This is a genomic window from Acinetobacter sp. YH12134 (genome assembly GCF_013418555.1).
GTDB lineage: Bacteria > Pseudomonadota > Gammaproteobacteria > Pseudomonadales > Moraxellaceae > Acinetobacter > Acinetobacter indicus.
Genome location: NZ_VPBT01000004.1, coordinates 57,672 through 115,180, shown reverse-complemented (window position 1 = coordinate 115,180; position 57,509 = coordinate 57,672). Strand labels below are relative to the sequence as shown.

General features: G+C 47.6%; 56 protein-coding genes and 1 riboswitch (2 of these 57 cut by a window edge). Of the genes, 36 read left to right on the top strand and 20 right to left on the bottom strand.

The window, feature by feature from the left end; genetic code table 11:
• Positions 1–630, top strand: the 3' end of a protein-coding gene (gene gshA, locus FTU69_RS04670) for a glutamate--cysteine ligase (protein ID WP_180103554.1). Its footprint begins 948 nt before the window's first position; the window shows 630 of its 1,578 coding nt (coding positions 949–1,578); its start codon lies beyond the left edge, outside the window; its stop codon occupies positions 628–630.
• 20 nt (positions 631–650) lie between these two features.
• Positions 651–1,181 carry a disulfide bond formation protein B gene (locus FTU69_RS04665; protein ID WP_016658712.1) on the top strand — a complete coding sequence of 177 codons (531 nt, stop codon included), beginning with the start codon at positions 651–653 and terminating at the stop codon, positions 1,179–1,181.
• Positions 1,182–1,250: 69 nt separating this feature from the next.
• Here FTU69_RS04665 and FTU69_RS04660 read toward each other — a convergent pair whose 3' ends face one another.
• Positions 1,251–2,582: a hypothetical protein gene (locus tag FTU69_RS04660; protein ID WP_075168204.1), complete on the bottom strand. Its 1,332-nt coding sequence runs from the start codon at positions 2,580–2,582 to the stop codon at positions 1,251–1,253.
• A gap of 244 nt (positions 2,583–2,826) precedes the next feature.
• Here FTU69_RS04660 and FTU69_RS04655 point away from each other — a divergent pair, with 244 nt between their 5' ends.
• From FTU69_RS04655 to urtE, 7 genes are all read left to right on the top strand, one after another.
• A complete protein-coding gene (locus tag FTU69_RS04655) occupies positions 2,827–3,411 on the top strand; it encodes a YqiA/YcfP family alpha/beta fold hydrolase (RefSeq protein WP_180103553.1) in 585 nt (194 codons plus the stop codon).
• Positions 3,412–3,425: 14 nt separating this feature from the next.
• The gene (parE, locus tag FTU69_RS04650; RefSeq protein ID WP_005180875.1) at positions 3,426–5,306 is read left to right on the top strand and encodes a DNA topoisomerase IV subunit B; all 1,881 of its coding nucleotides are present in this window, start codon (positions 3,426–3,428) and stop codon (positions 5,304–5,306) included.
• Between the two features lie 389 nt (positions 5,307–5,695).
• Complete coding sequence (gene urtA, locus FTU69_RS04645; protein ID WP_180103552.1) at positions 5,696–6,979, top strand: urea ABC transporter substrate-binding protein; 1,284 nt, start codon at positions 5,696–5,698, stop codon at positions 6,977–6,979.
• A 93-nt stretch (positions 6,980–7,072) separates the two neighbouring features.
• Complete coding sequence (urtB, locus tag FTU69_RS04640) at positions 7,073–8,707, top strand: urea ABC transporter permease subunit UrtB (RefSeq protein WP_163140835.1); 1,635 nt, start codon at positions 7,073–7,075, stop codon at positions 8,705–8,707.
• Between the two features lie 4 nt (positions 8,708–8,711).
• On the top strand, positions 8,712–9,785 hold the full coding sequence (urtC, locus tag FTU69_RS04635) for an urea ABC transporter permease subunit UrtC (protein WP_160242698.1): 1,074 nt from the start codon (positions 8,712–8,714) through the stop codon (positions 9,783–9,785).
• Positions 9,782–10,600 (top strand): urea ABC transporter ATP-binding protein UrtD, encoded by an 819-nt coding sequence (urtD, locus tag FTU69_RS04630; protein WP_104488240.1) that lies wholly within the window; start codon positions 9,782–9,784, stop codon positions 10,598–10,600. The genes urtC and urtD overlap by 4 nt, the downstream gene beginning before the upstream one ends.
• 10 nt (positions 10,601–10,610) lie before the next feature.
• On the top strand, positions 10,611–11,309 hold the full coding sequence (gene urtE / locus FTU69_RS04625; RefSeq protein WP_180103551.1) for an urea ABC transporter ATP-binding subunit UrtE: 699 nt from the start codon (positions 10,611–10,613) through the stop codon (positions 11,307–11,309).
• Positions 11,310–11,460: 151 nt separating this feature from the next.
• On the opposite strand, the gene FTU69_RS04620 is transcribed toward urtE, so the two are convergent.
• The 5 genes from FTU69_RS04620 to alc form a co-directional block, all read right to left on the bottom strand.
• Entirely contained in the window at positions 11,461–12,168 is a 708-nt protein-coding gene (locus FTU69_RS04620) for a phospholipase D family protein (protein WP_180087996.1), read from the bottom strand.
• Between the two features lie 114 nt (positions 12,169–12,282).
• The gene (locus tag FTU69_RS04615; RefSeq protein ID WP_180103550.1) at positions 12,283–13,698 is read right to left on the bottom strand and encodes a DASS family sodium-coupled anion symporter; all 1,416 of its coding nucleotides are present in this window, start codon (positions 13,696–13,698) and stop codon (positions 12,283–12,285) included.
• 109 nt (positions 13,699–13,807) lie between these two features.
• Positions 13,808–14,593, bottom strand: a complete 786-nt coding sequence (locus tag FTU69_RS04610) for a sulfite exporter TauE/SafE family protein (protein ID WP_016658721.1) — start codon at positions 14,591–14,593, stop codon at positions 13,808–13,810.
• 95 nt (positions 14,594–14,688) lie between these two features.
• The gene (locus FTU69_RS04605; protein WP_104500929.1) at positions 14,689–15,198 is read right to left on the bottom strand and encodes an ureidoglycolate lyase; all 510 of its coding nucleotides are present in this window, start codon (positions 15,196–15,198) and stop codon (positions 14,689–14,691) included.
• 104 nt (positions 15,199–15,302) lie between these two features.
• Positions 15,303–16,310: an allantoicase gene (gene alc, locus FTU69_RS04600; RefSeq protein ID WP_180103549.1), complete on the bottom strand. Its 1,008-nt coding sequence runs from the start codon at positions 16,308–16,310 to the stop codon at positions 15,303–15,305.
• Positions 16,311–16,530: 220 nt separating this feature from the next.
• Here alc and hpxO point away from each other — a divergent pair, with 220 nt between their 5' ends.
• The gene (gene hpxO, locus FTU69_RS04595; RefSeq protein ID WP_127801087.1) at positions 16,531–17,688 is read left to right on the top strand and encodes an FAD-dependent urate hydroxylase HpxO; all 1,158 of its coding nucleotides are present in this window, start codon (positions 16,531–16,533) and stop codon (positions 17,686–17,688) included.
• Between the two features lie 34 nt (positions 17,689–17,722).
• Here hpxO and FTU69_RS04590 read toward each other — a convergent pair whose 3' ends face one another.
• From FTU69_RS04590 to puuE, 5 genes are all read right to left on the bottom strand, one after another.
• Positions 17,723–18,262, bottom strand: a complete 540-nt coding sequence (locus FTU69_RS04590) for a GNAT family N-acetyltransferase (protein ID WP_127801086.1) — start codon at positions 18,260–18,262, stop codon at positions 17,723–17,725.
• A 98-nt stretch (positions 18,263–18,360) separates the two neighbouring features.
• The gene (locus FTU69_RS04585; RefSeq protein ID WP_127801085.1) at positions 18,361–19,095 is read right to left on the bottom strand and encodes an outer membrane protein OmpK; all 735 of its coding nucleotides are present in this window, start codon (positions 19,093–19,095) and stop codon (positions 18,361–18,363) included.
• Positions 19,096–19,196: 101 nt separating this feature from the next.
• Positions 19,197–19,523: a hydroxyisourate hydrolase gene (gene uraH, locus FTU69_RS04580; protein ID WP_163140857.1), complete on the bottom strand. Its 327-nt coding sequence runs from the start codon at positions 19,521–19,523 to the stop codon at positions 19,197–19,199.
• The gene (gene uraD, locus FTU69_RS04575) at positions 19,520–20,023 is read right to left on the bottom strand and encodes a 2-oxo-4-hydroxy-4-carboxy-5-ureidoimidazoline decarboxylase (protein ID WP_180087993.1); all 504 of its coding nucleotides are present in this window, start codon (positions 20,021–20,023) and stop codon (positions 19,520–19,522) included. Before uraD ends, uraH begins: the two co-directional genes overlap by 4 nt.
• 123 nt (positions 20,024–20,146) lie before the next feature.
• The gene (puuE, locus tag FTU69_RS04570; protein ID WP_168383847.1) at positions 20,147–21,121 is read right to left on the bottom strand and encodes an allantoinase PuuE; all 975 of its coding nucleotides are present in this window, start codon (positions 21,119–21,121) and stop codon (positions 20,147–20,149) included.
• A gap of 247 nt (positions 21,122–21,368) precedes the next feature.
• Between puuE and FTU69_RS04565 the strand changes: the two genes are divergently transcribed.
• From FTU69_RS04565 to FTU69_RS04550, 4 genes are all read left to right on the top strand, one after another.
• Positions 21,369–21,731, top strand: coding sequence for an HPF/RaiA family ribosome-associated protein (locus FTU69_RS04565; protein ID WP_005180845.1), 363 nt, complete (start codon positions 21,369–21,371; stop codon positions 21,729–21,731).
• Positions 21,732–21,880: 149 nt separating this feature from the next.
• Complete coding sequence (locus FTU69_RS04560) at positions 21,881–22,423, top strand: hypothetical protein (protein WP_045796529.1); 543 nt, start codon at positions 21,881–21,883, stop codon at positions 22,421–22,423.
• Positions 22,424–22,439: 16 nt separating this feature from the next.
• Complete coding sequence (locus FTU69_RS04555; protein ID WP_168381603.1) at positions 22,440–23,210, top strand: transporter; 771 nt, start codon at positions 22,440–22,442, stop codon at positions 23,208–23,210.
• Positions 23,211–23,541: 331 nt separating this feature from the next.
• Complete coding sequence (locus FTU69_RS04550; RefSeq protein WP_168381602.1) at positions 23,542–24,228, top strand: glutathione S-transferase family protein; 687 nt, start codon at positions 23,542–23,544, stop codon at positions 24,226–24,228.
• A gap of 27 nt (positions 24,229–24,255) precedes the next feature.
• Here the strand turns inward: FTU69_RS04550 and FTU69_RS14775 are convergent, their stop codons facing one another.
• Positions 24,256–24,834, bottom strand: coding sequence for a GGDEF domain-containing protein (locus FTU69_RS14775; RefSeq protein WP_257223595.1), 579 nt, complete (start codon positions 24,832–24,834; stop codon positions 24,256–24,258).
• Positions 24,835–24,914: 80 nt separating this feature from the next.
• A complete protein-coding gene (locus FTU69_RS14770; RefSeq protein WP_257223593.1) occupies positions 24,915–25,421 on the bottom strand; it encodes a hypothetical protein in 507 nt (168 codons plus the stop codon).
• 234 nt (positions 25,422–25,655) lie between these two features.
• On the opposite strand from FTU69_RS14770, the gene FTU69_RS04540 reads away from it, so the two are divergent.
• Positions 25,656–26,219 carry an FMN-dependent NADH-azoreductase gene (locus FTU69_RS04540; RefSeq protein ID WP_127801079.1) on the top strand — a complete coding sequence of 188 codons (564 nt, stop codon included), beginning with the start codon at positions 25,656–25,658 and terminating at the stop codon, positions 26,217–26,219.
• A 62-nt stretch (positions 26,220–26,281) separates the two neighbouring features.
• On the opposite strand, the gene FTU69_RS04535 is transcribed toward FTU69_RS04540, so the two are convergent.
• Positions 26,282–27,193 (bottom strand): alpha/beta hydrolase, encoded by a 912-nt coding sequence (locus FTU69_RS04535; protein WP_180087991.1) that lies wholly within the window; start codon positions 27,191–27,193, stop codon positions 26,282–26,284.
• A 155-nt stretch (positions 27,194–27,348) separates the two neighbouring features.
• Here FTU69_RS04535 and FTU69_RS04530 point away from each other — a divergent pair, with 155 nt between their 5' ends.
• Complete coding sequence (locus tag FTU69_RS04530; RefSeq protein WP_104471932.1) at positions 27,349–27,786, top strand: DUF2147 domain-containing protein; 438 nt, start codon at positions 27,349–27,351, stop codon at positions 27,784–27,786.
• Between the two features lie 95 nt (positions 27,787–27,881).
• Here the strand turns inward: FTU69_RS04530 and FTU69_RS04525 are convergent, their stop codons facing one another.
• Both FTU69_RS04525 and FTU69_RS04520 read right to left on the bottom strand, forming a co-directional pair.
• Positions 27,882–28,229: a Spx/MgsR family RNA polymerase-binding regulatory protein gene (locus FTU69_RS04525; RefSeq protein ID WP_168381601.1), complete on the bottom strand. Its 348-nt coding sequence runs from the start codon at positions 28,227–28,229 to the stop codon at positions 27,882–27,884.
• Positions 28,230–28,721: 492 nt separating this feature from the next.
• Positions 28,722–29,543 carry an exodeoxyribonuclease III gene (locus tag FTU69_RS04520; RefSeq protein WP_180087990.1) on the bottom strand — a complete coding sequence of 274 codons (822 nt, stop codon included), beginning with the start codon at positions 29,541–29,543 and terminating at the stop codon, positions 28,722–28,724.
• A gap of 40 nt (positions 29,544–29,583) precedes the next feature.
• Between FTU69_RS04520 and pyrE the strand changes: the two genes are divergently transcribed.
• Positions 29,584–30,234 (top strand): orotate phosphoribosyltransferase, encoded by a 651-nt coding sequence (pyrE, locus tag FTU69_RS04515; protein ID WP_075175540.1) that lies wholly within the window; start codon positions 29,584–29,586, stop codon positions 30,232–30,234.
• Positions 30,235–30,617: 383 nt separating this feature from the next.
• Here the strand turns inward: pyrE and FTU69_RS04510 are convergent, their stop codons facing one another.
• Positions 30,618–30,815 carry a DUF3565 domain-containing protein gene (locus FTU69_RS04510; RefSeq protein WP_168383844.1) on the bottom strand — a complete coding sequence of 66 codons (198 nt, stop codon included), beginning with the start codon at positions 30,813–30,815 and terminating at the stop codon, positions 30,618–30,620.
• A 117-nt stretch (positions 30,816–30,932) separates the two neighbouring features.
• On the opposite strand from FTU69_RS04510, the gene gshB reads away from it, so the two are divergent.
• The 8 genes from gshB (at position 30,933) to lpxC (ending at position 40,300) form a co-directional block, all read left to right on the top strand.
• The gene (gene gshB / locus FTU69_RS04505) at positions 30,933–31,871 is read left to right on the top strand and encodes a glutathione synthase (RefSeq protein WP_104513186.1); all 939 of its coding nucleotides are present in this window, start codon (positions 30,933–30,935) and stop codon (positions 31,869–31,871) included.
• 323 nt (positions 31,872–32,194) lie between these two features.
• On the top strand, positions 32,195–33,292 hold the full coding sequence (gene murG, locus FTU69_RS04500) for an undecaprenyldiphospho-muramoylpentapeptide beta-N-acetylglucosaminyltransferase (protein ID WP_104490354.1): 1,098 nt from the start codon (positions 32,195–32,197) through the stop codon (positions 33,290–33,292).
• A 12-nt stretch (positions 33,293–33,304) separates the two neighbouring features.
• Complete coding sequence (murC, locus tag FTU69_RS04495) at positions 33,305–34,753, top strand: UDP-N-acetylmuramate--L-alanine ligase (RefSeq protein ID WP_016658738.1); 1,449 nt, start codon at positions 33,305–33,307, stop codon at positions 34,751–34,753.
• A 56-nt stretch (positions 34,754–34,809) separates the two neighbouring features.
• Complete coding sequence (locus tag FTU69_RS04490) at positions 34,810–35,739, top strand: D-alanine--D-alanine ligase (protein WP_016658739.1); 930 nt, start codon at positions 34,810–34,812, stop codon at positions 35,737–35,739.
• A gap of 3 nt (positions 35,740–35,742) precedes the next feature.
• Positions 35,743–36,597 (top strand): cell division protein FtsQ/DivIB, encoded by an 855-nt coding sequence (locus FTU69_RS04485; RefSeq protein WP_005180814.1) that lies wholly within the window; start codon positions 35,743–35,745, stop codon positions 36,595–36,597.
• 65 nt (positions 36,598–36,662) lie between these two features.
• Positions 36,663–37,925: a cell division protein FtsA gene (ftsA, locus tag FTU69_RS04480; protein ID WP_005180811.1), complete on the top strand. Its 1,263-nt coding sequence runs from the start codon at positions 36,663–36,665 to the stop codon at positions 37,923–37,925.
• 160 nt (positions 37,926–38,085) lie between these two features.
• Positions 38,086–39,273, top strand: a complete 1,188-nt coding sequence (ftsZ, locus tag FTU69_RS04475; protein WP_005180810.1) for a cell division protein FtsZ — start codon at positions 38,086–38,088, stop codon at positions 39,271–39,273.
• 124 nt (positions 39,274–39,397) lie between these two features.
• Positions 39,398–40,300, top strand: coding sequence for a UDP-3-O-acyl-N-acetylglucosamine deacetylase (lpxC, locus tag FTU69_RS04470; RefSeq protein ID WP_168381593.1), 903 nt, complete (start codon positions 39,398–39,400; stop codon positions 40,298–40,300).
• A 97-nt stretch (positions 40,301–40,397) separates the two neighbouring features.
• Here the strand turns inward: lpxC and FTU69_RS04465 are convergent, their stop codons facing one another.
• Positions 40,398–40,838, bottom strand: a complete 441-nt coding sequence (locus FTU69_RS04465) for a hypothetical protein (RefSeq protein WP_016658741.1) — start codon at positions 40,836–40,838, stop codon at positions 40,398–40,400.
• A 108-nt stretch (positions 40,839–40,946) separates the two neighbouring features.
• Here FTU69_RS04465 and FTU69_RS04460 point away from each other — a divergent pair, with 108 nt between their 5' ends.
• The 10 genes from FTU69_RS04460 (at position 40,947) to recJ (ending at position 54,461) form a co-directional block, all read left to right on the top strand.
• Positions 40,947–41,630: a M23 family metallopeptidase gene (locus FTU69_RS04460; protein WP_005180807.1), complete on the top strand. Its 684-nt coding sequence runs from the start codon at positions 40,947–40,949 to the stop codon at positions 41,628–41,630.
• A gap of 268 nt (positions 41,631–41,898) precedes the next feature.
• Positions 41,899–44,601: a pyruvate dehydrogenase (acetyl-transferring), homodimeric type gene (aceE, locus tag FTU69_RS04455; RefSeq protein WP_127800553.1), complete on the top strand. Its 2,703-nt coding sequence runs from the start codon at positions 41,899–41,901 to the stop codon at positions 44,599–44,601.
• A gap of 2 nt (positions 44,602–44,603) precedes the next feature.
• Positions 44,604–46,628 (top strand): 2-oxo acid dehydrogenase subunit E2, encoded by a 2,025-nt coding sequence (locus FTU69_RS04450; RefSeq protein WP_180087989.1) that lies wholly within the window; start codon positions 44,604–44,606, stop codon positions 46,626–46,628.
• Between the two features lie 110 nt (positions 46,629–46,738).
• Positions 46,739–46,879, top strand: a riboswitch (yybP-ykoY riboswitch).
• 71 nt (positions 46,880–46,950) lie between these two features.
• Positions 46,951–47,526: a TMEM165/GDT1 family protein gene (locus tag FTU69_RS04445; RefSeq protein WP_180087988.1), complete on the top strand. Its 576-nt coding sequence runs from the start codon at positions 46,951–46,953 to the stop codon at positions 47,524–47,526.
• 182 nt (positions 47,527–47,708) lie between these two features.
• The gene (locus tag FTU69_RS04440; protein WP_163145390.1) at positions 47,709–48,506 is read left to right on the top strand and encodes an MBL fold metallo-hydrolase; all 798 of its coding nucleotides are present in this window, start codon (positions 47,709–47,711) and stop codon (positions 48,504–48,506) included.
• A gap of 107 nt (positions 48,507–48,613) precedes the next feature.
• On the top strand, positions 48,614–48,979 hold the full coding sequence (locus FTU69_RS04435; protein ID WP_075167288.1) for a YkgJ family cysteine cluster protein: 366 nt from the start codon (positions 48,614–48,616) through the stop codon (positions 48,977–48,979).
• 179 nt (positions 48,980–49,158) lie between these two features.
• Entirely contained in the window at positions 49,159–50,625 is a 1,467-nt protein-coding gene (gene guaB, locus FTU69_RS04430; RefSeq protein ID WP_005180795.1) for an IMP dehydrogenase, read from the top strand.
• 126 nt (positions 50,626–50,751) lie between these two features.
• Positions 50,752–52,089: a phosphoglucosamine mutase gene (gene glmM / locus FTU69_RS04425; protein WP_005180793.1), complete on the top strand. Its 1,338-nt coding sequence runs from the start codon at positions 50,752–50,754 to the stop codon at positions 52,087–52,089.
• An 11-nt stretch (positions 52,090–52,100) separates the two neighbouring features.
• On the top strand, positions 52,101–52,757 hold the full coding sequence (gene pdxH / locus FTU69_RS04420) for a pyridoxamine 5'-phosphate oxidase (RefSeq protein ID WP_104490358.1): 657 nt from the start codon (positions 52,101–52,103) through the stop codon (positions 52,755–52,757).
• Entirely contained in the window at positions 52,758–54,461 is a 1,704-nt protein-coding gene (gene recJ, locus FTU69_RS04415) for a single-stranded-DNA-specific exonuclease RecJ (RefSeq protein WP_180087987.1), read from the top strand.
• Between the two features lie 43 nt (positions 54,462–54,504).
• Here the strand turns inward: recJ and FTU69_RS04410 are convergent, their stop codons facing one another.
• Positions 54,505–55,338: a putative porin gene (locus tag FTU69_RS04410; protein WP_104494973.1), complete on the bottom strand. Its 834-nt coding sequence runs from the start codon at positions 55,336–55,338 to the stop codon at positions 54,505–54,507.
• Positions 55,339–55,509: 171 nt separating this feature from the next.
• Positions 55,510–56,286, bottom strand: coding sequence for a putative porin (locus tag FTU69_RS04405; RefSeq protein ID WP_005180785.1), 777 nt, complete (start codon positions 56,284–56,286; stop codon positions 55,510–55,512).
• 514 nt (positions 56,287–56,800) lie between these two features.
• Here FTU69_RS04405 and prfB point away from each other — a divergent pair.
• A protein-coding gene (gene prfB, locus FTU69_RS04400; protein ID WP_180103548.1) for a peptide chain release factor 2 occupies positions 56,801–57,509 on the top strand; the annotation gives its coding sequence in 2 pieces (ribosomal slippage) (positions 56,801–56,872 and positions 56,874–57,509; 1,095 coding nt in all) (it continues 387 nt past the right edge of the window).

The following is a 57,509-nucleotide window of genomic DNA, read 5'->3' as shown; positions in this document are numbered from 1 at the left end:
CCGCAGGCGGGTGAAACGCCATCGCAGGCGCTGGCCAATCGGGGTGTTGGCTATGTCGAATTACGCGCGGTCGATGTCAATCCGTATAGCCCGATCGGGATTGATGAACACACCGCCGGCTTCCTGGAAGTGCTGGCACTGTACTGTCTGCTGAAAGACAGTCCGGCGTTATTGGATGATGAACAGGACATTATTGAGCGCAATCAGGCCGAAGTCGTGAATCGTGGCCGTGCGCCAAATGCCACCATTTTGGCAGATGGCCAGTCCTATCTGATTGAAGACTGGAGCCGTAGTCATGTTCAGGCCATGCAGCCTTTGGCTGAACTGCTGGATCAGGCCTATACCACCACGCTATATAGTCAGGGTCTGGCGACCATGCTCGGCCGGATTGATGAAGTCGATGCGACTCTATCGGCGCAGGTGATTGAGGATACCTTACATCAGGGCGGCACCTGGAACTTTGGCAGCCATATGGCGCAGCAACATGCTGACGTCTATCAGGCGCATGTATTAAGCCCGGAAACGCTGGCCTATTTTGAAGAAATGGCCCAGCAATCATTGCAACAACAACAGCAACTTGAGCAGGAACAGACCTTGAGTTTTGAGCAGTTCCTGACTCAGTACCGATAAAAATAGAAAGAGGATTGACCATGCAATGGAGTTATCGCTTCGTGAGTGGTGTTTTGTTTTGTGCCAGTGTGGTGGGGATGGCCTTCGCCCTGTATCTTGAGCATGTGCAAGGTCTGGCGCCGTGTCCATTATGTGTTTTCCAGCGTGTCGGCCTGATTGGCCTGGGAATCATTTCCCTGATCGCGCTGCTCCATAACCCGCTTTCAGGGGCGTTTAAACGGCTGTATGCCTTTTTGGGCAGCTTAAGCATTTTATGGTCGGCCGGTGTTGCCGCGCGGCATGTCTGGCTGCAAAACCTGCCGCCAGATCAGGTACCAAGCTGTGGTCCGGGACTGGATTATCTGGTCGATGCCTTGCCAATGAAAGCGGTGCTGCAACAGGTGTTGTCTGGGTCTGGCGAATGTGCAGTGATTGACTGGACTTTTCTGGGTCAATCCTTGCCGGTCTGGTCTTTAGTGTTCTTTATTGTGCTAACGATTATTAGTATCTGGCAGTTAATCCGTACCTATCCCTATACTGCGGCCAAAACCAAGCCGGTAAAAAAGAAATAATATTGTCTCCAGATCAATAACAAACAGGAGGGCGATGACCCTCCTGTTTTAATTGTAGCGCATCAATTTTTAAGTCAGGGCAATGCCTTCAATACTTTCTAAATTGACAATATATTCACGTACCTGTTCATTGACCCGGTCATCATTTTCAGGATAAAACCATTTCACAATCTGCTCGGCGACGCTGGAATGGTACTGAATTTCCATATGATTCAGACCATAAAATACCGCCTTATGCGATTCCGGCAGTTTGAGCTGAAAACGCGGGTTCGGATGTTCACCCAGCGCACTTTTGACACTGACCAGATAATCGCCAATTACTTTGCGGGTGCGGTTGCGCTTGTTTTCATATTCAATGGTGCCGGCCACCAGAAAGGCATTGATATGGGACGGGAAGGGCGCCGGTTTACGGTTATCATCAATTTCACCAATTCGCGCTTCATTGTGTTCCCAGTCATCATCCCGCACGCTGCCATAGCGTAAATCCAGAATACCGTTACTGCGGATATTCACCACATGCCCGACAATTTTCATAAACGGGAAACGCCCCAGTTTATCCTGCAAGTGAAAGCCGAAACGCTCCAGCGCTGCACCATGGTGTGGCGAACCCAGACAGACCAGGTTATCGACCATATGAATCCACTCATGCAAATCCTGTTTGCCATAAAACAGGGCACTGCGCGACACCAGTCCGCCCATGCTATGTCCAATCAGGCTGATGCTGGTGATATTCGGATTGCGCTGAATCAGATCTTCCAGGGTATTGGCCAGACTGTGACCATTGGCGGAAATACGCCGTCCGGTATTGTAATTTAAATACAGCATGGTGTTGCGCTGGCGCTGTGCCAGCAGTTTTTCGCCAATACCGCCATATTGCTGATGTGACCAGTCCAGATGATTCATACACAGGCCATGCACAAACAGAATCACCTGTCCGGTCAGCTCGCCTTTTTGCACACTGCCGTAGTGGTCATAAATGGTCATTGGCAGTGCCAGCGGATTTTGCTGATTCAGCAAATAATCACCCAGCACCCCATTTAAAATACCGACCAGCACATGCATATACGGTGTCAGCGGCTTGTCATGTAAACGTGGAAAACGGTCAATCACCTGACGCAGACTGGGCGCCAGCAGGTAGTTGCTATAGTTTTGCAGCGTATCAAAGGACAGGCTGTACAGCTTGCGAATGGGCGACATATTCTGGAATTTTCGGGAGTGCTGTTCACTCATGCCAAACAGGCTCAGCAAGACCTCACGCTGAATGGTCTGCACCAGCTCTTTGACCACCTGATGCACCGGCATACTTAACAGCTGCGCCAGACCTTCCAGTAAATCGGCCTGGCTGGGCGGTGTGGTGTCCCATTTACAATAAGTTTCATGCAATGGCGTTAAACTTGGCATGTGCTACTGCCCCCTAACAATAGTGTCGCGGCTACTTTCTTTTTCGTTGGCTTCACGGTATAAATTTCTAAGCTTAATTTTATATCATTCATCCCGAACAACTTTTACAATAGCGAGGATGACGCCCCAGTTTTAATTTTTTTGTCTAACAATTATTTGTGACATACAAATTAAAACATGAATGTGATCAAAGTCTCAAAAAAGTAAATACAACAATGAACATGGATAACATCCGATTAGCACAATGAATTTAATTTATTTGCATGGTTTCAGGAGCAATCCCTTTTCTGCCAAAGGCCAGCTGTTGCGGCAAGCGCTGGCACAGCGGAGTGACATTCAGGTGCATCTGCCCAATCTGAATGCGCCGCCACACGAGGTGATGCAGCACTTATCTGCACTGATTGAGCAGCTGGATCAGGTGGCGCTGGTCGGCAGCAGTCTGGGTGGCTTCTATGCGACACAACTGGTCGCACGCTATGCGGTTCCGGCTGTGCTGATTAATCCGGCTATGCGACCATGGCAGTTGTTTCAGGAACTGTTCGGCGATGCACAGATTCCGCTAAAAGTGCATGAACACTGGACGCTGGAGCGGCTACATTTACAGCAACTGGAACAGATGGCAGTGCCTTTTGTTGAAAAGGCAGACAAAATTTTAGTGTTATTGCAGCAAGGCGATGAAGTTTTGGATTATCGTGACGCACAGCGTTATTATAGCCAGGCCCAGCATAGCTCTCTGATCATGACCGAAACCCGCGGCAATCATGGGATGGACAACTTTGCGCTAAAAATACCTATGCTGCTGCAGTTTTTATCGGATTCCCTAAAATAAGGAAACAGTACAACGTGTCTCAATATACGGCTCAATCTCTTGAAGTTTTATCTGGTCTCGATCCGGTCCGTCGCCGTCCGGGTATGTATACCGACACCTCGCGTCCGAACCATTTGGCGCAGGAAGTGATTGATAATGCTGTCGATGAGGCACTGGCCGGACATGCCACCAAAGTTAGCGTGACCGTGTATAAAGATGGCTCGCTGGCAGTAGAAGACAATGGCCGTGGGATGCCGGTGGATATTCACCCGGAATATGGCCAGAGCGGAATTGAAATTATTTTGACCAAGCTGCATGCCGGCGGCAAGTTCAGTACCGATAACTACCAGTTTTCTGGTGGTTTGCACGGGGTCGGGATTTCTGTGGTGAATGCCTTGTCGACCCGGGTAGAAGTGGATGTACAGCGTCAGGGCAATCTCTACAAAATGGCTTTTGAGCAGGGCGAAGCCACTGGACCACTAGAAGTGCTGGAAGGCAAAGCACCAAAACGTGCGTCAGGCACGCTGGTGCGTTTCTGGCCGGAAGCCAAATATTTCGATTCGCCAAAATTTGCCTTAAAAGCCTTAAAACATAATTTAAAAGCCAAAGCGGTTTTGGCGGCTGGCCTGCAAATCAATTATATCGACCAGATTAATGATGAAAAAATCACCTGGCAGTTTGAAAATGGCCTGGTCGATTATTTAATGGATGAACTGGAAGACCGCGAGATTATTCCGGCGCCGGCCTTTGTCTCTTCAGGCAATGCAGAACGCGCCAGCGCAGAGTTTGCGATTTGCTGGAATGTTGAAGGCGGTGAAAGCATTCAGGAATCTTACGTCAACCTGATTCCGACCGCGCAGGGCGGTACCCATGTCAATGGTTTGCGTTCTGGTATCACCGATGCCATGCGCGAGTTCTGTGAGCTGCGTAACCTGTTGCCGCGTAACTTGAAACTCTCGGCCGAAGATGTCTGGGATGGAGTGAACTATATCCTGTCGCTAAAATTCCAGGAGCCACAATTCTCCGGTCAGACCAAAGAGCGTCTGTCGAGCCGTGAAGCGTCCGGAATTGTGCAGAATATTGCCAAAGATGCCTTTGCCTTATGGCTGCATCAGAATTCAGATATAGCGCTGCAACTGGCAGAAATGGCCATCTCCAAGGCCGGTCGCCGTTTAAAAGCAGCCAAAAAAGTCGAGCGTAAAAAGATTGTGTCGGGTCCGGCTCTGCCAGGCAAGCTGGCCGACTGTGTCGGTCTGACCCGTGAAGAATCGGAACTGTTTATTGTCGAAGGGGATTCTGCGGGCGGTTCGGCCAAGCAGGCACGTGACAAGAATTTCCAGGCCATCATGCCGATTCGCGGTAAAATTTTAAATACCTGGGAAGTGTCTTCTGATGAGGTGCTGGGCTCTCAGGAAGTGCATGATATTGCCATTGCGATTGGGGTTGATCCGGGTTCAGATGACTTGTCTGAACTGCGTTATGGCAAAATCTGTATTCTGGCCGATGCCGACTCCGATGGTCTGCATATTGCCACCTTGCTCTGTGCGCTTTTTGTCAAACATTTCCCGGCTTTGGTAGAAGAAGGGCATTTATTTGTGGCCATGCCGCCATTATTCCGGATTGATGACAATAAAGATGTACATTACGCACTGGATGAAGATGAGCTCAACGGCATTTTAAATAAATGCAAAAGCAAAAATCCGCAAATCACCCGCTTTAAAGGCTTGGGTGAAATGAACGCCAGCCAGCTGCGTGAAACCACCATGGACCCGGATACACGCCGTCTGGTGCAACTGGATCTGGATGATATTCATGTCACTGCCGGTTTGCTGGATAAACTGCTGGCCAAAAAACGCTCCGCAGACCGGAAGCAGTGGCTAGAGCAAAAAGGCAATCTGGCTGATCTGGTGGTTTAAAACCCTAAAATTTCATCATTTTAGAAAACCTGCCCGTCTTGGTGCAGGTTTTTTTATATCGCTGATTTTTTCTCCAAAATGAGGCAATCCGGCTGGATAGGGTTGCACTTTTTTTGTTCACTTTTGCGCCTCCTTAGCCTTCAATATCTCTAAAAACTCTAGAGCGCACTCTGCTTGGGTGTATGTGGTGCTGATCAGTGCAGCGTAGCTGAAGGGCTATGCTTCATTTTTCATATTAATATAAGTAACTAATTTTTATGATTTAAATCTTACTTGTCCCGTCTAGATCTGCCTGTCATTTTTGCGTTTGGCATAGAAATTGAATTATCCGCTGCAGTCATAGAACAACAGGCACCGTGTTCAGGTGCTGCATAAGTGTGGAGAAATTCATGAAGTTCCAGCGCAATCTGTTTTCAAAAAGTATGTTAGTGGCCAGCATGGCCGGGGTTGTGGTGCTCAGCGGCTGCTCAAAATCGACCGAAAGTAGCGACAGTGCCAGCACAGCCCAGCCAGCGGCCAGCACCGGTGAAACCATTAAAGTCGGCATCCTGCATTCCTTGTCCGGCACCATGGCCATTTCAGAAACCTCGCTGAAAGATACCGCGCTAATGGCAATCAATGAAATTAATGCCAATGGCGGGGTGCTGGGCAAAAAGCTGGAGCCGGTGGTGGTCGATCCTGCCTCTGACTGGCCACTGTTTGCTGAACAGGCGCGCCAGCTGATTACTCAGGATAAGGTCGCGGTCATTTTTGGTGCATGGACTTCAGTATCGCGTAAATCGGTACTGCCGGTGGTGGAAGAGCTGAATGGTCTGCTGTTCTATCCGGTGCAATATGAAGGTCAGGAACAGTCGAAAAATATTTTCTATACCGGCGCAGCACCTAACCAGCAGGCGATTCCGGCAGTGGAATATCTGATGAGTGAAGAGGGCGGTCAGGCCGAACGTTTTGTGCTGCTGGGAACGGATTATGTCTATCCACGGACCACTAACCAGATTCTGCGCGCTTTCCTGAAATCAAAAGGCATTGCCGATGCCGACATTATGGAAGAGTACACCCCGTTTGGGCACAGTAACTATCAGACCATTGTCAGCAATATTAAAAAATTCTCGGCCGGGAAAAAGACGGCGGTCATCTCCACCATTAATGGTGATTCCAATGTGCCGTTCTACCGTGAACTGGGCAATCAGGGCATCAAAGCCTCTGATATTCCGGTGATGGCGTTCTCGGTGGGTGAAGAAGAATTACGCGGTATTGATACCAAGCCACTGGTTGGCCACTTGGCGTCATGGAACTACTTTATGTCGGTAAAAAATCCGGTCAATACCGAGTTCACCAATAAAATGAAGCAGTACGCAGTCGATTATAAACTGCCGAATGCCAACAAGCTGGTGACCAATGACCCGATGGAGGCGACCTATGTCGGCATCAATATGTGGAAGCAGGCGGTAGAAAAAGCCGGCACTACCGAGGTGGATCAAGTCCGTGAAGCGATGGCTGGTCAGGAATTTAAAGCACCGTCTGGTTATACCTTAAAAATGGATGCGTCAAACCATCACTTGCATAAGCCGGTCATGATCGGGCAAATCCGTGCCGATGGCCAGTTTGATATTGTCTATAAAACCCCGCAAACCCTGCAGGCAGAACCTTGGAGTCCTTATCTTCCGAAGTAAGTTTGACATCACGCCTGCTGCTTCGGCAGCAGGTTTTTTTTCGATTTCTCTGCCTTTTTATAAAAAAGAGGACACACAATAGGGGGATATAAAATGAATATTCGCGTGAATATCGCCGCTATTTTTCTGATTTTTGCCCAGGTTTTATCGATACAGCTGGCTCAGGCTGAACAGCCACAGCCGCAAACACAGACGGCCGTTGCTGTGACACAGGCCGATGCCATCCAGCAATTTGTGCAAGGTGATTTCGCCAGCCGCCGTGCCTTACTGAACCAGTGGTCCGGCAGCCTCGAACAGCTGGATCAGCTTGCACAATATGTTGAACAGCAGCAGCTCTATAGCGGCGCCAATGGCCAAACCTATATTCTGGAATCGGATGAGCGTTTGCTGCGTTATCCGGCGCTGGAGCCGGTTAGCGACTGGCCAAGTGATCTGGCGCAGGTCACGCTGGTGAATACCTTGCAGAAAGCGCTGACCTTTGCGCTGGCGCATTCAAAAATGCAGTCAGAAGATGCGGCTGAGCGCCTTGAAGCTGTCGATATTTATGAAAGCAATCTGTCTGAATTACAGCTGGCGCAGATCAATCGCCTGTATTTACAGGAACAGAATAATAAGGTGAAGGCGCGTCTGGCCCAGCTCAAAGCACGGCTGGATTATCAGCAGCCAGATGTGCTGGTGAAAATTCAGGCCGCCCAGGTACTGGCCGATTCCAACCGCCCGGATGTACTGGCCATGGTGGAGCAGGAGCTGCAACAGCCGAATCTGAATCCGGAACTGAAAGCCGTGTTGCTGGAGGCCAAAAGCGCCATTCAGACCCGCTTACAGGCCAGTGAATGGGCCGGGCATCTATTTTCAGGGCTCAGTACCGCCAGTATTTTGCTGCTGGCGGCGTTAGGTCTGGCCATCACCTATGGTCTGCTCGGAGTCATCAATATGGCGCATGGCGAGCTGATCATGATTGGCGCGTATACCACCTATGTGGTGCAAAGCCTGTTTAAAAGCCATTTTGGCAGTTATCTGGACTGGTACCTGATCGTGGCGATTCCGGCAGCCTTTCTGGTCAGCGCTTTAATTGGCATGCTGATTGAACGCACGGTAATTCGTCCGCTCTATGGCCGTCAGCTGGAAACCCTGCTGGCCACCTTTGGGGTGAGTCTGATTTTAATGCAATTGGTGCGGATGATCTTTGGCGCACAAAACGTGGAGGTGTCCAATATTGCCTGGCTGTCTGGCGGCATTTCCATTAGCCCAAGCCTGATGCTGCCGTATAACCGTATCGCAATTATTGTCTTTACCATCGCCGTGCTGTTGTTACTGGTCTATTTACTCAATAAAACCCGTTTTGGTCTGTTTGTGCGGGCTGTAACCCAAAACCGTCAGATGGCACGTGCCGTTGGAATTCGTTCCAGCCGCATCGACATGATGGCTTTTGGTCTGGGTTCTGGTCTGGCTGGACTAGCCGGTTGTGCCTTGGCGCAGGTCGGGAACGTTGGCCCGGATTTGGGGCAGAACTACATTATTGATGCCTTTTTGGTGGTGGTAGTCGGTGGAGTCGGTCAGGTCTGGGGTGCGGTACTGGCAGCACTGGGTCTGGGCATTAGCGGGACTGCGCTGGAAATTGGCATGGGCGCGGTACTGGCCAAAATTATTCTTCTGGTTCTTGTGATTTTGTTTATTCAAAAACGCCCACAAGGTCTGTTTGCCATCAAAGGCCGTTTTGTGGAGTAAGCGCATGAAGATCACACATTTACTTTCCGATAAACCCTATAGCGGGGCAGCCATTGCCGCCTGTTTTGCGATTTTACTGCTGTTGCCGTGGCTGCATCTGTTGCCGAGTGATTCGGCACTGCATCTGTCGGCTTATTGGGTCACCCTGATTGGCAAAATCATGTGTCTGGCGCTGGTGGCTTTGGCTCTGGATCTGGTCTGGGGCTATGCCGGTATTTTAAGTCTGGGCCATGGCCTGTACTTTGCTCTAGGCGGCTATGCGTTTGGCATGTACCTGATGCGCCAATCCGCGGGCGATGGCTTGCCAGACTTTATGCGTTTCTTAAGCTGGACCGAATTACCGTGGTTCTGGGTTGGTACTGATTATTTCCTGTGGGCGCTTGCACTGGTCGTTTTAGTACCGGGCATTATTGCCTTTGTATTTGGCTTCTTTGCCTTCCGCTCCAAAATCAAGGGTGTGTATTTCTCGATTATCACCCAGGCCATGACTTTTGCCGCTGCACTACTGTTTTTCCGTAATGAAACCGGTTTCGGCGGCAACAATGGTTTTACCGGCTTTAAAACTATTTTGGGCATGGATATTACCTCGGCACCGATGCGGGCCAGCCTGTGCTTTATCACTGCGCTGGTGCTGCTGCTGTGCTTTATCGGGCTGCGTCATCTGATGAATCAGCCTTATGGCCGTGTGCTGGGTGCGATTCGTGACAGTGAAAACCGTCTGCAATATCTGGGTTATCGCACGCTGTGGTACAAGCTGTCGGCCTGGGTGCTGTCTGCGGTGATCGCGGGTATTGCCGGTGCGCTGTATGTGCCACAAGCCGGCATCATCAACCCGAGTGAAATGAACCCGGTCAACTCAATTGAAATGGCGGTCTGGGTCGCGGCAGGTGGTCGTGGCACCTTAATTGGGCCTTTACTCGGCGCAGGTGTGATTAACGCGGCCAAAACCTATTTCACCGCTGCTTCCCCAGAGGCGTGGTTACTGATTTTAGGGGCGCTATTTATTGTGGTGACCATCTTCCTGCCGAAAGGGATTATTGGTCTGTTTGACCGTTTTAAAAAGGAGCGGAGCGAATGAGTGAACTGTTGCAAGCTCATGGTGGCCATGCTGCTGAAGGTTATGGCCGCCCCAAGGAACAGGGCGCAGATTTTAGCCACGGTATTGCACTGTATTTGGAAAAAGTCAGTGTCTGGTTTGATGCCTTTCGTGCCTTAAACGACTTGTCTTTGTATATCGAAGAAGGGGAATTACGTTGCATCATTGGACCCAATGGTGCCGGTAAAACCACGTTAATGGATGTGATTACCGGTAAAACTCGTCCAACGGAAGGCAGTGCCTTTTTTGGCCAGACCTATGATCTAGCCAAGATGAGCACCGAACAGATTGCCGAGGCCGGAATTGGACGCAAGTTCCAGAAACCCACAGTATTTGAAAATTTTACTGTCATAGAAAACCTGCTGCTTGCCGCCCCGAAAGATAAACGGGTGAAAAAAAGCCTGTTTAGCAAGCTCGATCCCGATGCCCAACAGGCGCTGGAGGAATCGCTGGCACAAATCCGCTTACAGGAATTGGTGCATAAACCAGCCGGATTGCTGTCGCATGGTCAGAAGCAGTGGCTGGAAATTGGCATGCTCTTGATGCAGCGCCCCAAGCTGATTTTGCTGGATGAACCAGTGGCCGGTATGACCGATGCCGAAACTGAACGCACCGCAGAGCTATGTCTGGAGCTGAAGAAAAATCATACCTTGATTGTGGTTGAGCATGATATGAGCTTTATTGACACCATCAGTGAAAAAGTCACGGTGCTGGCACAGGGTGCCATTCTGGCAGAGGGGACATTGGCTGAAGTTCAGGCCAATGACGATGTGATTGAAAAATATTTGGGACGTTAAGGAGACCGCGATGCTAGAAGTCAAAAACGTCAATCAGTTTTATGGGGGCAGTCATATCCTGCGCGATGTATCGTTTCAGGCTCCGGTCGGTGCATGTTCAGTGGTGCTGGGGCGTAATGGCGTGGGCAAAACCACCTTGCTGAAATGTTTGATGGGCATTTTGCCGATTAAATCCGGGCAGATTCTGCTGGATGGCAAAGATATTTCCAGGCTTAGTCCGGAGCAGCGCGTGCGTGAAGGTTTGGCCTATGTGCCACAAGGCCGCGATATTTTTTCGACCTTAACAGTTGAGGAAAATATCCTGATTGGGATGGCGAAATTTAAAGGCGCAAAAACCCGAAAAGTACCGGAACATCTGTACGAGATTTTTCCGGTTCTGGATGAAATGAAGCAGCGCCGCGGTGGAGATTTATCCGGTGGTCAGCAGCAGCAACTGGCAATTGCTCGCGCGCTGGCTTCTGAACCGAAGGTATTAATTCTGGATGAGCCAACCGAGGGTATTCAGCCCTCGATTATTAAAGATATTGGCCGGGTGATTCGTAAACTGGCTGATAGTGGCGAAATGGCAATTGTGCTGGTCGAACAGTTCTATGATTTTGCCGAAGAGCTGGCCGATGGCTATACCGTGATGGCGCGTGGCCAGGTGATTGCACAAGGTGCCGGCAGGGAAATGCCGGAGAAAGGGATTCGGGAGTTAGTAGCGATTTAATTTTCCTCTCTCAAAGGGAGGTTGGAGGGATTTAACAAGTCAAAGCCTCCCTGAGCAAGAGATCAGCACGGCTTGATCTTGCAGCGCAAGAAGGGAGGTTTGGAGGCTTTAATTTCACCTCTCCCTGTCTCCGAAAAGGAGAGGGAAATTGTCATTCAATTTCCGTATTTTCATTCCATAAAAAATACCCACCATACTGACTGGATCTGAACTCACCCCCACTACTTTTACCCTGTTCAGTTAAAAAGTGTTTGCCATTTTCGTTTAAGGTCAGGAAGCCTTTTGTGGTTAATTTCTCCAGTATATCTGCGGTTTTCAGCTTATGTTTTGCAGCCAGTTTGGAAGTGGTGAGTTTGGGTAGTGTTGAGCTTTCTTCGCCACGCTCTGCTTCGGCCACCACAGCATCTGCTTTCACTTCATCGAGGCTAATCCGGACTTCATCACTAATCCGAATAATGCGCTGCGCTTCTTCATAGGCATCTTTAAATACTTCATCATCTTCGTATTTGCGAACCAGAATTCCCATTTCATTGTTATTAATCTGGCTGAATTCATATAAATTCAGGCTGGAAATAATACATTCCGATTCATTCAGATAGCATTTTGCATGCAGGTTCTTGCAGAAGCTTAAGCGGACATAATCCAGTTTTTGCAACCATTTGATTTCCTCTGGATGCAGATCGCTTTTGCCATACACAATACGGATGTCAATTTTGAGCCGATCTTTATCTTCGAGTAATTCTTTAATCCGGTCATTAAGTCGTAAATAGGGGCTAATCAGAATTAAACGCTCTTTGGCATTCTTAATCAGTTCTTCTAGAAAAAAGTTGGTTGCACTGGTGTTTAAAAACTTGGCCATAAAAATCCCCGTGTCATTCTTATTGATGGCTTAGATCATAGTCTAAGTATAGGTAAAAATTAAACAAAAAAAAGAGCACTGAAATCAGTGCTCTTTTAGATGGATGCTGAGCGTTTAGCTAAAGAGCCAGTATACGAACAGCGCAATAATGAAGGTACACAGGATGTTTAATACTATCCCGACACTCATCATTTCACGCTGTCTGATATGACCGGACCCAAACACAATTGCATTTGGCGGTGTTGCTACAGGCAACATAAAGGCACACGATGCACCAATACCAATAATAATCACCAGAATTTCTTTTGGCATACCCATCTGGTCGGCAATGGCGGCAAAGACCGGTACCAACAGTGCAGCAGAAGCGGTGTTACTGGTAAATTCAGTCAGGAAAATAATGAAAATGGTCACCACAAAAATAATCACCAGCGGTGATGCCGTACCAAATACATCTGCAACGGTTTGACCCAGCACCAGCGATGCACCTGAATCTTTTAACATCGCACTTAAGGTTAAACCACCACCGAACAGCAGTAACACCCCCCAGTCGGTGTTTTCAGAAACCTGTTTCCAGGTAGCTGTACCTAAAATCACCACCAGACAGGCGGTGACCAGTGCAGTCCAGGTATCCGGAGATGAAATACCAAAGTTCTCGCTGAGTTTTTTGCCAAAAATCCAGGCAATCGCGGTACAGATAAACAGAATCATGGTCGCGATACGGGTCCGGTTCCATGGAATCACTTCAGTTTCAAAATGAATTTTCTGGTTCAGTTTCGGACGCAACACCAGATATAAACTGACTAGCATGGCCGGCAGTAAAATCAGCATCATCGGCAAACCGATTTTCATCCAGTCAGCGAAGTCATAGTCCAGTGCTTTGGCAGCAATTGCATTCGGTGGTGAACCGACCAGCGTTCCCAAACCGCCAATACTGGCCGAATAGGCAATCCCGAGCAGAATAAAGACGAAGGTAGAGCGCTCTTTGGTTGCATCCAGGTGCGACAGCAGACCCAAAGCCAGCGGGAGCATCATCGCTGCGGTGGCGGTATTGGAAATCCACATCGACAGTGCAGCTGTGACGGCAAAAATGGCCAGCACCGAAATCCCCAAATGCCCGCCAGACATGGAAATAATCCACATCGCAATTTTACGGTCCAGTTTCTGGATATGCAGGGCAGTGGCCAAGGCAAAACCACCAAAGAACAGGAAAATGACCGGGTCAGCAAAAGTTTGCAGTGCCTGAGTGGTGGTCATCGGCACCAGCTCTTTGCTGGCATTTTCAATCGGCATCCCAAGCGCTACTGCCAGCACCGGTACCAGCAGTGCGGTAATGGTGATATGCACCGCTTCGGTCAGCCATAAAATCCCGATAAATAGCAGCAGGCTCAAGCCTTTATTGGCATAATCATCATAGGGCAAAATATGGTAAAAGCCCCAAGAAAGCAGGGCGGCAATGACAATAATAATCCAGCCTTTGACAATGCCTTTCGGCGCGGCCTCGACCGGTGGTTTTAACGTATCTGTATTCATATACGATCCTTTTATAGATTTATAGGAATTAGAGTAATCGGCCTATTATTTAATATTTTTCAAGCAGGGGGGCAAAGTATAAATTGATTATTTTGCAGCTAAGAGAAGATTAAACCACAAAAAAATGCGGGTTCTGACTGAGGAGTTGCACAGCTTGCCACAGGGCTGAGCCGCCGAGCACGGCCAGTAAGCTGAGAATCAGCCAGCGAAATTTCTGCTGGGAAATATGGGCACGTAACTGGCCGCCAGCCCAGACCCCGAGCAGCGACACCACGGTTAATAAGCCCAGTAAGGACCATTGTTCAGATTTAAATTGCAGCATCACCGGGTAAAGCAGCAGCAGCTGAATCAGTTTACTGACCGCAAAATTCAAGTTGCTGATCAGCACAATTTCGGTTTTGCTGTGTTCGGTACTCAGCAGGTACATCATCAGAAAGGGTGCCATGGCATTGGTGGCTCCGCCGATCACACCGGCCAGCAGACCAAACAGCAGCATGTTTTTCAGACTGGCCTGAATGCGCAGGGGCTGGCTGCGAAACTGATCCAGCACATACCATAAAATAAACAGCCCCATCAGCAGTTTGAGATAGCCATCATTTAGATGTAGCAGTAACTGCACACCGAATACACTTCCGATCAGACTGCTGATAATCAGGCCCCAATATTGACCGGAATAATAGCGCAGCGCCTGAAGAAAGCTGCGTTCGGGGTCGCTATTGAGTAAAAACAGATTCAGGATCAGGCAGGGTAATAGTACAAAGGCTACCGTGGTCGACAGCGGGTACAAGGTGGAGATGGCCGCGGTACTGACCATAGGAAAGCCGAAGCCGCTGATCCCGTGTAACAGGGCAGCAATGATACAAAAGATCAGAACCATCAGGTCGGCTTTAGACATGCGTATTTCAACGGACTGGCAGAGTACTGACTAAAACATGCACATACTGGGCTTGTAAAGGGCAAGCCAACTTATTTTTTATACCAAATGGAGAATTAAATCTGGGCAGAAACAATCTGGATGGGTGAGTTGAATTCATACACATCGCAGTTGGGACCAGAGCCAATCCGGTCAATCACAGCAAAATCGCTAGGTGCCTCCAGCGTTAGCAGGGGATGATGCCAGGTTCCGGCACGGTAATTTACGCCTTGTGAACCATCGCTAATAAACGCTTGAAGCTGACTGATGTCTGGCTCATCTGCATTTAAACCCGGTGCCACCACCACCAAAAACGCTTGCCCCTGCATCGGAATAAAAGCCTGCGAGCCTTGAGGATGGCGCTCCAGCATTGCTACCTGAAACGGTATTTGGGTACTCTGGATATTGCGGAAAATACTAATGCCTGCTTGTGCTTCACCAAGAATTTCCGTCATGGCCAGCGCATGATAACGCTCGGTTTGGGCATGGTTAATATGAAAATAGTCATGTCCCTGACAGCTGATCACTTCACCAAAAGGGGCAAAATTGTCCAGGGTCAATGCTTGAATCTGAATGGTATTTTTCATGTTGTTTGAGGGTTCCAGGGCGGGTATTTTTATGGTCATCATCAACTGGTAGAGATGGAGATCGCTGTCAGCCTGTGGAGTGGGCCAACAGCGACGCTGGTGTGTTAGTCCACCAGTGTGCCCCAGAGGCGAATCCGGCTAATACCGCCGTCGGGAATCATATTGACCCGGATATGTGAGATTTTGTCGTGCTTTAAAATCTGCTCGATAAAGGAATGGATCTGGTCCATCTGCATGGGCTGCGCCTCCAGTAAAAATGGCCAGAACATGCTTTGGGGAATCAGTTGCGGATCGGTGGCATCTTCAATATAGACGGCCTGAATCGACACTTCTGCCGGATAGTTGCCCTTGAAATGGGCGGTGTCGATATCAATTTTTTCAATCTGGCCGGCCTGTCCCAAAGCCAGAATACACCAGTCAAAGCCGGGCGCGCGGCGGCGTTTGGTTTCCCAGCCATCGCCCATATTGATGCCACGACCCGGATTAATCAGATTCCGTGGATGGCCAAAGTGGGCATCGCTATAGGCAATTACCCGACCGCCGTTTTCAAGCGCCAGTAAATCCAGCGTACCCTGATGATCTGTAGCCTGAATTTTCACCTCACCATATACGCGAAAACGTGCCACACCGCCATCGGGGAAAATATTCAGACGCACATGGGTATAGACCGCATCAGAGCTGACTTCAAACAGATGATGCTGGCTGGGTCCCAAAATACTGTTGGCTAAAAGTGGCTGCCATTCGGCCTGCTTCAGATTGCCTTGCGGTGCATAGCAGGCTTCAACACTGGCTGAAGCGGGATAGTTACCGCTAAAAAAGGTGGTATCAATATCCAGCGCCTGAATTGTTCCGGCCACACCTAACTGGACAATGGCCCAGTCATAACCGGCATGGCGTTTGCGGCGGGTTTCCCAGCCGTCCATCCATTTGCCATGATTATCAAATTTATCTTCCACAAATACTGGTGCTGCAAATTGCAGCATACGCTGCGCATCGGCAAAAAAATCATCTGAACATTCAAAAACTTTTGCACCAATACGAGTATCTGCCAGGTTGGTCAGTGTTTGAAGCTGGGGCGGTAGGTCAAATGTTGGTGCAATTAAAGTGGCCATAATTCTCTTCCATTTATTATTCATTCACAGCAGGCACGGCCGTGTATCGAAATCAGGCAGTGGCGCCAGATTGCCAGATTTGGCTTGCACAGCAGGCCTATTAGTGCGGATAGAAGCACAGCCTGTGCCAACTTCTGGCCATACGACCCAGACTAAGCATGAAATGGCACGTTTTTCGCTTCAGCTGTTCAGTTTTGACAGGCAAGCCTTGGGAGGAAAAATGAAAATTACAATTATTGGTGCAGGTATTGGCGGATTAACCACAGGGATTGCACTAAAAAAGTTTGGCCATGAAGTGCGTATTTATGAACAGGCTGAGCAGATTCTTCCGGTGGGCGCGGCCATTTCCCTGTGGTCCAATGGGGTGAAGTGCCTGAATTACCTCGGACTGACCGAGCAGGTGGCCGAGCTAGGCGGGCAGATGGATCATCTGGCCTATGTCGATGGCCTGAGCGGTGATGTGATGACCCAGTTCAGCCTGACGCCGTTAATTGAAGAAGTCGGGCAGCGTCCGTATCCGGTGTCGCGCGCGGAACTGCAAAATATGCTGATGGATGCATTTGGTCGTGAGCACATCTATTTAGGCAAGAAAATGGTGGCACTCCAGGAAGATGGTTCACAGGTGACGGTCAGCTTTGCTGATGGCACACAGCTACAAACCGAACTGCTGGTCGGGGCCGATGGTACCCACTCTTTAACCCGCGCCTATGTACTGGATGAAACCGTCGCGCGCCGTTATGCCGGTTATGTCAACTGGAATGGTCTGGTGGAGGTGTCCGAACAGCTGGCCCCGGCCGACCAGTGGACCACCTTTGTCGGAGAAGGCAAGCGCGCTTCCCTGATGCCGGTGGCCGATCAGCGTTTTTATTTCTTCTTTGATGTGCCGCTAGCGGTCGGATTGGAGAATGACCGCAGCCAGTATAAAACACTGTTAAAACAGTATTTTCAGGGCTGGTGTCTGCAGGTGCAGCAGCTGATTGACTCAATTGATGAACAGCGCACCAATCGCGTGGAAATTCATGATATTGAACCGTTTGCCAATTTTTATAAAGGCCGGGTGGTGCTGGTGGGAGATGCTGCACATAGCACCACGCCAGATATTGGACAGGGTGGCTGTCAGGCCATGGAAGATGCTATTTATCTGGCACGTGCCTTACAAATTAATACCTTGGGTGTGCAGGATGCTTTAAGCCGCTACCAGAATAAACGCAATGAGCGCGCCAATGAACTGGTAGTGCGCGCGCGTAAACGCTGTGATGTTACGCATATGAAAGACCAGCAGGTGACGGAAGCCTGGTATGCCGAACTGCGCCAAGAGCAGGGGCCACATATCATGAAAGGCATTATCAGCAATATAGTCGGTAATCCGCTGGATTAAATGTTCTGTGTTAGAAGTATTTAATCAACACAGGTCAATCGGTCGGTGTTGATGCAGTCTGTTCTGGTGCTGGATCCAGAATGAGTTGCATCAGAACCAGATCACGCCATTGTCCAAATTTTCTTCCAACTTGGGGCATATAGCCGCAATACTGAAAACCTAATTGCTGATGCAAGGCAATTGAACCGCTATTGTCATGGTCAATGGCGGCCACCATCACATGAACCTGATGCGCTTGCGCATGCTGGATTAAGGCCTGCATCAACTGTTTGCCTAAACCCTGCCGGCTGAATTGACGGTCAATAAATACTGAATGTTCAACCGTATGTTTAAAACCGCTGATACTGCGGAAGGTGGAATAATCGGCATAGCCGGCAATTTGTCCGGTGTCCAGATGTTCGGCCACCAGCAGCGGAAAATTCTGTTTTTGTAAGTGCTGGAACCAGTGCTGGAAATGTGCCAGATCAAAGGGCTGTTCATTCCAGGTGTTTACATGCTGCAGTACTTCCGGGTTATAAATCGCCTGAATGGCAGCAAGATCGTGTTCGGTGGCAGGACGAAGATGAAAGCGCATAAGCAGCATATCAGGGTAGGAATGAGTGCATTATCATGCCGCTGCGGACATAAAAAAAGCAAGACCGGAGTCCTGCTTTTTTATGTCATGTAAATGACTTAGAAGTGGTATTTTACCAGTGCGCTGACATCATTTTGGTCTGCGCCTTTCACGCCATATTTGTTGTTCCATACTGAGTGTTCAATACCCACGTATAAACGTGTTTCTGGAGAAATGTGTTTACCCACATTCCATTTGTACTGAGAAGTCCAGTTTAATTCGCTGGCATGAGTATCTTCAGCTGTTGACCAGTCCAGGAAAGCATCAACCAGGAAGTCTTCATTGCCCAGTTTAAATGGTACAGCATAGGTGATGGTCATTTGATAATCATCATCTGTCATATCGTTATCAGCACGATAGAAGTTGATGTTCGCATATTGGGTATATGGAATATCTAAAGCAAAGCCAACACCATATAAGAAGTTGTTGAACTCAGTGTTTGTACCGTGCCCTGCGTTGTGCTCCCAAGTTGTTGCGACTAATACGTCTTTCACCGGACCAAATGCCAGATTTTGACCAGTCACTTCGCCTAGGCTTAAACGTGGTGCCAATTCGAAGTAAGTTGTATCATCATTGTTGCCATCCCATTGCTGGTCAACAAAGAAGAATACATCTGCATATTTCAGTTTAGCTGCATATTCAGCAGTTAAGGTGGTACGGTCTTCAGTGCCTAACTCGTAGTTTTCACCATAAAGACCAGTCAAGCTAAAGTCTTGCCATACAATAGGACTCGCCTGAGTGAAGGCAGCAGCGGTTGAGAATGCACAAAGTGCAGCAAGTTGCGTAAGTTTCATAACGGTGTCTTCGTCTTCCCCAAAAAGCGTGTCAAGGATACAGGTTATTAAGCAAAAATAAAGCCAAATTTAACTTTTTATTGGCAATTTCCCGACCAAATTTAGCTGCCGCGATAGGTCGAATAGGCAAAAGGACTGATCAATAACGGAATATGATAATGCTGTGTCGCCTCCTTAATCTGGAAATAAATCACCACTTTAGGGAAGAAGCTGTCCAGGCCTTTTCGTTCAAAATAGGCCGCAGTATAAAACTCCAGACTGTATGAGCCTTCCGGACAGTCGGCCAAAGCAAAATCGGCGGCTGTGACCCGGCCATCGGCATTGGTTTCGGCTTCGGCCAGCAACTGTTGTTGCTGATTAAATAGCCGGATTTTCACGCCGGTAGCCGGTTGACCCAAATGGGTATCTAAAATATGGGTGCTGATCATGGCTGAAGCTCCTGGCTTAAACGCAGTAAGGCAATGTCTGAGAGTTGCTGCTGCACAATGCGCTGTTCAGTGTCGGCATCATTCAGCAGACGATACTGTAAGGCTTGCAGAATATCTTCACTGCTCAAGCCAAAGGCTTTAATCAGGAAAATAAACCCGAATTTTTTTTCATAGGCCAGATTAGCTTGTAAAAGTGCCTGCTGGGTGTCGCTATTGAGCTGGACGGCAGCCTGTTCCCGGGCTGAAAATACCTGCTCCTGTGCCGTAAGCTCTTGTTGTGCCTGTTTTTCACCAATTCGAGGATGGTTTGCGAGTGCGGCCTGAATCTCAGGCCAGCTCCAGTGGCTGGCCAGCTGCCGTGAAAACTCTAAAAGTTGCTCGATACTCTCAAAAGGACGCTGTTGGGTTATAGCAGTTGCCCATGCCGGAATATGTACACATTGCTGCAAGAATTGGTGAATCTCAGCTTCAGGGGCCTGATTAAATTGATCCAGTTGCACAGTAAGGGTCTCATCATTACATTTAATTTTGTTGCTAAAAGTGCAATATCAGTGCCAAATTTCGGTGAAAATCCAATTTTTCACTGAGATGGTTAAAGCTGCACAAGTCCAGTGCGAGTTTTTTTATTTGACGGGTTCTGGTGCATGATGGCGATACCAATGCGTAGCAATATCACCGCGGCGGCAAATCCAGACCTGTGGATGCGACTGAATATAGTCCAAAAAGCGTTGCAGGGCTTTAAAGCGTCCCGGGCGCCCCAAAAGACGGCAATGCATACCAATCGAAAGCATTTTGGGTGCAGTTTCCCCTTCGACATAGAGCACATCAAAAGCATCTTTCAGGTATTGATAAAACTGCTCGCCACTATTAAAACCACCCGCAGCGGCAAACTTCATATCATTGCTGTCGAGGGTGTAGGGAATAATTAAATGCGGTCGTGACTGGCCTTGGGCATTGGTCAGCGTCTGCCAGAACGGTAAATCATCGCCATAATAATCACAGTCATACTGAATTTGCGGGAATTCGGCCAGTAACTGGCGGGTATTGGGGCTGTCGCGGCCGGTATACCAGCCAATGGGTGCATGACCAAACAGGGTTTCCAAGACACTGATCGCCTGATCCATATGCTGGCGTTCAGTGGCCATATCCATACTCTGATAATGCAGCCAGCGTTGCCCATGCGACACCACATCATAGTCGGCCTGCTGAATGGCCTCGACCACATACGGATTTCGTGCCAGCGCCATACCGACCCCAAAAATGGTCATCGGTAACTGACGCCGCTGAAACTCCTGATGAATGCGCCAGAAACCGGCCCGCGAGCCATATTCGTACATCGAATCCATCGACATATGCTTGGCCGGAAAGCTGGCCGCGCCGACAATTTCAGATAAAAACTGCTCAGAACCGGCATCGCCATGTTCAATATGATTTTCGCCACCTTCCTCATAATTCAATACAAATTGCACCGCAATACGTGCCTGATTCGGCCACTGCGGATGTGGCGGCTGGCCATGATAGCCAATTAAATCACGTGAATAAGGGGCAGAGCGGATTGAGTCAATCAGTGCCTGGCCACGCAAGTAAGCAGTTGTCACAACAGGTTATCCTTTTGCTAATTTTTATCAAATATTGCTTGCATATTTTTGAGTTAGGCCCGATATTCAAAGTATAAGGACACGGTTCTGCAGACTCAAAAGTGTTCATCGTTCAATGTGGAGGGTAGCGTCCAAATTAGGTTGAAGATGTTCAATATGCTGGGAAACAGCAAGCGACAAACGTGCCAAGATAAAATAGTTTTGCACAAAAAAGATTCAGAAAACGAAAGAAAGAGAGGATGAGATTATGAATATTGAAATCCGTACAGATAAGAACATCCAAGGTAGCGAACGATTAATTAGTTACGTACGTGCAGAGCTAAGTGATGAATTTAAACGCCATAGTGAGCGTATTACCCATTTTTCCGTACATTTAAGTGATGAAAACGGGGACAAAGGCGGAGATGATGACATCAAATGTATGATTGAAGCACGCCCGGCCGGCTTGAAGCCTGTGGTGGTCAATCATCGTGGTCATAATGTCGATACCGCAATTCATGGCGCCATTGACCGTTTAAAACGTAGTCTGGAGCATGTCTTTGAGAAAAAAGAACATCCGCGTGGTGGACAGCCGGGTCGGGTTGACCTAGATACCGATGTCGACGAATAAGACAGGTATTGGCTGAAAAGCAGAAAAGCCCCAGTATTGGGGCTTTTTTTATAGCAAATTCATGCGACAAGATTACATTTCGCTTAAACAATTTTCACTGAATTGGGCATAATAGAACGAAATTGATTTGATTGAAGAGAGCTCTCTGCATGTTAACGGCACAACAACAACGCTTGGTGCAAGCCATAGAAGAACTAGATCAGGCCCAAGTGCAACAACTTTTGGCCGCGGGGCTTGATCCGAATTTTATTGATCCTGAAAAAGGCCCGGTAATTTCAGTCTGGTCCGATGGCCTGTTTCAGTGGTGGGAAGCCATTTGCGAGGCCTATGAGGCGGGCCAGCCGCACAATGAAGCACAAAAACAGCAGGATTTGGCCGTCCATATGGAAATTCTGGACGCGTTAATTCAGGCCAAGGTCAATTTGCATTTGTGGGATGCGGAAGAAGTCTATGGCCCATTATGGGATGCAGCCAGTGCCGCCTGTGCACCTGCGGTAAAGCGTCTGCTTGAAGAAAAAGTCGATCCAAACCGTAAAGATGAAGATGGCCTGACCATTTTGTCATCCATCAGTGATTTATTCTTTGATTGCGACTTTGATGAAATTAACTGGGCTGAAGCCTTGCCTGAAGAACAGCAAACCTTAGAACTGCTCCGTGCCCATGGCGCGAAAATGACCAAAGAATTGGCTTAAAATTGAGATAAACACTATGTCAGCATTGAAATTATTGGGTGTGATGGTGGCGACTGCAGTCAGCAGTCAGGTCTTTGCCGCCGAGTTTGCATTTGACCGTCCGGGTGTGGGCATGAGCACCGGAATTACGCCGGTCGGCCAGTTGGCCTGGGAGCAAGCGCTGGCCAATGCGCACTATCAGAAAACCAAAGATGACAATGGTCTGACGCAGGAAATCACTCAGCTGCACGCCGATACCTTACTGCGTACCGGTCTGGCGGATAATCTGGAATTACAGCTGGGCTGGCAGGGTCCGGGCTGGAGCCGGGTAAAAAGTGCTGGCCAGTCGGTTGAAGAAGATGGCCTGGGGGATGTCAGCATTGGTCTGAAGCATGCCATTGATTTAAATGATGAAAAACTGTCGATGGCGGTGCTGGCCGAAGCGCAGATTGCCACCGGGAATGACGGTTTTAGTGCCGAAGAGGATATTTACAGCCTTAGCTCGGCAGTGGCCTACGCCTATAATGATTTGCTCACCACCTCAATTAGTATGCGTTATGAGTGGCAGGACAGCAATTGGGCCTTGCAGGCAGTGCCGGGGATTCAATATCAGCTCAGCGATAAATGGGCCGGCTTCTCCGAGTTTATTTACCGCAAAGCAGAAAGCCAGAAAGTGGAATATGCCTTGGGTTCAGGTCTGATTTATGCCTTAAATGCACGTACCCAGTTGGATGCCAGTGTCGGTGTTGATTTAAATGGCGCTGATAAAAGTTATCATGCCGGTTTAGGTGTGGCCTTCCTGTTCTAAGTGCGCTCTGGTTATGGCGCTGTAGAAAGCGGGGGAGTAGAGTCTCTCGCTGACTGCTAGAGAGCTGCAACTTATTCTGCTTACGGTCTGTTCACAGGCCGTTTTTATAGCTGGTTTAGCAGCAGAATTGCTACAGATCTCGACACAGGCGCTGGCAGATCACGCTATCATGATGGTGATGATCACAGCGGATAAGCGCGAGGCCTGTCCGCCCATTAAACTTTAGCTTTTAAGTCGCTTTGTATAGGCTTTGGCGCCATATCCCTTGATCTTATCAGACGGGACTGCCCAGCGATCGTGAATATTAAAAACAACAACAGGAGGATGAGTCATGATGGAACTGTACATTGCCAACAAGAATTACTCCAGCTGGTCCATGCGGCCGTGGCTGGTCCTTACTGCTTTTGAACTGCCGTTTCGTGAAGTGCTGTTACCCTTTCCCAAAGAACGCGGCACGGGCCATTTTAAACAGGACGTACTGGCAATTAACCCGAATGGCAAGGTACCGGTCTTGGTACATGACGGCCTAATGGTCTGGGATTCACTGGCGATTTGTGAATATTTGGCCGAACAGTTTCCGGAGCGCCAGCTATGGCCAGCCGGTCGGGCACAGCGGGCTCGGGCGCGCGCTCTGGCTGCTGAAATGCATAGCGGTTTTCAGGCACTGCGTAACCATTGCGGCATGAATATTCGCGCTGATCTGGCAGAAATCGGACAAACGTTATGGGCCGAGCAGCCTGATTTACGTGACGATGTAGCCCGTGTCTGTCAGATCTGGTCTGAGCGTCCGGACCCAGGCGGTTTTCTCTGTGGTGATTTCTCGATTGCTGATGCCTTTTATGCACCGGTGGTGTGGCGTTTTAAAAGCTATGCGCTGCCCGTGAATGAAGACAGCCAGTATTATATGCAGACCATGCTGCAACATCCGGCAATGCAGGCCTGGGTACAGGCGGCGAAACAGGAACAAGACTGGGTCAATTATCTGGAGCCTTATCAGTCCGAACCATCTTCTAGCTAAGTCTTAAGAGGCCGCCGGTTCCAGCGGCTAATACAGCACCACCTGATTACGGCCATAGGCTTTGGCCTGATACAGGGCCTGATCGGCCTGACTGAGCAGCTTTTCATAAGGGGTATTGTGGTGCGATAAGGCAATCCCGAAGCTGGCGGTAAAGTGAATCGGCTGGTTATGTTCATCATACAGTTCAATCTGGGTGATGGCCTGCCGGCAGCGCTCGGCCACCTGTTTGGCCTGGTGCGCAGTGGCCTGTTTCAGTACCAGAATAAATTCTTCGCCACCAAAACGGCCCAGCACATCCTGCTCGCGGATATGGCCGGCCAGCACATGACAGACTTGGACCAAGGCTTCATCGCCTTTATGATGGCCATGCTCATCATTAATCTGCTTAAAATGATCCAGATCGACTAGAATCACTGCATAACTGGGTGCCTGTTTGTGGTTTAGTTGTTCCAGACACTGGTTGATACTGCGCCGGTTAAAGGTATTAGTGAGCGGATCGACCTGACTTAAATGTGCAATCAGCGCCTCCCGATAGCGCCACTGACTCAGCAGAATTTCAAACAGCACCAGGCAGGTCAGCAGAATCGGCACAATAAAAAACAGCATCGACAGCACCCAGAAGCCATTTTTATAAGGAAAGTCGGTTAATAAAAATAAAGGTGCATAGGTTAACTGGCCGAAAAAGCTTAAATAACCGCAGCTGACCAGATACAGTGTGGCCGGAATAAGGCCGAATAGACAATTCTGCGTTCAAACAGCACCAGACCGACCGTGGGTAGACTGATATAGGTCACCATAGTGGCCGGACTCAGCACCCCGACCAGATAGCCATCGCGGCACAGACTGACCACAAAGGTGGCCACCGCAATATAGGGCATATAGCGCCGGGTCCAGTCCTGTTTGCGAAAGTAGTGGCAGATGCCAATCATGCCAATAAACACGAACAGGCCGAATAAATTAATGACCAGCTGCTGTTTTAAAAAGGCCAGATTGACCCAGCGCCACAGTTCCGGGGTGAGTAATACCACACTTTTCCAGATGGCCCAGATCACGTGCATCAGGCTGCCCAGAAACAGCATCAGAATACATTTGTTTAAGGTGCACCAGTTCATCACCACTTCTTTTTCGAGTAAATAACGGGTGACTTTGTATTTAAATGTGGGCACAGCACTGTGCGCAATGCGACTTTTCATGCGTGAATCACGACTCCCAAAAATGAGCGTCTAAAGTCTCATTTTTATACAATTATTTTAATAAAACTTAACATATCATGACTTTAGAGAATTGGTGGTGGCTATTTTTTGTACTTTTCGGAAAAAATATCGTTGCATGGGTGCAACAGTGTGTGTTGTTTAAATCACTTATTTCTATTTTAAACTGCAGTAAAATGGCGCTATTGAAAAAATCACAGTTTAGGATTCTCTCCCATGAAAATTTTGCATATCGACTCGAGTATTTTAGGCGACGCTTCTGTATCACGTCAGTTGTCTAAAGCTATTGTGAACCAGCTTCAGGCGAAAAATACAGCGGCCCAAGTTGACTATCTGGATCTGGCTGAACAGACCATTCCGCATTTGACTGCTGAAATTTTAATGGGACAAAATGCCGAGCAAAGCGCTTTAGGCGAACAGATTCTGCAACAATATCTAGATGCTGATGTCGTGGTGGTGGGCGCAGCCATGTATAACTTCGGTCTGCCATCGACTTTAAAAGCCTGGATTGACCGGATTAGCGTGGCAGGTCGTACCTTTAAATACACCGAAAATGGCCCGGTCGGTCTGGCAGGTGGCAAGAAAGTGTATATCGCCAGCAGCCGCGGTGGTGTCTATGGCGAACAAAGCCCGGTTGATTTCCAGGAAGCGTTCCTGAAAACCGTGTTTAACTTTACCGGTGTCAGTGATATTGAAGTGGTACGTGCTGAAGGGGTTAGCATGAGCGATATTAAAGATCAGGCGATTACTACGGCGTTAGACCAGATTGCCAAAATCTAAGCTTTACGGCGCTGCATTAATCACAAAAAAGGTCAGTTTCTACTGACCTTTTTTATGGCGGCTTAATCCTGGTCTTGCTGATGGGCAAATTCGGCTAAATCGGTCATCGCCATTTTGGCTTCATCAAACCACGGTGAGAACATAATAAAGTTATGCCACATGCCGGTATACAGTTTAAAACTGACCTTTACGCCGGCCTGCTCGGCCTTGTCACGAAAACGCTGCGCATCATCTAGCAGCAGTTCTTTAGAACCCACCTGTACCAAGGTCGGCGGCAAATCGGTTAAATCATCAAATAGCGGCGAAACACGCGGATCACCACGATCGACTGACGGTGGCACATAGTATTGAATCCCGGTTTCCAGAGTTTCAATCGACAATAAGGCATCGTGTTTGCGGTTATAACGAATCGATTCACTGGTCAGGGTTAAATCCAAAAATGGTGAAAGCAGCATGAGGCCGCTGACTTGCGGTAACTGTTCATCACGGATTTTTAAGGCTAAGGCCAGCGCCAGATTGGCGCCGCAGGAATCTCCTGCCAGCAAAATATCTTTGGCCTGTACGCCCTGATCCAGCAGGGTCTGATAGACATCAAAAATTGCTTCTAAGGCTTCCGGGAATGGATTTTCAGGCGCCAGCGGATAATCGATATGAATCACCTGCATCTGGGTGCGGGCGGCCAGTTCAGTCAGAAACGGGCGATGGGTATTTAAAGACCCTAAATAAAAGGCGCCGCCGTGAATATAGAAAATCAGCTGGGTGGCTTCATCTTGCGGCTTGATTTCTTCGGCTTTCAGGCCAGCCAGACGTAAAGCGCGGACTTCGACAGTTTTATTGGTCGGAAACAGCCGGCACATCTGTTCGAGGGCGAAACGCAGCGGATTATGCGGTAAATTATATTGGCTTGGCAGGCGGATGGTGGTTTTTAAAAAGCCTTCTGTGAAAATTTGTTTCAATAACGGGTTGATCTTCATTGTTCTTCCATCTTGTTCTTGATTTTGGCCTGTGCTTGCGTATTTACCAACACAATTTACAAGGTTACACTAAATGGTCACATTCAAAAATTGCAAATTTGTAGTGACTTTTTAATACTAAGGCTGTCTAACACTAGACTAGGGAATCAAAAAAAATGAAAAAAATTGCACTGGCATTAGGATTAATGGGTTTAACAGCTTTGGCGAATGCTGCTGATCCGCTAAATGGTACTGTCTGGAAAACAATTGATGACAAAACCAAGCAAGCAAAAGCAACCGTCAAATTTACCGAGCAAAAAAATGGCACGTTAACTGCAACAATTCAGTCCATTTTAACGCCGGGTGAAGAAAATGCCTGTACAAAATGTGAAGGACCGTATCACAACAAATCACTCAAAGGTTTGACCATTGTTCGCGGTCTGAAAAATACAGGCGGCACGAGCTACGATGGTGGTTCAATTCTTGACCCGCAAACAGGTAAAACCTACAAGCTAAAAGGTAAACTTGCCGATGGTGGTAAGAAACTTGAATTGCGTGGTTTCATTGGTGTAGCGGCATTGGGTCGTAACCAAACATGGATTCGTGCGAACTAAGCATGTATTCCACCTGTGCAGTTGAAATCATATTGCACAGGATATAAAAAAACCTGCTCCATGTGAGCAGGTTTTTTATTGGTATTTTTTTAAACTTAACCTAAAGCACGATAAGCCGCTTCATCAAAACCCGCAATAAAGCCTGATTCAGTTTTTAAGACAGGACGTTTAATTAAACTGGTGTGAGTGCAAAGTGCTTCAATTAAGTTGGCTTCACTGGCCAACGCGGTTTGCTGTTCTACCTCACTGAGTTTGCGCCAAGTGGTGCCTTTTTTATTCAGTACTACATCTTGTCCAAGTGCATCTAACCAAATTTTGACAGTGTCGGCATCAACCCCTTGTTTTTTATAATCGTGAAACTCATAACTTAGCCCCAATTCATTGAGTAAATCGAAGGCTTTTTTCATGGAGTTGCAGTTCTTAATACCATAAATTTTAAGCATAAAGCGGATTCCAGAAAGAAACACAATGCTCAAGAGAGTAACTAAAAAATTGGTTTTGCACTATAGCGAATATGAATGTGGGGGTTCATGGTTCTGAAATTAAACCGTCATTAAAATGCAACGCCGTCGCGCCATAATAGCGGCAGAACAACAAGACAGCACTTGATAAGAATTATTCGTGCTAAAAACGAAAAACAAAGAGCCAATATAAAAAAATAAAAGTCTAGATGTAGAAAACCCGCATTTAATCATCCTGATTATGCGGGTCTCACTACAACGTCCGATGTCACATCCTTGAAACAAAGACTATCATGGCTTTGTTTATTTGCATCCTACGGCTTCCTGTCCCTTTGCTGTCATCCTGACACTGTCCCTTTGCCGTGCTGCAATAATGCGCCGTTTTAAAAAGCAGATAAAGGTCTGAATGACGACAAAATATGTCGGAAATAAACCTCTATTGAGTGAACAATTGTTCACTCAATGGGAAGGTTTTTAGTTGAGTTTATAATCAATAATCACCGGGGCGTGGTCGCTATACCATTCCTCTTTGTAGACCCAGGCATTGACGGTACGTGCTTTCCAGTCCGGTGAACAGGCATGATAGTCAATCCGCCAGCCAACGTTCTTGGCACGGGCTTGACCGCGATTCGACCACCAGGAATACAGTTCGGCTTCTTTGCGTACTTCACGGAAGGTATCGACATAGCCCAAATCATCATAGATATGATCGAGCCAGGCACGTTCATGCGGTAAACAGCCGGAAGATTTCTGGTTGCCTGACCAGTTTTTAATATCAATACGTTTATGTACGATATTGTAGTCGCCGCAGACGATGATCGATTTATTTTCATCGCGCCATTGTTTCAGAATTTTTGTATATTCTTCCAGAAAGTGGTCTTTACGGGTTTGTGCTTCTTCACCTGATGAACCCGATGGTAGATACAGCGAGCAGATATGCACCGGATAACCCAGACCCAAATCAAATTCTGCTGTGACAAAACGGCCTTGGGAATCGGCCAGTTCAAAGCCTAAACCATCCTGAATAGATACAAATGGCAGGCGGCTGTAAATGGCGGTGCCGGCATAGCCCGGACGTTCAGCTGCGAACAGGTGGGTATACCAGCCTTCTGGTTTGAATTTATCAGTCCACTGCACATGGGTTAGACGGCTTTCCTGAATGCAGATGACATCAGCCTCTGATTTTTCCATCCACTCCAGCAGGCCTTTACTGACCGAAGAACGCAGGCCATTGACGTTAATTGAAACCACACGAAGAATTTTTTGATCACTCGGATAGCTACTCTTTGGTATCATGCGCAGGTCTTACCTCAATTTATGAATTTTGGAGCACCTCATGTCAACGCAAGCGACATTTAACCCTCAAGCTTTTATCGAACTCGCATTATCACGTGGTGTGCTTAAATTTGGTGAGTTTACTTTAAAATCGGGTCGCGTGAGTCCTTATTTTTTTAATGCCGGTTTATTAAATGATGGCGAAGCCTTGTCATTACTGGCTTCAGGCTATGCAGCCAAGTTAACAGAATGTGAAAATGTTGATGTGATTTTTGGCCCAGCCTATAAAGGCATTCCATTTGTGGCAGCAACGGCGGTGGCTTTATCGCAAAATCATGGCGTGAGTGTGCCTTGGGGCTTTAACCGCAAAGAAGCCAAAGATCATGGTGAAGGTGGCGTATTGGTTGGTGCGTCGGTTGAAGGTAAAAAAGTCTGGATTATTGACGATGTGATTACTGCAGGTACAGCAATTCGTGAAGTGGTGACTATTTTAAAAAATGCCGGTGCCACAATTGCCGGTGTACTGGTCGCACTAGATCGTCAGGAAAAAGGGCAGGGTGATTTGTCTGCAATCCAAGAAGTTCAAAAAGAGCTGGAAATTCCGGTGCATGCCTTAATTACGATGAAAGATTTAATGAATTATTTAGATGCCAAAGGTGAAAAAGAGGCTTTGGCGAAGATGGAAGCGTATCGTGTGAAATATGGTATATAAATCATTATTTTTTATATAAAATAGGGTGTTTAATCACCCTTTTTTATTTTTATTATGTCTGAATGGTTTTGTTGCATAAATATGTAAGCATCTGATTTAAATAAATTTAATTTTGGATCAAAAAATAATCAAAACTTCTAAAATCATATAGTTATGAAATCTTTGTGCAACAAAGCCTTTGAGAGTGCAAAACCTCTTTACTATCGCTATCCCATTTTGCGAAGCAATAATCACACTTGTAGTTGCATGCTTCTGTAATATGCCAGTTTACTACGAGTTCTTTAGTTAATTTTGGCATTTCAGTTTCCCCTTTAAATTGTTTTGGATGTAACAAATTTAATTGAGAAAAATTATTGTGTCGGAGACACTAAGGAGACAGTGATTTAGACTGATGTCTCCTCCTCACACTTCTTACACTCTAGCATCACCCCTAATTTTTCTTTGCGTCCTTGCTCCGTCATCACCCATGGCCGGTTCTGCCATGGCGGATTATGCCGCACGTGCTGGCCATGACCACAGGCCAGCTCTGCGACCCAATGATTTTCTTCATCTAAATGATATCCCACAATTGGCTGTTGCATGGGCAGCTTCCTGAAATCAGCAAATACAGTGCTGCAAAGCTTTACTCAAATTCAGAAAAACAGGCAGCGAATCTCCGTTATACTCCACATCATAGCAATTTTAAAAGAGCAGTCATTATGCGCGTACTTGTGGTGATGGACCCGATTGAAACGGTGAACCTGAAAAAAGATTCCACCATGGCCATGCTGTGGGCCGCGGCACGTCGGGGCCATGAGCTCGGTTATGCACTACAACAAGATTTATATATTGATCAGGGCAAGGCTTTCGGTCTAATCAGCCCGTTAAAAGTCTTTGAAGATTACAACCATTATTATGAGCTGGGCGAAAAACAAAAAGAATCCATCGCAGCCTATGATGTGGTGCTGATGCGTAAAGACCCGCCATTTGATATGAACTTTGTCTATAGCACCTATATTCTGGAACAGGCAGAGCGCGAAGGAGCGTGGATTATTAACAAGCCGCAAAGCCTGCGTGACTGTAATGAAAAACTGTTTGCGACCCAGTTCCCGGAGCTGCAGGTGCCGACTTTAGTGACCTCTCAGCAAAGCCTGATTCGTGAATTTATTCAGCAACATGGCGATGTGATTGTGAAACCGCTCGATGGGATGGGCGGCATGGGCATTTTCCGTCTGTATCAGAATGGTGTGAATATTGGCTCTACCATTGAAATTCTGACCAATAACGGCACCCAGCCAATTATGGCGCAGCGTTATATTCCGGAAATTGTAGAAGGGGATAAACGCATTTTAATGGTCAATGGCGAGCCAATTCCGTATTGTCTGGCACGTATTCCGCAAAACGGCGAAGTGCGTGGTAATTTGGCCGCTGGTGGTCTGGGTGAAGCACGTCCATTGACCGACAATGACAAGGCAATTGCTGCCAAAGTCGGGCCATTTTTACGTGAAAAAGGTCTGGTATTTGTCGGTCTGGATGTGATTGGTAACTATGTCACTGAAATTAACGTGACCAGTCCAACCTGTATCCGTGAAATTGATGCCCAGTTCGGCACCTCAATTGCCGATACCCTGTTTGATGTACTGGAAGCCGGTCGTTAATCTATCTTTCAAAAGAGTCACCTTGGGTGGCTCTTTTTGTATTCTTAAGCGAGATTTGGGGTTGAAAAACTGCGTTGAGCAAGAAAATCATAGCGATTTTGTAAACCAAAACCAGTCGACATAATTTGATGAAAAATGCAGTAAACTTAACAATTTCGGTGAATTAATAATAAAACTAGTTTAAACTTTCAAAACTGTTGAAAAAAACAATGAGCCGCTTGGTGAAAAAAAGTAAATAAACTTTCAAGCTCATACGATTGTGATTACAATTGAGCGCTTATAAAGAACTTTCATTAGCCATATTTGGATTGAAGAATTAGACCGTGACTGATGCAGCGCAAACCAAGCCTAAACATGTGATGATGATGGCCGCAGGCACTGGTGGCCATGTTTTCCCGGCCCTAGCCGTGGCCAAAGAACTCCAGCAGCAGGGAATCCATGTGTCCTGGTTAGCAACGCCTACAGGCATGGAAAACCGTTTATTACAAAACCAGAATATTCCGATTTATCAGATTGATATTCAAGGCGTGCGCGGTAACGGACTGGCACGCAAACTGATGGCGCCTTTTAAAATTCTAAAAGCCACCTTAAGCGCCATGCAGTTAATGAAAAAACACAAAGTAGAGGCTGTCGCCGGATTTGGTGGCTATGTGGCAGGACCGGGCGGTCTGGCAGCACGTCTGCTTGGTATTCCGGTCATTATTCATGAGCAGAATGCGATTGCCGGCTTTACCAATACCCAGCTGTCACGTATTGCCAAAACTGTTTGTCAGGCGTTCCCGGATACATTTCCGGCCAGCACTAAAATTGTCACCACTGGCAACCCGGTGCGTAAAGAAATTAGTGCGACTCTAACCCCATCCTGGCGTTATCAGGAACGTGAAAAAGCAGGTTTGCCGCTGCGCATTTTAATTGTTGGCGGCTCTTTGGGCGCGCAGGCACTGAATGAACGTGTCCCTGAAGCCTTAAAACAGCTGAATGTACCTTTAAATGTGTATCATCAGTGTGGGCAAAATCATGCAGACAGCACCCGAGCGCGTTATGCCAACAAGCCGGACAGCTTAACGGTTGAAGTGCAACCCTTTATTGAAGATATGGCACAGGCCTATAGCGATGCCGATCTGATTATCTGCCGGGCCGGCGCACTGACGGTTACGGAAATTGCAACCGCGGGTGTGGCTGCGGTATTTGTGCCCTTGCCAAGCGCTGTGGATGACCATCAGACGGCCAATGCACAATTCCTGGCTAAGACGGGCGCGGCAAAAATCTGTCCGCAAGCCAGCATGACCCCGGACAGCTTAAAAGAACTGTTAATGCCGTTGATGAACCGCCAACTGCTCTCTGAAATGGCCAGCAAGGCGCGTCAACAGGCACAACCTAATGCAACCCAACATGTGGTTGCTTTAATTCAAGATTTGTAAACCGAGTAAACTATGTCTCCATCTATCCCTGCTGATCAAGTAAAAGAACTGATTAAAGTGCCTGAAATGCGTCGTATCAAACATATCCACTTTGTCGGGATTGGCGGCGCCGGGATGTGTGGCATTGCCGAGGTATTAAAAAACCAGGGCTATGATGTTTCCGGTTCAGATATTAAAGCCTCAAAAACTACAGCCCAGCTGGAAGAAAATGGCATTCGGGTGTTTATTGGTCATAGCGCAGATAATATTCAGGGCGCCAATGTACTGGTAGTCTCTACTGCAATTGATCCGGAAAACCCGGAAGTTAAAGCCGCTATTGAGAGCCGTATTCCTGTGGTGCGCCGTGCTGAAATGCTGGGTGAGCTGATGCGTTATCGTCACGGGATTGCCGTGGCCGGAACACATGGTAAAACCACCACCACCAGCCTGGTTACCTGTATGCTGGCAGAAGAAAATCTGGACCCGACTTACGTGATAGGCGGTTTGCTGAACCGTACCGGGGTTAATGCTGCACTGGGTGCGAGCCGTTATATTGTGGCTGAAGCCGATGAATCAGATGCATCTTTCCTGCATCTGGAGCCAATGGCAGCGATTGTCACCAATATTGATGCTGACCACATGGATACTTATGGCGGCAGCTTTGACAAGCTAAAAGATACCTTTATTGAATTCCTGCACAAACTGCCATTCTATGGCCTGGCCGTGGTTTGTGGTGATGATGCCAACATCCGTGAAATTATGCCGCGCATTGCCCGTCCGGTGCTGACCTACGGCTTTAATGAAGACAATGATATTCGTGCGGTGGATGTTGATCAGGATGGTATGCGTACCCACTTTACCGTATTGCGTAAAGACCGCGAGCCACTACGTGTTACCGTGAATCAGCCAGGTCTGCACAACGTATTGAATGCCTTGGCCGCCATTGGTGTGGCGACCGATGAAGGTGTTTCGGATGGTGCGATTTGCCGTGCACTAGAAGGCTTTAGTGGTGTAGGTCGCCGCTTCCAGGTGCAAGGTGAATTTGAACTGGACGGTGGCAGCATTAAACTGGTCGATGACTACGGTCACCATCCTAAAGAAGTGGAAGCCACCATTAAAGCCGCGCGTCAGAGCCATCCGGACCGCCGTCTGGTGATGTTGTTCCAGCCACACCGTTTTAGCCGTACCCGTGACTGTTTCGATGACTTTGTTGAAGTGTTATCGCAGGTCGATCAACTGCTGTTGCTGGAAGTGTATCCTGCCGGTGAAAAAGCCATTGTGGGTGCCGACAGCCGCAGTCTGGCACGCAGTATCCGTCTGCGTGGTCAGGTCGAGCCGATCCTGATTGATCCGGTTGAAGGCAATCTGGAAACACTGGTACAAAAAGTGTTACAACCGAATGATTTGTTATTGACCCAAGGTGCGGGTAATGTAGGAGCAATCTCCATCGAGCTTGCTCAAAATAAATTGTATTTAAAATAATCACCCAAAGTGATATTTGAATTTGGTCGCTCAGTGTAAAGTTTAAGGATATAAACGTGTCAAATGCTTCAAAGTTCGGCAAAGTTGCCGTGTTATTTGGTGGAAAATCTGCCGAGCGTGGGGTGTCTCTGGATAGTGGACAGGCAGTGCTCGATGCGCTGCTGCGCGAAGGCGTTCAGGCAGAAGCGTTTGACCCGAAAGATCGTAGTGTGACCGAACTGGTCAACTATGATCGTGCCTTTATTGTCCTGCACGGCCGCGGCGGTGAAGATGGCCAGATTCAGGGTGTACTGGAATGGCTGAATGTGCCGTATACCGGTACTGGCGTACAGGGTTCAGCCATTGGCATGGACAAGGTCAAAACCAAACAGGTCTGGCAAGGTTCCGAGCTGCCAACAGCGCCGTATCGTATTGTCACCAAAGATTCAAACCCGGCTGATATTGTCGCTGCATTGGGTTTACCACTGATTATCAAGCCGGTACATGAAGGTTCCAGTATTGGCATGAGCAAAGTCGAACGTATTGAAGACTTTGCTGAAGCGATTGCCAAAGCCACCGAACATGATGCAGTGGTAATGGCCGAAAAATGGATTACCGGTCGCGAATTCACGATTGTATTACTGAATGGTCAGGCCTTGCCGGTGATTCGTCTGGAACCGCCTAAAGATGTGGCGTTCTATGACTATGAAGCCAAATACAACCGTAATGATGTGCAATATGGCATTCCATGTGGCTTAACCGAGTCGGAAGAGCAGCAGTTACAGGTCTTGGCCCTGCGTGCGTTCCAGGCGGTAGGTGCCAGCGGCTGGGGCCGTATTGATGCAATGCAGGATGAACAAGGCAATTTCTGGCTGCTTGAAGTCAACACTGTACCGGGCATGACCAGTCACTCACTGGTGCCAAAAGCCGCGCAGGCGGTGGGCTACAGTTTTGATGCCTTGTGCGTGGCAATTCTTGAACAAACCTTAACGGATGCGACCCACTAAGCCATGGCTCAACTTCCTGCTTCCATGCGCCGTAAACGCGCAGCGATTACCTCGATTCACGATAAGCCACCGACGCGTAAAGAAAAGCTGACGAACCTGGGTGGATGGGTATTGCTGTGCGTGGCGATTGTGGTATTGGCAGCAGGAATCTACGGTCTATATAAAGTCATGACCGATGCACGTGTGGCTGAACTGGACGTGGTCGGTACCCGTTCCAATGCCGAACTGCGCCAGGTCATGACCCATGTTTCGCCAGTGGTCACAGATAACTATTTTACTTCCGATCTGGAACAGATTCGTGATACCGCACTGGAACTGTCCTGGGTCGATCGGGTGGTGGTGTCACGCGCCTGGCCAAATGCCATCCGTTTACGGGTCATGCCACGCCATGCGATTGCGCGCTGGGGCACCGGACGTTTACTCAGTGACAGCGGTGATGTGTTTTCGGAAGTGACACCCAAGAATAATCAGCATCTGCCGTTATTACATGGCCCGATGCATCAGTCCAAAATGATGATGCGTCGCTATAATGAAATTAACCAGTTATTTTTACCGGTGAATCTGCGTTTAAAAGAGTTATATCTCACCGACCGGATGACCTGGTTTATGCAGTTTGATTCTGGCCTGCGGGTGATTGTGGATCAGGATCAGACCATGAGTAAATTGCAGCGTCTGAGTCATCTGGCGCAAAGTGACTTCAAGCCGGTATGGTCCAGGATTTCTGCAATTGACCTGCGTTACCGCAATGGTCTGGCCATCCAGTGGAAAAACTCGGTGGCACCAAAAATTGCCAATGGTCATTTTGTTGTAACGATTGATGACACAAGCATTGCGAATGCAATAGCAGCAAAGCCATAATACTTGGCTTTAAAAATAGAGGCATTAAGCCATTAATTAAACAAACATGTGATGGTAGTAAATAAATGAGTGAAGCTGTTCCCTCGGTTGTTGCGATTGACATTGGGACACACAAAGTTTCAGTTTTGATTGGTAAGGTACACGCGCCAGACAATATCCAAGTGATTGGTATGGCTACCGCTCGTAACCGAGGCATGAATAAAGGAAAAATTGTAAGTCTCGATAAAGTCATTACAGCCATTAAAAATGCCGTTCAAGAAGCAGAAGATATGGCGGAATGCCGGGTGCATTCAGCCTGGATTTCTATTCCAAGTGCAGAATTAAAAAGTTTTTATGCTGCGGGGCGTACCCCGATTGAAAATAGTGACCACACAATTACAACAAGTGAAGTGGTTCGTGCCTTAGATCTGGCCAAAGCCAGCCATTTAACTTCAGACCATTATCTGGTCAGCGCGGTGCCGTTGGGCTTTGATCTGGATGATTCCGGTGAATGGGTACAAAACCCGATCCGTATGTCAGCGCACAGCATGACCGGTCATTATCAGCTGATGATGCTGCCGATTAGCACCATGCAGAATCTGGACCGTGCCTTAAAAGGGGCCAATATTGGCGTAGAAAAAATGGTGGTGTCGCATCTGGCCACCGCTGAAGCCAGTTTACTGAAAGATGAAAAAGAATATGGCGTGTGCCTGGTTGATATTGGCGCCGGTACCACCAATATTGCGGTCTATCTGGATGGTCGTCTGGCGCTGTCACAAACCCTGCAGCGTGGCGGTGAGCATGTGACCCGTGATATCGCGGCGGTATTGCAGACCACCACCGAAGAAGCCGAGCGGATTAAACTGCTTTACGGTTGCGTCGATTTAAAAGTGGTCAAACCTGATCACATGATTCAGATTCAGGGCATTGATGGTCCGCAAACCATCAGCCGGATTGAACTGTCGGAAATTATTATTGCGCGTTATGAAGAAATTTTTGCGCAAATCCGTCAAGAACTGGAAAACAGTGGCGCCATTCATGGCTTATATCATGGTGTGGTGCTGGCTGGTGATGCCTGTCAGATTGAAGGCATGGTCAGTCTGGTGCGCCGCACCCTGGGTGTGTCTGCGCATTTGGGCAATCCGCCGGTACAGGTTTATGCCGATGAACCGCATCAGGCTGCCTTACGCCGTTCGCAGTATGCAACCGCAGCGGGCGTGCTGATGTATAGCCAGAGCTACAGTCAGGACACCATTGTCGAAACCGAAGACCCGGAGACCTTATCGGTCTGGGCGCGTGTAGGTCGTGCCTGGTCAGGACTCAACGAAAAACTGAAATCAATTTTTTAGTTGATTTTTTAGGGAATATTGTTAGGAAGTTGTACGGATTATCGCTTGTACTTGACAAGGCAGCCGTTGGACAGCATTCTTAAAAACAATTTTTTATTAAGATCAAGGCAGTATACGGGCTGAAGTGACTGCCAATTATGAATTAGGAAAGCTAAAGGTCATGGCCTCATTTGAATTTTTTGAAGATGATCAAACCGATAACAACGGTCAAGCCCGTTTCACTGTATTTGGTGTAGGTGGTGCAGGCGGTAACGCCGTACAGCATATGCTGGAATCAGATATCCAGGGTGTGAAATTTGTCTGTGCCAATACCGATAAACAGGCACTGGACCGCATGAATGCACAGTGCAAAATCCAGCTGGGCGAGCAAAGTACCCGTGGTCTGGGCGCAGGGGCTAATCCGCAAGTGGGTCAAACCGCTGCTGAAGAAAGCCGCGAGCTGATTCGCCAGCAGTTAGAAGGCACCGATATGGTGTTTGTGACCGCCGGTATGGGCGGCGGTACCGGTACCGGTGCTGCACCTGTTGTGGCTGAAATTGCCAAAGAAATGGGCATTTTAACTGTCGGTGTCGTAACCACACCGTTTAACTTTGAAGGTAAACGCCGTCTGCAATCTGCGGAAAAAGGCATTGAAGCTTTAGAGCAGCATGTTGATTCCCTGATCATCATTCCAAACCAGCGCTTGTTAAAAGTATTCCGCGACATTTCCATGAAAGATGCCTATAAAAAGGCAGATGACGTGCTGTTAAATGCCGTGCGCAGTATCTTTGATTTAGTGGTACGTCCAGGTCACATCAACCTTGACTTTGCCGATCTGAAAACGGCCATGAGCACTCGTGGTTATGCCATGATGGGTGTCGGTCTGGGTCGTGGTGAAAACCGTGCCCGTCAGGCAGCAGAGCAGGCGATCCGCAGTCCATTACTCGATAACGTGACCATCATGAATGCTAAAGGTATTCTGATTAACGTGACCGGTGGTGATGACGTGACCTTTGGTGAAATTGAAGAAATTACCGATGTTGTCAACCAGATTGTCGATCTGGATGAAGGCCAGGTATTCTACGGTACTGTATTTGATCCGGATGCGCGTGATGAAATCAGCGTGACCGTAATTGCCACCGGTTTGACCCGTAATTCAGCCGATGCGGTTGAGCCAGTCAAGCGTTCTTCAGTGGTGCAGTCTGCACAGGCAACGGCTCAACAGCCGGTTGAAGAAGATGATGTTCCGGCCATTCAGCGTCAGGCAGAGGCAGCGCCAGCCATCAATGCGACTGCAGGCAGCAGCAATAATTCACGTCCAACGCCAATGAGTATTCAGGAATATCTTAAAAATCAACAACGTAAATAATTTTTACGATATAGATTTTTATTCCAGAACTTGTAAAAGGTAGCCAAATGGCTACCTTTTTGTTTTTTATCAATGGCTAAATATGCTAACGTATAGCGGTTTTATATACAGATGAATTGAGAGCATGTTGAAACAACGTACCCTAGAACGTGTCGTGAAAGCGAGTGGTATAGGTCTGCATAGTGGACAGAAAGTCATGATTAACTTTGTGCCGCACCATGCTGACGGGGGAATTGTGTTTCGCCGTATTGACCTGAATCCACCGGTCGATATTCCGGCCGATGCCATGCTGATTCAGGAAGCCTTTATGTGCTCGAATCTGGTTCAGGACAATGCCAAAGTCGGCACCATTGAACACATTATGAGTGCGCTGGCGGGTCTGGGAATTGATAACCTGATTATCGAGGTATCCGCCTCTGAAGTGCCAATTATGGACGGCAGTGCCGGTCCCTTCATCTATTTATTAATGCAGGGTGGCTTAAAAGAGCAGGATGTGCCAAAAAAATTCATCAAGATTTTAAAACCGGTCGAAGCGCTAATTGATGATAAACGTGCCATTTTCACCCCGCATGACGGTTTCCAGCTCAATTTCACCATCGATTTCGATCATCCCGCCTTTAAAAAAGAATATCAGTCTGCCACCATTGATTTTTCTACCGAAACCTTCGTCTATGAAGTCAGTGAAGCACGCACCTTTGGCTTTATGAAAGATCTGGATTATTTAAAAGCCAACAATCTGGCCTTGGGCGCCAGCCTTGAAAATGCCATTGGGGTCGATGACACTGGTGTGGTCAATGAAGAGGGCCTGCGTTTCTCGGATGAATTTGTTCGTCACAAAATATTAGATGCGGTAGGTGACCTGTATTTGCTCGGTCATCAAATTATTGCGAAATTTGATGGATATAAATCGGGTCATGCACTGAATAACCAGCTCTTGCGGAATGTGCAAAAAGATCCAAGCAGCTATGAAATTGTAACATTTGATGACATCAATCAATGTCCAATTCCGTATGTGAGTGTGACATAAGTCATTGTCTTTCCTTGGTGATGTTATAATGTAACATCTAAAAAAGTGAACTAATTCTCGTTTTTATCGGTTTTGTATTTTTTAGATTGGCGCAATGTTACTTTTTATTGCTTGCCAAACGTAACAAAGCTTGGCTAAGCTTAGGGTCGCTCACAAAGTCAGCAGCACCGCGAAGCATTTCCTGGGTTTCTGTACTGAGTGTTCTTGAAGATTTTTCCTGTTTTGGGGGCGTTTGCAACTGCGGTTTTAACCGGACCTGAATCTTGTGTAAATCTTGAAGTTCTGCCAATTGTGATAGCTGAGCAACATACTGTTTTTGCAAATAGGCCAGTTGACTCACCATCGCCTGATTGGTGCCAGTAATGGTAAGAATCCCTTGCTGATAACAAACAACCTGCCAAAGTTCGGGTTGGGGCAACAAGGGTTGAATAATTTGAGTAAGTTTCTGCCAAGCAGCAACTTGCGTTGAGAGAAACGTTAGGTTTCCTGTTTTTATGTGTTTTCTTGTTTGGCGAAAGACGTTACAAGGTTCGGACATACATATTTCCTTCATGTTTATGTCTTAATCTTATGCGCTCTTTTCAGTGAAGATCAAGGAAGAGATCACCAAGGAACTCTGAGTAAGAACAGTTTTTATGAGGTTTTTATGCATACGCGACGTATTTTATTAGCGTTTTCTTTGGCGGCTTCTGCGGCGTCAGTGGCTTTTGCTGATCTGGTTGACTTAAACAGCCAAAATTCATCGACAGACCGTATTGAAGAATTGACCCGCACCCTGGCACAAGGGACCTATAGCGAGTCACAAGACATCAATATTCCGGCGCAAACTGAAATTAATGTCAAACTGCGTGAAAAAACGGTTGAATTAAACAACGAATCTTTAGCGAAAAAATACGGTTCAGCGTCTTCTGCGAAATCTTATAGCGCTAATCCATATAGCTGGTTAGTGGCGCATCCTTTACCAAATGCCCGTGTAAGCTCAAACTATGGCGGTCGTACCATGAATGGCCGTGCTGAACGTCATTCAGGTTTAGATCTAGCCGCTCCAAGCGGTACACCAATTTATGCCACTGGCCCGGGTATCGTAACTAAATCAGGTTGGGGTACAGGTTATGGTCAATATGTTGAAATTAACCATGGCAATGGCTATTTAACGCGTTACGCTCATGCATCACGCTTAATTGCACGTGTCGGCGACCGTGTTGCTGCAGGTGAGCATATTGCAAACGTAGGCTGTACAGGTCGTTGTACCGGTCCTCATTTACATTATGAAGTAGTAAAAGACGGCGTTCGTAAAAACCCATCAACTTACCTGGCAATGCTGCCTTAATAGCTTGCGGCTTTTGCTCAAAAGGCCTAATTTTTGAGCACGTCATGCATTAAGACCTTATAACGATTATATTATCACTCAAAAGAATATTGTCTGTATATTAAAGCGCCGCTATTGGCGGTTTTTTGTTATTTTGGGTAATAAAACATCAATAGATATTTTTTCTCGAAATAGTAGTCTAAAGTCGTATTCACCGATGGCCATACCTGTAGAAAGCAGAAATATGGTACATATAAACCATATAATTAGGATTCAGGAATGACCGACTATGGCGTATTATGGTGATACCGACGCGCAGGAAACCCAAGAGTGGCAGGACGCGTTTGATTCAGTTTTGCAGCACATGGGAACCGAGCGTGCTGCATTTTTATTAGAAAAACTTTATCAACGGGCAATCGCGAAACACGTTCCCATTCAGCGTCTAAATACGCCTTATTTAAATACCATTTCCGTTGAAGAGCAACCACCACTGCCGGGTGATCAGGATATGGAACGTCGTATCCGCGCCCTGATTCGCTGGAATGCACTGGCAATGGTGCTGCGTGCCAACAAAACGGGCGATGACCTTGGTGGTCACCTGGCCAGTTTTGCTTCTTCTGCCACCCTTTATGATGTCGGCTTTAACCATTTCTTCCGTGCCAATAGCGATAACTTTGGCGGCGACATGATCTATTATCAAGGTCACTGTGCTCCGGGTATCTATGCACGTTCTTTCCTTGAAGGCCGTCTGACGGAAGAGCATTTAAATAATTTCCGCCGTGAAGTGGGTGGTAAAGGTCTGCCATCTTACCCACACCCATACCTGATGCCAGACTACTGGCAGTTCCCGACCGTATCCATGGGTCTGGGTCCGATCATGTCAATCTATCAGGCGCATATTCAAAAATACCTGATGAACCGTGGCCTGATCAAAGAAGAAGACCGTAAAGTCTGGGCTTATCTGGGCGATGGCGAAATGGATGAGCCGGAAAGCCTGGGTGCGATTTCACTGGCGGGTCGTGAGAAGCTCGACAACCTGATCTGGGTGGTGAACTGTAACCTGCAGCGTCTGGATGGCCCGGTACGTGGTAACGGTAAAATTATTCAGGAACTGGAATCACTGTTCCGCGGCGCAGGCTGGCGTGTAATTAAAGTGGTCTGGGGCCGTCATTGGGACCCGCTACTGGATAAAGATAAATCTGGCGCGCTGAAAGCAGTGATGGAAGAAGCGGTTGATGGTGACTATCAGCGTTATCAGGTGAAAGGTGGTGCTTACACCCGTGCGCACTTCTTTGGCCGTTATCCGGAAGCTGAAGAGCTGGTGAAAAACTTAAGCGATGAAGATATTGATAATCTGAACCGCGGCGGTCACGACCCGTACAAGGTATTTGCCGCCTATACCGAAGCGACCAAAGCCAAAGGTCAGCCAACCGTGATTCTGGCCAAAACCGTAAAAGGCTATGGTCTGTCTGAAGAAATTGAAGCGGTGAACAAAACTCACCAAATCAAGAAAATGCAGCTTGAATCACTGAAATATGTACGTAACCGTTTCAACTTGCCATTTACCGATGAGCAGCTGGAAGAAGTACCATTCTATCGTCCAAGTGAAAACTCGCCTGAAATTAAATATATGAAGGCGCGTCGTGAAGCACTGGGCGGCTACTTGCCGGCACGTCGTAAAGACAGCGAGTCTCTCGCGATTCCTGAGCTGTCGGTGTTTGATGCAGTGCTAAAAGGTTCAAACGGTAAAGAACAATCGACCACCATGGTGATGGTGCGTCTGATCTCTGCACTGTTAAAAGAAAAAGCCATTAAAGACCGCGTGGTGCCAATTGTTCCAGATGAAGCGCGTACCTTCGGTCTGGAAGGTATGTTCCGTCAACTGGGTATTTATGCCGCACACGGCCAGAAATATACCCCGGAAGACCAGGAACAATTGATGCATTACCGTGAAGCCAAAGACGGTCACATGCTGCAAGAAGGGATTAACGAAGCCGGTGCGATGAGTGCCTGGGCGGCGTTGGCGACCAGTTATTCGACCAATAACCTGCCAATGATTCCGATGTACATGTACTACTCGATGTTTGGTTTCCAGCGGATTGGTGACATTGCTTGGGCAGCCGGTGATGCACAGGCGCAAGGTTTCTTGCTCGGTGCAACCGCAGGCCGTACCACTCTGAATGGTGAAGGTTTACAGCATCAGGACGGTCACTCGCACATTCTGGCCAATACCATTCCAAACTGTGTCTCTTATGACCCATGTTTCGGTTATGAACTGGCGGTTATCGTCCATGACGGTTTACAGCGCATGTATGTCAATCAGGAGCGTGTGTTCTATTACCTGACGGTTATGAACGAGAACTACGAGCATCCTGAAATGCCGCAGGGCGTTGAAGAAGGCATCAAGCGTGGTATGTATCTGCTTGAAGAAGATGAAAAAGCCACGGTTCAGCTTCTTGGTTCAGGTGTAATTCTGCGTGAAGTGATTAAAGCCGCGAAAATCCTGCGTGAGGAATATCAGATTCACTCCAATGTCTACAGCGTGACCAGCTTCAACGAACTGGCGCGTGATGGTATGGCATGCGAAGAATACAACCGTCTGCATCCGCTGGCGGAAGAAGCCAAAGAGCCGTGGGTATCGAAACAGCTGCGTGGTACGGACGGTATTGTGGTGTCTGCAACTGACCATATGCGTGCTTATAGCGAACAAATCCGTGCTTATTTGCCAGACAGCCGTCCGTTTGTGGCGCTAGGTACAGATGGTTATGGCCGTTCGGATACGCGTGCCAACCTGCGTAGCTACTTCGGTGTCGATGCCGCGCACATTGTGGTGGCAACCTTGAAGAAACTGGCCGATGAAGGCGAAGTTGATGCGCGTCTGGTCAAAGATGCCATTTCAAGCTTTGAACTGGATACCGACCGTCCGGTCGCGTGGGCACCACAGGCTACGCCTGAGTTGCACGCTGTGGCTGACTACAAAGAGGAGAACTAATCATGCACATTACGACTCCTGATATTGGTGTAGATAAAGCCACCGTGGCCGAAATTCTGGTCAAAGTCGGCGATAGCATTGCGGTCGATGACAGTATTGTGCTGCTGGAATCGGACAAAGCCTCTGTTGAAGTGCCAAGCACTTCAGCCGGGGTGGTGAAAAGCATTCTGGTCAATCAGGGTGATGAAGTCGCAGAAGGCGCGGTACTGATTGAACTGGAAGCCGAAGACGGGACGTCACAAGCCGTTGAACCACAACTGGCTGATGCACCGCAAAAAACGTCGGAAAATACTCCGACCTCATTGTCTGATCAGGACATTATTCCGGAAGTGAGTAGCCATCAACCTGCGGCAGCTTCACAAAACCAGACGGCAGCGGCTAGCAGTTCTGCAACAGTTGAAGTGAAAGTGCCGGATATTGGTGTAGAAAAAGCGCTGGTTGGTGAAATTCTGGTTCAGGTCGGTGATCAGATTGATATCGATCAGAGCATTGTGGTGGTGGAATCCGATAAAGCCACGGTGGAAGTGCCAAGTACGGTATCGGGTACGGTGGCCTCTATTGAGATTCAGGCTGGCGATAGCGTCAAAGAAGGTGTGGTGATTCTGACCGTGACCACGGCAGAGGCAGCACCAGCAGCTGAACAGTCGCAAGCTCAAGCCGAACAGCAACCCGCTGCTCAGGCGGCGCCTGAAGCCAAAGCTGAACCAGCAGCACCAGCTTCTGCAGCACCGGCGGGTGATGTCGAAGTGAAGGTCCCGGATTTAGGGGTTGATAAAGCCGCTGTTGCAGAAATTCTGGTTCAGGTCGGTGATACGGTCGAAAAAGATCAAAGTATTATTGTGGTGGAGTCGGACAAGGCCACGGTTGAAGTGCCAAGTACCGCCGCCGGTGTAATCAAGGCGATTCATGTCGAGCTGGGTCAGAGTGTGTCGGAAGGCATTGCGCTGGTGACCATTGAGGCGGAAGGACAGGCAGCACCTGCACCGCAAGCAGCAGCAAAAGCTGAAGCGCCAGCACAAAAAGCCGCACCTGCTGCGCCAGCCGCACCGGCATCAAGCGCTGTACCGAGCACGCATACTGCAGACAAGCTCACCAAAGAGCAAAATGCAGCGAACTCGAAAGTATATGCTGGTCCTGCAGTGCGTAAACTGGCACGTGAACTGGGTGTCATCCTGGCCGATGTCAAAGCTTCCGGTCCACATGCACGGGTCATGAAAGAAGACCTGGTGGCCTATGTGAAGTCGCGTCTGACAGCACCGCAAACTGCTCCGGCAGCCGCAGCGGTGGCAGCAGCACCATCAGGCTTGCCGAAACTGCCAAGTTTCGATGCGTTTGGTGGTGTGGAAGAGAAAGCTTTAACCCGCTTGCAGCAAGTGTCCATTCCACAGCTGTCTTTAAACAACTACATTCCGCAAGTGACCCAGTTTGATGCAGCAGACATTACCGAACTGGAAGCATGGCGCAATGAGCTGAAAGGAAACTTCAAGAAAGAGGGCATCAGCCTGACCATTATGGCCTTTATCATTAAGGCAGTGGCCTACTTGCTGAAAGAAGAGCGCGAGTTTGCCGGTCATTTGTCTGATGATGGCAAGTCTGTGCTACTACGCAATGAAATCCATATGGGCATCGCGGTGGCAACACCAGATGGCCTGACGGTACCGGTACTGCGTAATCCAGACCAAAAATCAATTAAGCAAATTGCAGTTGAACTGGGCGAGCTGGGGCAAAAAGCGCGTGACAAGAAGTTGTCACCGAAAGACCTGCAAGGCGCCAACTTTACCATTTCCAGCCTTGGCGCAATTGGTGGTACCGCCTTTACGCCGCTGGTGAACTGGCCGCAAGTGGCAATTCTGGGGATTTCTCCAGCCACCATGCAACCGGTCTGGAATGGCGAAGGCTTTGATCCACGCTTAATGCTACCACTGTCGCTGTCTTATGATCACCGTGTGATTAATGGCGCAGATGCAGCCCGCTTTACCAACAAGCTGACCAAGCTGCTCAAAGATATCCGGACTTTGTTAATCTAAAACGTCGCTTGGTGTGTCTCTGTGACAGAGAACACGCAAAGTTGAAAACCCTGCTTCGGCAGGGTTTTTGCGTTTGGTACTTGAGTTTTTTCTGTGGCCGATTACAATAACAGCACTTCATTGGGGAGTAGCCGCTTTTTACGCAAAGTAAAAAGGTGATGGTCAACATATTTGCTCAACAGGGCATGGTCATCATAGCAAAGAACCAAAATGCTTTTCTCAAGCTTTCTTTTGTTGGCAAGACCTTTGATTTATCACTCTGCAGATTTGGCTAGCAGGAGGGATAGGTCATTGGTATGTGTGCTAGCCAGAGAAATCCATCATGTATGAATTCCTGATCTCAACTGCAATTGTCGCTTTGGCCGAAATGGGCGATAAAACCCAGCTGTTGGCCCTGTTACTGGCGGCCCGCTTCCGTAAACCACTGCCAATTCTGCTGGCGATTCTGGCCGCCACCCTGATCAATCACGGTTTGTCTGCAGCCTTGGGGCAATGGATTACCACCATTTTAAGTCCTGAAATTCTGCGCTGGATTCTGGCACTCGGTTTTATTGGAATGGCGATCTGGATGCTGATTCCGGATCAGCTGGATGATGAAAATGAAAGCATCAACAAATGGCAGAAATACGGGGTGTTTGGTGCCACCTTTGTTCTGTTCTTCCTGGCAGAAATTGGTGATAAAACCCAGATTGCAACTGTAGCCCTGGCCGCGCGTTTCGACAGTATTTTCTGGGTGATGATTGGCACCACCTTGGGGATGATGATTGCCAATGCGCCGGCAGTATTTATCGGCAATAAAATGGCAGAGAAATTACCGGTATCCCTGATTCATAAAATTGGCGCGCTGATTTTCCTGATCATTGGGGTGAGTACATTGCTGCAATATTATTTCTTTTAAAGGCTGCTACTGATTTTGGCCCAATCTTCCTGGTTGGGCTTTTTTATGGCCTGAACCTGACCTGTGCTTCTACAAAATAGTTGAAAGTTAAATTGTATATTGATTGTAAGTTGGCGGAATACCCTTTATTTTATAGGGAATTAAAAATTTAATGTAAAGATAAGATTTTTTGGGGACAAGGTATGGCGTTCGATCGCACCACATCACAAGTATTATTTGATAATGGCACGCATAAATGTATCAGTTTCACCAGTCTGGTCAAAGGTGAGGGCGTACAGGCCAACCAGTTTCTGATTCTGGACAATGACCGTGCTGCGGTTCTGGACCCGGGCGGTGATTTGACCTATGTACCGCTGACCATGGAACTGAATAAATATACCCGCCTGACCAATCTGGACTATGTGATGGCGTCGCATCAGGACCCGGATATTATTACCTCAATGCCGCGCTGGCTGGTGTATACCGATGCCAAAGTGGTGGCTTCGAAACTGTGGGCGCGCTTCTTGCCACACTTGAACTCGGCCTTTATGAGTGACCGGATGAAAGGCAACTGGCTGGAGCGTCTGATTGAGCTGCCCGATCATGGCCAGGTGATTCCACTGGGACAGGCATCCATTGTTGCCATTCCTGCGCATTTTCTGCATTCGGTCGGTAATTTCCAGTTTTATGATCCGGTGGCCAAAATCCTGTTTTCCGGCGATATGGGCGCTTCAATGGTCGAAGATGCGTCCAAGCCGTTAGAAAACTTTGCCGCGCATATTCCAAAAATGAAAGGTTTCCATCAGCGTTATATGTGTGCCAATAAAGTCATCCGTTTATGGGTGAATATGGTGCGTCAAATGGATGTCGAAATGATTGTACCGCAGCATGGTACCGCGTTTGTAGGCAAGGAGCAGATTAACCAGTTCCTAGACTGGATTGAAACGCTGGAATGTGGTGTCGACCTGATGGATGAGTCGGTATTTACCTGTCCGACTTAAGCCAAAAAATCGCGTAAAAAACTGAAAAAATAACTTGAGTGTAAAAACAACATTTTTTATATTTTCTTCCCCAAAAAAACTCTTTTTTGATGACGAGAATTTTAACAATGTTGTCTCAAGTTGCTTCCTCAGATGCGTGTCTTAGCTGCGGCGCATGCTGCACCTATTTTAGAGTTTCATTTTACTGGGCAGAAGGCATTCCCATGCCTGAGCATTATACCGAACCGGTAAATGCCCTCTATTCATGCATGAAAGGGACCAATCAGGCCAATCCGCGTTGTATTGCGCTGGAGGGAACGGTCGGACAACAGGTCAGCTGCTCTATGTACGAGCAGCGCAGTTCCAGTTGCAAAGAGGTACAGATTGCCGATGAGCAGTGCAATAAGGCACGCCGTGCGCATAACCTGATTCCTTTAGTGCTGGTCGAAGCGGCCAATGATGGCCAGGACCCGGATTTTGACCGGGTCAGTTAAAGACTTCAGCATCCAGATGCTGTTATCGTAGAAAAGCAGGCCATGGCCTGCTTTTTTCATCAGCAAACTCATCCGAATTGTCAGGATGTGCGGAATAAATAATTATTTATGCAATAACAAATGAAATTTATAGCAAGATTTGTTTATAATAGCGCACGGAAATTACCAGTGAGACTGTTATGTTGACCATCGTTCAAGAAGCGCTAACCTTCGATGATGTCTTATTACTCCCTGCCTACTCAACTGTCCTCCCAAAAGATGTCTCTCTAAAGACACGTTTAACTCGCGGCATTAATCTGAATATTCCTCTTGTGTCTGCAGCCATGGATACGGTGACTGAATCCCGTATGGCCATTGCAATGGCGCAAAATGGCGGTATTGGTATCCTGCATAAAAACATGGATATCGCAGCGCAGGCGGCTGAAGTACGTCGTGTGAAAAAATTTGAAGCCGGTATGGTCAAAGACCCGATCACTGTGACCCCAGAAACCACAGTACGTGAACTGATTGCCTTAACTCAAGCCAACAACATCAGCGGTGTTCCTGTGGTGAAAGATGGTAAAGTGGTGGGCATCGTCACTGGTCGTGATACGCGCTTTGAAACCAATCTGGAGCAGCCGGTCAGCAACATCATGACCGGTCAGGACCGTCTGGTGACGGTGCGTGAAGGCGAATCAAAAGAAAATATCCAGGCACTATTGCAACAGCACCGTATTGAGAAAGTACTGGTGGTGGGTGAGAACAATGAACTGCGTGGTTTAATTACGGTCACTGATTTCCGTAAAGCAGAACTTTATCCAAACAGCTGTAAAGATGACCTCGGTCGTTTACGCGTAGGTGCTGCAGTGGGTACCGGTGTGGAAACCCCAAGCCGTGTAGAAGCGCTGGTTGAAGCTGGTGTGGACGTGATTGTAGTCGATACTGCACACGGTCACTCTGCCGGTGTAATTGAACGCGTACGCTGGGTAAAACAGAACTATCCGCAAGTGCAGGTCATTGGTGGTAACATCGCAACGGGTGATGCTGCGCTTGCGTTATTAGATGCCGGTGCAGATGCAGTGAAAGTCGGTATTGGTCCGGGTTCTATCTGTACCACCCGTATTGTGGCCGGTATTGGTATGCCGCAAATCTCGGCGATTGACTCTGTAGCAAATGCATTAAAAGAACAGATTCCATTGATCGCGGATGGTGGTATCCGTTTCTCTGGCGATATGGCCAAAGCGATTGGCGCAGGTGCCAGCACGATTATGGTCGGTTCACTGCTGGCTGGTACTGAAGAAGCACCGGGCGAAGTTGAATTCTTCCAGGGCCGTTATTACAAGGCTTATCGTGGTATGGGCTCATTGGGTGCCATGGCGGGTGCAACCGGTTCTGCAGACCGTTACTTCCAGGACTCTAAAGCCGGTGCTGAAAAACTGGTGCCAGAAGGTATTGAAGGTCGCGTACCGTACAAAGGCCCAATGGGTAATATCGTGCATCAGATGATGGGTGGTTTACGTTCATCAATGGGTTATACCGGTTCTTCAACCATTGAAGACCTGCGTCAGAATGCCAAATTCGTGAAGATTACTGCAGCCGGTATGTCTGAATCTCACGTGCATGATGTGACCATTACCAAAGAAGCACCGAACTATCGCGTTGGTTGATTTTTGGTAATTCGCCTTATAGAAAAGCCGTCATATATGTGACGGCTTTTTTAATTTTGGTGTAAAGTAAGCGTGTTGAAACAGGATGATGAAAATCACCATAACCCTATAAGAAGTGAGTAAGACATGAGTTATTTTGGAACCGATGGTATACGTGGCAAGTTTGGGGAGCTTCCAATTACACCAGAGTTTGCATTGAAACTAGGTTTCGCGGCAGGTAAAGTTTTAAAAAAATACAGCAAAAAAAATAAACCGATTGTGGTACTGGGCAAAGATACCCGTCTGTCAGGTTATATTCTGGAATCGGCGCTACAGGCCGGTCTGAACGCTGCCGGTATTTATGTACATTTACTGGGGCCATTGCCGACCCCCGCGATTGCACATTTAACCCGTGCCTTACATGCCAGTCTGGGCATTGTCATTTCTGCATCGCATAACCCGTATTTTGATAACGGGATTAAATTCTTCTCCAGCGAAGGCAAAAAACTGCCGGATGAACTGCAGGAAGCGATTAATCAAGAACTCGAAAATGAAATTCAGATTGAAGATAACGCCAATCTGGGTAAAAGCTTCCGCGTTAAAGACTCTGCCGGACGTTATATCGAATTCTGTAAATCGACCTTTCCTTATCATTTCGATCTGAACCATTTAAAAATTGTGGTGGACTGTGCCAATGGTGCAGCCTATAACGTTGGTCCGGCGGTATTTAAAGAGCTGGGTGCCAAGGTCATTCCGCTATATAACACCCCAGATGGTCTGAATATTAATGAAGATTGTGGTTCGACCCATCCGGAACAGTTACAGCAGGCGGTGGTAGAACATCAGGCGGATTTGGGCATTGCCTTTGATGGCGATGCTGACCGGGTAATTATGGTCGACAAAAATGGTGAGCAGATCACCGGTGATCATATCCTTTATATTCTGGCGACGCAGGCCAAAAACAAACCGGCAGGTATTGCCGGAACTGTCATGAGCAATATGGCACTGGAACTGGCGTTAGAAAAAGCTGGAGTCGAGTTTGTTCGCGCCAAAGTTGGTGACCGCTATGTGTTGCAGGCGCTTGAGGAAAATGGCTGGAATATCGGCGGTGAGCCATCGGGCCATGTCCTGACTCTGGATAAAAGCACCACTGGTGATGCGATTATTGCCGCATTACAGGTCTTAACCGTCATGGTAGAGCAGGGCAAAGCCCTGCATGAACTGGTTGCCGATTTTAAACTGTTCCCGCAAGTGTTGGTGAATGTACGTTTAGAGGCTATGTTTGACCCATATGCCGTGCCCGCTTTAGTGGAAGAATTTGGTAAAGCAGAAGCGCAGCTGCAAGGCCGTGGCCGTATCCTGATTCGTAAGTCAGGCACTGAACCGGTGATTCGTGTAATGGTCGAAGGGGATGACCAGCAGGAAGTGACCGTACTGGCCAACCATCTGGCTGATGCCGTGCGTCATCATGCGATTGCTGCCTAAGGGGAGTATAGATGTCTGATTTAATTAAAGACTTAAGTGAATTACGTTTAAGCTATCAAAAAGGCGAGCTGCATGAGTCAGCCGCTTTGGCTGATCCGCATCAGCAGTTCTTAAACTGGTTTAATCATGCGCTGGAAATTAAACTGCATGAACCTTATGCCATGTCTTTGGCTACGGCCAATGCGCAGGGCCGTCCGCATGTGCGTACCGTGCTACTGCGCGGTGCAACCGAACTTGGTTATGACTTTTATACCAACTATGACAGCCAGAAAGGCACCGACTTACTGGAAAATCCTTATGCGGAATTGCTGTTTTACTGGCCGGAACTGGAACGCCAGATTCGGGTTAGCGGCCGGGTGAGTAAAATTCCAGAGGAAGAGTCGCATCTGTACTATAACAAGCGTCCACGTGACAGCCAGATTGCGGCGCATATCAGTACCCCGCAAAGTGGTGTAATTGCCAGCCGTGAAGCATTGCAACAGCGTTTTGCACAGCTTGCAGCCCAGGTGGGTGAGCAGGATGTACTGAGCAAGCCGGAATTCTGGGGCGGTTATCGTCTGGAACCGGATTATTATGAATTTTGGCAGGGGCGCCCGAATCGTTTACATGACCGTTTAAGTTATGAAAAAACTGATGGGGTATGGACACTGCAACGACTGATGCCTTAAATGTCGAATATACAGATTAAACAACGACCTTTTCTGACACGCCCTGAAAGTTTTCAGGGCGTGACGCCGTTGATTGCCCAGATTTTGGCGCGACGTGGTGTGCAATCCGAACAGGAACTGGAACTGAAGCTGAAACACTTGCTGGCGCCGACCATGAAAGGGCTGGATCAGGCCATTCAGATTCTGGATCAGGCCATTGACGGGCAAAAAGAGATTGTCATTGTCGGTGATTATGATGCCGATGGCGCCACCAGTACCGCTTTAATGGTGCTGGCCTTGCGTGAATTGGGTGCCAAGGTACAGTATCTGGTGCCGGACCGGTTTAAATATGGGTATGGCCTGACCCCGGCAATTGCCGATCTGGCCTTTACCCGCTTTCAGCCTGATTTATTAATTACCGTTGATAATGGTATTTCCAGCCATGCCGGCGTGGAACGGGCGCAAGCACATGGTATGCAGGTTATTATTACCGACCATCACCTGACCACCAAAGCTACACCAGCGGCGGATGCCGTCGTCAATCCAAACCAGCTCGGCTGCGAATTTCCAAGTAAAGCGCTGGCCGGCGTCGGGGTGGCATTTTATGTCTTGGCCAACTTGTCCAGCTATCGTAAAAAACAAGGCAAATCCAGCAGCAACCTGACCCAATATCTGGATCTGGTGGCTTTGGGTACCTATGCCGATGTGGCCAGTCTGGACTATAACAACCGTATTCTGGTGGATGCCGGACTGAAAAAAATCCAGCAACATCTGTGTCGGCCGGGAATTTCAGCACTGCTGGATATAGCCGGACGAGAGGCAGCCAGTTTAAAAGCCCAGGATTTAGGTTTTGTGTTGGGACCACGGATTAATGCCGCGGGCCGAATGGAAACCATGGATATTGGTATTGAATGTCTGCTGGCCAATGATGCACAAACTGCTTATCGCTTCGCTGAACAGTTAAACCAGTTAAATGTAGAGCGTCGTCAGGTTGAAGGGCAGATCAAGCAGGAAGCATTGCAGGAACTGGAAAAAATCCAGCTCGATGCAAGTGAACTGCCTGCGGCCTTAATCATGTTTGAGCCGCACTGGCATCAAGGGGTGATTGGTATTGTCGCAGGTCGGCTGAAAGAACAGTTCCATCGCCCGAGTATTGTGTTTGCGGCTGATGAAGATGGTATTCATATTAAAGGGTCGGCACGTTCCATTGATGGTATTCATATCCGTGATGCGATTGAACAGGTAGCCGAGCAGTATCCGCATCTGGTCAGCCATTTTGGTGGACATGCAGCTGCGGCCGGACTGACCATTCAAAAAGCTCATTTTCAGGAATTTAGGCAGATTTTTGAACAGCTGATTGCCAGCATGGACCCTGAGTTGTTTCAGGCCACCTTATGGACCGATGGCGAATTGCCGGTAGAAGATTTTCATCTAGACACTGTGCATACCTTGCAGCACTTGGCGCCGTGGGGGCAGAAATTTCCACCGCCAATTTTTGAGGGACAATTTCAGATTGTAGATTATCGCTGGTTAAAGGATAGCCATTTAAAGCTGCGTCTGGCTTTAAATAACGGGCAGGTATTAGATGCAATTGCTTTTAGCGCCAAAGATAAATTTGCATTTGACCCGATGCAGGATAGCGTGCATTTGGTCTATGAGCTGGAACGCAATGAGTTTAATGGCAATGTCAGCTTACAGCTGCGGATTTTACATTTACAACAATAAAAAACCGCTCAAGTGAGCGGTTTTTTACTTTTAATCTAAAAGATTAGAAGCGGAATGTACCGTTGATACCAATTGAGTCTGCACCATCAGTTGTTGTGTAATTTACACCTGCAGCAATTGCTGGAGTAAAGAATTTTTGAGCACGAACTGAGAATACAGCATCAAAATCATCTAAAGTCGCATCATTTACTGATACACCGACACTTAAGGTTGGATCAATATAAAGATCAGCAGCTACACCATACGCTGTTTCATCACCGAAACCAGCTGCAGCTTCGAAGTTTGCATAATGGTTGCCTACTAAAGTTACATATTTAGCGCGTAGCGTCACAGCAGTATCGTCAGCTAAGGCAGTAGACGTACTCAGAGTATTAATAAAACCTTTTTTAGCTGCTTGTTGAGCATCAATATTTTCTTTTGAAACGCCAGCAGCTAAAAGTAAGCCATTGATAGGTAAATAACCTGCTTCAATAGCATAACCAGTATTGTCATCAGATGCTGTGCCGAACTCTGTTTCTACAGTAACTTCTGCACGATTGATGCTACCTGCAACATAGAATTGAGAATTCGGAATAAAGAATTCACCATTGATACCTACCGTATCAATTTCAAGTTCAGCACCTTCATCTTCAGTGCTAGCATTTGCATACGCTAAACCAATGTTACTTGCTTTACCTAAAAAAGCTGCCTCGGCAAGCGGAGAATTTTTAACTTGAACCCCATTTAAATAGTATTTTCCACCAATAGAAAATGTATCTACATCACCTAAGTTGTCGATATCTGTATTTTCATATCCAGCGTTGATTTCAGCTTGATAAGCGTGTGCAGTTCCTAGGCTGGCAATAAGCGCTGTAGCAAGAGCAAGTTGTTTAAGCATTTAGAGTTCTCTCTTTGTTATAAAAATATGACTGTTTTATAAACAGTTGTAACAAATTGTACAGTTTATATTCGTTCAGTCAATGTGCAAAAACTACCTAAATGCTTCTTATCAGTGCAAAAAACCCATCCGGAGATGGGTTTTTTTACGATTTATACGTTTCTATACAGATTAGAAGCGGTATTTTGCTGCTACACCAAAGCGGTTGTAGTCGTTGCTACCTGCTTCACCGAAACCGACACGACCTTCAAGGCTGACTTGTGGAGTGAAGAATTTACGGGCATTGATACCAAACTCGCTGTTGTCGTTCAGATCATTGTTGTAATAATCTGCACCGATACTCAGGGTTTTATCAATGTAGTAATCTGCTGCTAAGTTATATTCGTCCAGATCACCGAACGCTGCACCGGCTTCAAGGTTAATGTCTTTACCATTGCTTAAAGTGGTGACATATTTGGCACGTAAGGTAGGGTCTACACCGTCGTCATAGTCATTGTCCCAACCTTTCACACCTGCGGCAATTAACAGACCTGGTGCTGGTAAATAACCTACTTCGGCACCATAGGTGGTTAAGTCATTGTCAAAGTCATCATTGTCTTTTAAATCATGACCATTGACATTACCGCTCAAGTAGAAATCTGAGTTTGGTACAAAGTACTCAGCGCCTACGCCATAACGATGCGCTTCACCATCACCGACTTCATCATATTGATATTGCGCATTCACGTTGCTGGCACGATCAAGAAAGGCTGCTTCTGCCAAAGGCGCATTACGCGTTTGAACAGGGTTAAAGTAGTAGGTACCATCTACACCAAAAGAACCACTTGTGCCGCCATGATCTGGATCAATTAATCCTGCAGAAGCACCAATTTCAGCTTGGTATGCATGTGCTGTACCTGCGACTGCGAATACAGATAAAAGTGCTGAAGCAATTGCTAGTTTTTTCATGGATCTTACCCCTCTGAAATCAGGTTGACTGTTTAATTTTTTGTTACAACTTCAGTCTAGGCCAAATAAAATTTTGGTCAATCCAGCAAAAGTTACCGCATTGTTTCAGCTGTAATATTGTGTAATTGATTAATTTTAAGATATTGATAAATAATAGAAAATAATTAATGTTTTGTTTTATTAAAAGTATGGAGATTCTGTGAATTTAGGTCAATTTGTATAATTTTTGCGCTGTATTATAAGTTATGATGCGGCTTTGTAAAACCCTTTTGCGAAAGATGAAAAATTTCATTTTTATCAATTTGAAAGCCAAGAACGGGCAATTAAACCGAATTTTAAATGCGTTTTTTTCTTGATCTTTCTTCTAGTTTGCTGGTCTCTGTAGGTTGTGCTCATCATGGCCGTCTAAGTTTATATCCATCATTTTAGTTGAGTGGATGCAGGCGCCTCTTACTCCTGATTGGCTCTATGCTACAATACACGGGTTTTATCGATATTTTTTGAGAGCATTCACGTGGAAATTAATCCTTATCTAAACCAGCTAAAAGACTTGAACGAACGTGGTCAAACACTACGGGGGTATCTTTGACTACGATCTTAAAAAAGAGCGTTTAGAAGAAGTTCTCCGTGAATTGGAAGATCCGGCCATCTGGAATGACCAGAACCGCGCCCAAGCCATGGCCAAAGAAAAAGGCGAGCTTGAGAACGTCCTGAATGTATTAGATGGTCTAGCAACACAGCTCGAAGATGCGCAGGCAATGCTGGATCTGGCGGTGGAAGCCGATGAAGAAGCCATGCTGGAAGATGTACAGGCCGAATTGAGCGCCGCTGAAAAAGAGCTGGCAAAACTTGAATTCCGCCGGATGTTTAACAATCCAATGGACCCGAACCCGTGCTATGTCGAAATTCAGGCCGGTTCTGGCGGTACCGAAGCACAGGATTGGGCTTCAATGCTGCTACGTATGTATATGCGCTGGATTGAGCGTCATGGCTTTAAGGCTGAGCTGATGGAAGAATCAGACGGTGATGTGGCTGGGATCAAGTCTGCTACGATCCGTGTAGAAGGTGAGTATGCCTATGGCTGGTTACGTACCGAATCAGGTGTACACCGTCTAGTACGTAAATCACCATTCGACTCGGGTAACCGCCGTCATACCTCATTCTCTGCAGTATTTGTATCGCCTGAAGTAGATGACAATATTGAGATTGAAATCAATCCTTCA

What these genes read in the sequence shown, in the direction of transcription:
- FTU69_RS04665 (WP_016658712.1), top strand. Translation starts at nt 651, where the DNA reads ATGCAATGGAGTTATCGCTTCGTGAGTGGTGTTTTGTTTTGTGCCAGT.
- FTU69_RS04590 (WP_127801086.1), bottom strand. Translation starts at nt 18,262, where the DNA reads ATGCGCTTTCATCTTCGTCCTGCCACCGAACACGATCTTGCTGCCATT.
- FTU69_RS04520 (WP_180087990.1), bottom strand. Translation starts at nt 29,543, where the DNA reads ATGATACCAAAGAGTAGCTATCCGAGTGATCAAAAAATTCTTCGTGTG.
- FTU69_RS04540 (WP_127801079.1), top strand. Translation starts at nt 25,656, where the DNA reads ATGAAAATTTTGCATATCGACTCGAGTATTTTAGGCGACGCTTCTGTA.
- murC (WP_016658738.1), top strand. Translation starts at nt 33,305, where the DNA reads ATGTCTCCATCTATCCCTGCTGATCAAGTAAAAGAACTGATTAAAGTG.
- FTU69_RS14775 (WP_257223595.1), bottom strand. Translation starts at nt 24,834, where the DNA reads ATGCTGTTTTTTATTGTGCCGATTCTGCTGACCTGCCTGGTGCTGTTT.
- aceE (WP_127800553.1), top strand. Translation starts at nt 41,899, where the DNA reads ATGGCGTATTATGGTGATACCGACGCGCAGGAAACCCAAGAGTGGCAG.
- urtA (WP_180103552.1), top strand. Translation starts at nt 5,696, where the DNA reads ATGAAGTTCCAGCGCAATCTGTTTTCAAAAAGTATGTTAGTGGCCAGC.
- FTU69_RS04530 (WP_104471932.1), top strand. Translation starts at nt 27,349, where the DNA reads ATGAAAAAAATTGCACTGGCATTAGGATTAATGGGTTTAACAGCTTTG.
- FTU69_RS14770 (WP_257223593.1), bottom strand. Translation starts at nt 25,421, where the DNA reads ATGAAAAGTCGCATTGCGCACAGTGCTGTGCCCACATTTAAATACAAA.
- pdxH (WP_104490358.1), top strand. Translation starts at nt 52,101, where the DNA reads ATGTCTGATTTAATTAAAGACTTAAGTGAATTACGTTTAAGCTATCAA.
- FTU69_RS04435 (WP_075167288.1), top strand. Translation starts at nt 48,614, where the DNA reads ATGTTGTCTCAAGTTGCTTCCTCAGATGCGTGTCTTAGCTGCGGCGCA.
- FTU69_RS04610 (WP_016658721.1), bottom strand. Translation starts at nt 14,593, where the DNA reads ATGTCTAAAGCCGACCTGATGGTTCTGATCTTTTGTATCATTGCTGCC.
- ftsZ (WP_005180810.1), top strand. Translation starts at nt 38,086, where the DNA reads ATGGCCTCATTTGAATTTTTTGAAGATGATCAAACCGATAACAACGGT.
- FTU69_RS04550 (WP_168381602.1), top strand. Translation starts at nt 23,542, where the DNA reads ATGATGGAACTGTACATTGCCAACAAGAATTACTCCAGCTGGTCCATG.
- FTU69_RS04525 (WP_168381601.1), bottom strand. Translation starts at nt 28,229, where the DNA reads ATGCTTAAAATTTATGGTATTAAGAACTGCAACTCCATGAAAAAAGCC.
- FTU69_RS04535 (WP_180087991.1), bottom strand. Translation starts at nt 27,193, where the DNA reads ATGAAGATCAACCCGTTATTGAAACAAATTTTCACAGAAGGCTTTTTA.
- FTU69_RS04585 (WP_127801085.1), bottom strand. Translation starts at nt 19,095, where the DNA reads ATGAAACTTACGCAACTTGCTGCACTTTGTGCATTCTCAACCGCTGCT.
- hpxO (WP_127801087.1), top strand. Translation starts at nt 16,531, where the DNA reads ATGAAAATTACAATTATTGGTGCAGGTATTGGCGGATTAACCACAGGG.
- ftsA (WP_005180811.1), top strand. Translation starts at nt 36,663, where the DNA reads ATGAGTGAAGCTGTTCCCTCGGTTGTTGCGATTGACATTGGGACACAC.
- uraH (WP_163140857.1), bottom strand. Translation starts at nt 19,523, where the DNA reads ATGATCAGCACCCATATTTTAGATACCCATTTGGGTCAACCGGCTACC.
- FTU69_RS04560 (WP_045796529.1), top strand. Translation starts at nt 21,881, where the DNA reads ATGTTAACGGCACAACAACAACGCTTGGTGCAAGCCATAGAAGAACTA.
- guaB (WP_005180795.1), top strand. Translation starts at nt 49,159, where the DNA reads ATGTTGACCATCGTTCAAGAAGCGCTAACCTTCGATGATGTCTTATTA.
- FTU69_RS04450 (WP_180087989.1), top strand. Translation starts at nt 44,604, where the DNA reads ATGCACATTACGACTCCTGATATTGGTGTAGATAAAGCCACCGTGGCC.
- gshB (WP_104513186.1), top strand. Translation starts at nt 30,933, where the DNA reads ATGCGCGTACTTGTGGTGATGGACCCGATTGAAACGGTGAACCTGAAA.
- FTU69_RS04565 (WP_005180845.1), top strand. Translation starts at nt 21,369, where the DNA reads ATGAATATTGAAATCCGTACAGATAAGAACATCCAAGGTAGCGAACGA.
- FTU69_RS04465 (WP_016658741.1), bottom strand. Translation starts at nt 40,838, where the DNA reads ATGTCCGAACCTTGTAACGTCTTTCGCCAAACAAGAAAACACATAAAA.
- FTU69_RS04660 (WP_075168204.1), bottom strand. Translation starts at nt 2,582, where the DNA reads ATGCCAAGTTTAACGCCATTGCATGAAACTTATTGTAAATGGGACACC.
- FTU69_RS04440 (WP_163145390.1), top strand. Translation starts at nt 47,709, where the DNA reads ATGGCGTTCGATCGCACCACATCACAAGTATTATTTGATAATGGCACG.
- FTU69_RS04445 (WP_180087988.1), top strand. Translation starts at nt 46,951, where the DNA reads ATGTATGAATTCCTGATCTCAACTGCAATTGTCGCTTTGGCCGAAATG.
- urtB (WP_163140835.1), top strand. Translation starts at nt 7,073, where the DNA reads ATGAATATTCGCGTGAATATCGCCGCTATTTTTCTGATTTTTGCCCAG.
- FTU69_RS04605 (WP_104500929.1), bottom strand. Translation starts at nt 15,198, where the DNA reads ATGAAAAATACCATTCAGATTCAAGCATTGACCCTGGACAATTTTGCC.
- recJ (WP_180087987.1), top strand. Translation starts at nt 52,758, where the DNA reads ATGTCGAATATACAGATTAAACAACGACCTTTTCTGACACGCCCTGAA.
- urtE (WP_180103551.1), top strand. Translation starts at nt 10,611, where the DNA reads ATGCTAGAAGTCAAAAACGTCAATCAGTTTTATGGGGGCAGTCATATC.
- FTU69_RS04405 (WP_005180785.1), bottom strand. Translation starts at nt 56,286, where the DNA reads ATGAAAAAACTAGCAATTGCTTCAGCACTTTTATCTGTATTCGCAGTC.
- FTU69_RS04460 (WP_005180807.1), top strand. Translation starts at nt 40,947, where the DNA reads ATGCATACGCGACGTATTTTATTAGCGTTTTCTTTGGCGGCTTCTGCG.
- FTU69_RS04485 (WP_005180814.1), top strand. Translation starts at nt 35,743, where the DNA reads ATGGCTCAACTTCCTGCTTCCATGCGCCGTAAACGCGCAGCGATTACC.
- FTU69_RS04410 (WP_104494973.1), bottom strand. Translation starts at nt 55,338, where the DNA reads ATGCTTAAACAACTTGCTCTTGCTACAGCGCTTATTGCCAGCCTAGGA.
- FTU69_RS04655 (WP_180103553.1), top strand. Translation starts at nt 2,827, where the DNA reads ATGAATTTAATTTATTTGCATGGTTTCAGGAGCAATCCCTTTTCTGCC.
- alc (WP_180103549.1), bottom strand. Translation starts at nt 16,310, where the DNA reads ATGGCCACTTTAATTGCACCAACATTTGACCTACCGCCCCAGCTTCAA.
- pyrE (WP_075175540.1), top strand. Translation starts at nt 29,584, where the DNA reads ATGTCAACGCAAGCGACATTTAACCCTCAAGCTTTTATCGAACTCGCA.
- FTU69_RS04555 (WP_168381603.1), top strand. Translation starts at nt 22,440, where the DNA reads ATGTCAGCATTGAAATTATTGGGTGTGATGGTGGCGACTGCAGTCAGC.
- glmM (WP_005180793.1), top strand. Translation starts at nt 50,752, where the DNA reads ATGAGTTATTTTGGAACCGATGGTATACGTGGCAAGTTTGGGGAGCTT.
- FTU69_RS04510 (WP_168383844.1), bottom strand. Translation starts at nt 30,815, where the DNA reads ATGCAACAGCCAATTGTGGGATATCATTTAGATGAAGAAAATCATTGG.
- urtC (WP_160242698.1), top strand. Translation starts at nt 8,712, where the DNA reads ATGAAGATCACACATTTACTTTCCGATAAACCCTATAGCGGGGCAGCC.
- urtD (WP_104488240.1), top strand. Translation starts at nt 9,782, where the DNA reads ATGAGTGAACTGTTGCAAGCTCATGGTGGCCATGCTGCTGAAGGTTAT.
- lpxC (WP_168381593.1), top strand. Translation starts at nt 39,398, where the DNA reads ATGTTGAAACAACGTACCCTAGAACGTGTCGTGAAAGCGAGTGGTATA.
- FTU69_RS04615 (WP_180103550.1), bottom strand. Translation starts at nt 13,698, where the DNA reads ATGAATACAGATACGTTAAAACCACCGGTCGAGGCCGCGCCGAAAGGC.
- FTU69_RS04620 (WP_180087996.1), bottom strand. Translation starts at nt 12,168, where the DNA reads ATGGCCAAGTTTTTAAACACCAGTGCAACCAACTTTTTTCTAGAAGAA.